Annotated in this window: 57 protein-coding genes, 3 tRNA genes, 1 pseudogene and 1 other annotated feature (1 of these 62 only partly in view); of the genes and pseudogenes, 40 read left to right on the forward strand and 21 right to left on the reverse strand. The window is 58.7% G+C overall.

Features of this window, described 5'->3' with window-relative positions:
* Positions 1-20: 20 nt before the first annotated feature.
* The gene (locus tag B5F22_RS12435) at positions 21-251 is read right to left on the reverse strand and encodes a hypothetical protein (RefSeq protein WP_204210517.1); all 231 of its coding nucleotides are present in this window, start codon (positions 249-251) and stop codon (positions 21-23) included.
* Positions 252-347: 96 nt separating this feature from the next.
* On the opposite strand from B5F22_RS12435, the gene metA reads away from it, so the two are divergent.
* The 7 genes from metA to B5F22_RS04065 all read left to right on the forward strand — a co-directional run bounded on the left by metA (position 348) and on the right by B5F22_RS04065 (position 8,239).
* Positions 348-1,274, forward strand: a complete 927-nt coding sequence (gene metA / locus B5F22_RS04035) for a homoserine O-succinyltransferase (RefSeq protein WP_087391155.1) — start codon at positions 348-350, stop codon at positions 1,272-1,274.
* Positions 1,264-1,926, forward strand: a complete 663-nt coding sequence (locus tag B5F22_RS04040) for an HD domain-containing protein (RefSeq protein ID WP_087391158.1) — start codon at positions 1,264-1,266, stop codon at positions 1,924-1,926. The genes metA and B5F22_RS04040 overlap by 11 nt, the downstream gene beginning before the upstream one ends.
* Position 1,927: 1 nt before the next feature.
* Positions 1,928-3,514: an FAD-dependent protein gene (locus tag B5F22_RS04045; protein ID WP_087391161.1), complete on the forward strand. Its 1,587-nt coding sequence runs from the start codon at positions 1,928-1,930 to the stop codon at positions 3,512-3,514.
* Between the two features lie 57 nt (positions 3,515-3,571).
* Complete coding sequence (locus B5F22_RS04050) at positions 3,572-4,141, forward strand: RNA polymerase sigma factor (protein WP_087373044.1); 570 nt, start codon at positions 3,572-3,574, stop codon at positions 4,139-4,141.
* Position 4,142: 1 nt separating this feature from the next.
* On the forward strand, positions 4,143-5,654 hold the full coding sequence (locus tag B5F22_RS04055) for a PepSY domain-containing protein (RefSeq protein WP_087391163.1): 1,512 nt from the start codon (positions 4,143-4,145) through the stop codon (positions 5,652-5,654).
* 102 nt (positions 5,655-5,756) lie between these two features.
* Positions 5,757-6,857, forward strand: coding sequence for a flagellin lysine-N-methylase (gene fliB / locus B5F22_RS04060; protein ID WP_087391165.1), 1,101 nt, complete (start codon positions 5,757-5,759; stop codon positions 6,855-6,857).
* A 17-nt stretch (positions 6,858-6,874) separates the two neighbouring features.
* Positions 6,875-8,239, forward strand: a complete 1,365-nt coding sequence (locus B5F22_RS04065; RefSeq protein WP_087391168.1) for an aldehyde dehydrogenase — start codon at positions 6,875-6,877, stop codon at positions 8,237-8,239.
* A 38-nt stretch (positions 8,240-8,277) separates the two neighbouring features.
* Here B5F22_RS04065 and idi read toward each other — a convergent pair whose 3' ends face one another.
* From idi to B5F22_RS04090, 5 genes are read right to left on the reverse strand one after another with little or no spacing between them, the layout of a single operon-like run.
* The gene (gene idi / locus B5F22_RS04070; protein WP_087391171.1) at positions 8,278-8,787 is read right to left on the reverse strand and encodes an isopentenyl-diphosphate Delta-isomerase; all 510 of its coding nucleotides are present in this window, start codon (positions 8,785-8,787) and stop codon (positions 8,278-8,280) included.
* A gap of 1 nt (position 8,788) precedes the next feature.
* Positions 8,789-9,172 carry a hypothetical protein gene (locus tag B5F22_RS04075; RefSeq protein ID WP_087391174.1) on the reverse strand — a complete coding sequence of 128 codons (384 nt, stop codon included), beginning with the start codon at positions 9,170-9,172 and terminating at the stop codon, positions 8,789-8,791.
* 5 nt (positions 9,173-9,177) lie between these two features.
* Entirely contained in the window at positions 9,178-9,738 is a 561-nt protein-coding gene (locus tag B5F22_RS04080; protein WP_087391177.1) for a UbiX family flavin prenyltransferase, read from the reverse strand.
* Between the two features lie 17 nt (positions 9,739-9,755).
* A complete protein-coding gene (locus B5F22_RS04085; RefSeq protein WP_158096613.1) occupies positions 9,756-10,157 on the reverse strand; it encodes a LysR family transcriptional regulator substrate-binding protein in 402 nt (133 codons plus the stop codon).
* 12 nt (positions 10,158-10,169) lie between these two features.
* Positions 10,170-10,652 carry a LysR family transcriptional regulator gene (locus tag B5F22_RS04090; protein WP_158096614.1) on the reverse strand — a complete coding sequence of 161 codons (483 nt, stop codon included), beginning with the start codon at positions 10,650-10,652 and terminating at the stop codon, positions 10,170-10,172.
* Positions 10,653-10,866: 214 nt separating this feature from the next.
* On the opposite strand from B5F22_RS04090, the gene B5F22_RS04095 reads away from it, so the two are divergent.
* Positions 10,867-12,339, forward strand: coding sequence for a UbiD family decarboxylase (locus tag B5F22_RS04095; protein ID WP_087391186.1), 1,473 nt, complete (start codon positions 10,867-10,869; stop codon positions 12,337-12,339).
* A gap of 117 nt (positions 12,340-12,456) precedes the next feature.
* A pseudogene (locus B5F22_RS04100) lies at positions 12,457-12,612 on the forward strand (DUF554 family protein); the annotation flags it as partial.
* A 132-nt stretch (positions 12,613-12,744) separates the two neighbouring features.
* Here the strand turns inward: B5F22_RS04100 and B5F22_RS04105 are convergent.
* The 3 genes from B5F22_RS04105 to B5F22_RS04115 all read right to left on the reverse strand — a co-directional run bounded on the left by B5F22_RS04105 (position 12,745) and on the right by B5F22_RS04115 (position 13,631).
* Positions 12,745-13,062, reverse strand: coding sequence for a DUF6465 family protein (locus tag B5F22_RS04105; RefSeq protein WP_087230798.1), 318 nt, complete (start codon positions 13,060-13,062; stop codon positions 12,745-12,747).
* A 207-nt stretch (positions 13,063-13,269) separates the two neighbouring features.
* Positions 13,270-13,356, reverse strand: a tRNA-Leu gene (locus B5F22_RS04110).
* A gap of 188 nt (positions 13,357-13,544) precedes the next feature.
* A tRNA-Leu gene (locus tag B5F22_RS04115) sits at positions 13,545-13,631 on the reverse strand.
* Between the two features lie 140 nt (positions 13,632-13,771).
* Between B5F22_RS04115 and B5F22_RS04120 the strand changes: the two genes are divergently transcribed.
* Both B5F22_RS04120 and B5F22_RS04125 read left to right on the forward strand, forming a co-directional pair.
* Positions 13,772-13,857 (forward strand) — tRNA-Leu (locus B5F22_RS04120).
* Between the two features lie 110 nt (positions 13,858-13,967).
* Positions 13,968-15,107 carry a D-alanyl-D-alanine carboxypeptidase family protein gene (locus B5F22_RS04125; RefSeq protein ID WP_087391189.1) on the forward strand — a complete coding sequence of 380 codons (1,140 nt, stop codon included), beginning with the start codon at positions 13,968-13,970 and terminating at the stop codon, positions 15,105-15,107.
* 52 nt (positions 15,108-15,159) lie between these two features.
* Here B5F22_RS04125 and murC read toward each other — a convergent pair whose 3' ends face one another.
* Positions 15,160-16,536 carry a UDP-N-acetylmuramate--L-alanine ligase gene (murC, locus tag B5F22_RS04130; RefSeq protein ID WP_087369916.1) on the reverse strand — a complete coding sequence of 459 codons (1,377 nt, stop codon included), beginning with the start codon at positions 16,534-16,536 and terminating at the stop codon, positions 15,160-15,162.
* A gap of 140 nt (positions 16,537-16,676) precedes the next feature.
* Here murC and B5F22_RS04135 point away from each other — a divergent pair, with 140 nt between their 5' ends.
* Positions 16,677-17,834, forward strand: a complete 1,158-nt coding sequence (locus tag B5F22_RS04135; protein WP_158096615.1) for a tRNA nucleotidyltransferase — start codon at positions 16,677-16,679, stop codon at positions 17,832-17,834.
* Between the two features lie 44 nt (positions 17,835-17,878).
* Here B5F22_RS04135 and mreB read toward each other — a convergent pair whose 3' ends face one another.
* From mreB to B5F22_RS04155, 4 genes are all read right to left on the reverse strand, one after another.
* Positions 17,879-18,901 carry a rod shape-determining protein MreB gene (mreB, locus tag B5F22_RS04140; protein ID WP_087230817.1) on the reverse strand — a complete coding sequence of 341 codons (1,023 nt, stop codon included), beginning with the start codon at positions 18,899-18,901 and terminating at the stop codon, positions 17,879-17,881.
* Positions 18,902-19,526: 625 nt separating this feature from the next.
* Positions 19,527-20,009, reverse strand: coding sequence for a 23S rRNA (pseudouridine(1915)-N(3))-methyltransferase RlmH (rlmH, locus tag B5F22_RS04145; protein WP_087391195.1), 483 nt, complete (start codon positions 20,007-20,009; stop codon positions 19,527-19,529).
* Positions 20,010-20,013: 4 nt separating this feature from the next.
* Positions 20,014-20,790, reverse strand: a complete 777-nt coding sequence (locus B5F22_RS04150) for an MBL fold metallo-hydrolase (RefSeq protein ID WP_242955055.1) — start codon at positions 20,788-20,790, stop codon at positions 20,014-20,016.
* A 72-nt stretch (positions 20,791-20,862) separates the two neighbouring features.
* Positions 20,863-22,161, reverse strand: coding sequence for a UDP-N-acetylglucosamine 1-carboxyvinyltransferase (locus tag B5F22_RS04155; protein ID WP_087230827.1), 1,299 nt, complete (start codon positions 22,159-22,161; stop codon positions 20,863-20,865).
* Positions 22,162-22,501: 340 nt separating this feature from the next.
* Between B5F22_RS04155 and htpG the strand changes: the two genes are divergently transcribed.
* The 7 genes from htpG (at position 22,502) to B5F22_RS04190 (ending at position 30,783) form a co-directional block, all read left to right on the forward strand.
* The gene (gene htpG / locus B5F22_RS04160) at positions 22,502-24,412 is read left to right on the forward strand and encodes a molecular chaperone HtpG (RefSeq protein ID WP_087391202.1); all 1,911 of its coding nucleotides are present in this window, start codon (positions 22,502-22,504) and stop codon (positions 24,410-24,412) included.
* Between the two features lie 88 nt (positions 24,413-24,500).
* Positions 24,501-24,725 (forward strand) — a binding site (T-box leader).
* A gap of 187 nt (positions 24,726-24,912) precedes the next feature.
* Positions 24,913-27,546 (forward strand): valine--tRNA ligase, encoded by a 2,634-nt coding sequence (locus tag B5F22_RS04165; protein ID WP_087391205.1) that lies wholly within the window; start codon positions 24,913-24,915, stop codon positions 27,544-27,546.
* Between the two features lie 128 nt (positions 27,547-27,674).
* Positions 27,675-27,980, forward strand: coding sequence for an STAS domain-containing protein (locus tag B5F22_RS04170; RefSeq protein WP_087230842.1), 306 nt, complete (start codon positions 27,675-27,677; stop codon positions 27,978-27,980).
* 13 nt (positions 27,981-27,993) lie between these two features.
* The gene (spoIIAB, locus tag B5F22_RS04175) at positions 27,994-28,437 is read left to right on the forward strand and encodes an anti-sigma F factor (RefSeq protein WP_087230845.1); all 444 of its coding nucleotides are present in this window, start codon (positions 27,994-27,996) and stop codon (positions 28,435-28,437) included.
* Positions 28,434-29,171 (forward strand): sigma-70 family RNA polymerase sigma factor, encoded by a 738-nt coding sequence (locus B5F22_RS04180; RefSeq protein WP_087391208.1) that lies wholly within the window; start codon positions 28,434-28,436, stop codon positions 29,169-29,171. Before spoIIAB ends, B5F22_RS04180 begins: the two co-directional genes overlap by 4 nt.
* A gap of 51 nt (positions 29,172-29,222) precedes the next feature.
* The gene (locus B5F22_RS04185) at positions 29,223-30,176 is read left to right on the forward strand and encodes a glycosyltransferase family 2 protein (RefSeq protein ID WP_087391211.1); all 954 of its coding nucleotides are present in this window, start codon (positions 29,223-29,225) and stop codon (positions 30,174-30,176) included.
* A 94-nt stretch (positions 30,177-30,270) separates the two neighbouring features.
* A complete protein-coding gene (locus B5F22_RS04190; RefSeq protein WP_087391214.1) occupies positions 30,271-30,783 on the forward strand; it encodes a hypothetical protein in 513 nt (170 codons plus the stop codon).
* A gap of 61 nt (positions 30,784-30,844) precedes the next feature.
* On the opposite strand, the gene recR is transcribed toward B5F22_RS04190, so the two are convergent.
* The 3 genes from recR to ilvA form a co-directional block, all read right to left on the reverse strand.
* Positions 30,845-31,447, reverse strand: a complete 603-nt coding sequence (gene recR, locus B5F22_RS04195) for a recombination mediator RecR (protein ID WP_087391217.1) — start codon at positions 31,445-31,447, stop codon at positions 30,845-30,847.
* Between the two features lie 26 nt (positions 31,448-31,473).
* Complete coding sequence (rpe, locus tag B5F22_RS04200; protein WP_087391220.1) at positions 31,474-32,124, reverse strand: ribulose-phosphate 3-epimerase; 651 nt, start codon at positions 32,122-32,124, stop codon at positions 31,474-31,476.
* Between the two features lie 232 nt (positions 32,125-32,356).
* Positions 32,357-33,577 (reverse strand): threonine ammonia-lyase, encoded by a 1,221-nt coding sequence (gene ilvA / locus B5F22_RS04205; RefSeq protein ID WP_087391223.1) that lies wholly within the window; start codon positions 33,575-33,577, stop codon positions 32,357-32,359.
* A 155-nt stretch (positions 33,578-33,732) separates the two neighbouring features.
* Between ilvA and B5F22_RS04210 the strand changes: the two genes are divergently transcribed.
* The 5 genes from B5F22_RS04210 (at position 33,733) to B5F22_RS04230 (ending at position 39,081) form a co-directional block, all read left to right on the forward strand.
* Complete coding sequence (locus tag B5F22_RS04210; protein WP_242955056.1) at positions 33,733-34,422, forward strand: 5-bromo-4-chloroindolyl phosphate hydrolysis family protein; 690 nt, start codon at positions 33,733-33,735, stop codon at positions 34,420-34,422.
* Positions 34,423-34,441: 19 nt separating this feature from the next.
* On the forward strand, positions 34,442-35,575 hold the full coding sequence (locus B5F22_RS04215; RefSeq protein ID WP_087391227.1) for a toxic anion resistance protein: 1,134 nt from the start codon (positions 34,442-34,444) through the stop codon (positions 35,573-35,575).
* Between the two features lie 18 nt (positions 35,576-35,593).
* Positions 35,594-36,112: a TPM domain-containing protein gene (locus tag B5F22_RS04220; RefSeq protein ID WP_087391230.1), complete on the forward strand. Its 519-nt coding sequence runs from the start codon at positions 35,594-35,596 to the stop codon at positions 36,110-36,112.
* A 13-nt stretch (positions 36,113-36,125) separates the two neighbouring features.
* Complete coding sequence (locus B5F22_RS12260) at positions 36,126-36,521, forward strand: hypothetical protein (RefSeq protein ID WP_158096616.1); 396 nt, start codon at positions 36,126-36,128, stop codon at positions 36,519-36,521.
* A 94-nt stretch (positions 36,522-36,615) separates the two neighbouring features.
* Positions 36,616-39,081 carry a YfhO family protein gene (locus tag B5F22_RS04230; RefSeq protein WP_158096617.1) on the forward strand — a complete coding sequence of 822 codons (2,466 nt, stop codon included), beginning with the start codon at positions 36,616-36,618 and terminating at the stop codon, positions 39,079-39,081.
* Here the strand turns inward: B5F22_RS04230 and B5F22_RS04235 are convergent.
* Entirely contained in the window at positions 38,982-39,740 is a 759-nt protein-coding gene (locus B5F22_RS04235; protein ID WP_087391234.1) for a tRNA 2-thiocytidine biosynthesis TtcA family protein, read from the reverse strand. The genes B5F22_RS04230 and B5F22_RS04235 overlap by 100 nt on opposite strands.
* A gap of 217 nt (positions 39,741-39,957) precedes the next feature.
* Between B5F22_RS04235 and rplM the strand changes: the two genes are divergently transcribed.
* The 8 genes from rplM to B5F22_RS04275 all read left to right on the forward strand — a co-directional run bounded on the left by rplM (position 39,958) and on the right by B5F22_RS04275 (position 46,675).
* Complete coding sequence (gene rplM, locus B5F22_RS04240; RefSeq protein WP_087230877.1) at positions 39,958-40,389, forward strand: 50S ribosomal protein L13; 432 nt, start codon at positions 39,958-39,960, stop codon at positions 40,387-40,389.
* A 14-nt stretch (positions 40,390-40,403) separates the two neighbouring features.
* Positions 40,404-40,808, forward strand: coding sequence for a 30S ribosomal protein S9 (rpsI, locus tag B5F22_RS04245; protein ID WP_087230881.1), 405 nt, complete (start codon positions 40,404-40,406; stop codon positions 40,806-40,808).
* Positions 40,809-41,212: 404 nt separating this feature from the next.
* Entirely contained in the window at positions 41,213-41,545 is a 333-nt protein-coding gene (locus B5F22_RS04250; RefSeq protein ID WP_087391236.1) for a hypothetical protein, read from the forward strand.
* Between the two features lie 167 nt (positions 41,546-41,712).
* Positions 41,713-42,912, forward strand: a complete 1,200-nt coding sequence (locus B5F22_RS04255; protein WP_087391239.1) for an ATP-binding protein — start codon at positions 41,713-41,715, stop codon at positions 42,910-42,912.
* Between the two features lie 139 nt (positions 42,913-43,051).
* Positions 43,052-43,798: an alpha/beta hydrolase gene (locus B5F22_RS04260; protein WP_087369963.1), complete on the forward strand. Its 747-nt coding sequence runs from the start codon at positions 43,052-43,054 to the stop codon at positions 43,796-43,798.
* A gap of 50 nt (positions 43,799-43,848) precedes the next feature.
* Entirely contained in the window at positions 43,849-44,046 is a 198-nt protein-coding gene (locus B5F22_RS04265; RefSeq protein WP_087391242.1) for a nucleic acid-binding protein, read from the forward strand.
* 148 nt (positions 44,047-44,194) lie between these two features.
* The gene (locus B5F22_RS04270) at positions 44,195-45,166 is read left to right on the forward strand and encodes a DUF3991 and TOPRIM domain-containing protein (RefSeq protein ID WP_087391245.1); all 972 of its coding nucleotides are present in this window, start codon (positions 44,195-44,197) and stop codon (positions 45,164-45,166) included.
* Positions 45,167-45,250: 84 nt separating this feature from the next.
* Positions 45,251-46,675 carry a helix-turn-helix domain-containing protein gene (locus B5F22_RS04275; protein WP_143482186.1) on the forward strand — a complete coding sequence of 475 codons (1,425 nt, stop codon included), beginning with the start codon at positions 45,251-45,253 and terminating at the stop codon, positions 46,673-46,675.
* Between the two features lie 11 nt (positions 46,676-46,686).
* Here the strand turns inward: B5F22_RS04275 and B5F22_RS04280 are convergent, their stop codons facing one another.
* Positions 46,687-47,148, reverse strand: a complete 462-nt coding sequence (locus tag B5F22_RS04280) for a DUF5720 family protein (RefSeq protein ID WP_242955057.1) — start codon at positions 47,146-47,148, stop codon at positions 46,687-46,689.
* 365 nt (positions 47,149-47,513) lie between these two features.
* On the opposite strand from B5F22_RS04280, the gene B5F22_RS04285 reads away from it, so the two are divergent.
* The 4 genes from B5F22_RS04285 (at position 47,514) to B5F22_RS04300 (ending at position 51,290) form a co-directional block, all read left to right on the forward strand.
* The gene (locus tag B5F22_RS04285) at positions 47,514-48,119 is read left to right on the forward strand and encodes a glycerol-3-phosphate acyltransferase (protein ID WP_158096618.1); all 606 of its coding nucleotides are present in this window, start codon (positions 47,514-47,516) and stop codon (positions 48,117-48,119) included.
* Positions 48,107-49,219, forward strand: coding sequence for a glycosyltransferase (locus B5F22_RS04290; RefSeq protein WP_158096619.1), 1,113 nt, complete (start codon positions 48,107-48,109; stop codon positions 49,217-49,219). Before B5F22_RS04285 ends, B5F22_RS04290 begins: the two co-directional genes overlap by 13 nt.
* Positions 49,220-49,325: 106 nt before the next feature.
* Positions 49,326-50,474, forward strand: a complete 1,149-nt coding sequence (locus B5F22_RS04295; RefSeq protein ID WP_087391254.1) for a glycerate kinase — start codon at positions 49,326-49,328, stop codon at positions 50,472-50,474.
* A gap of 108 nt (positions 50,475-50,582) precedes the next feature.
* Complete coding sequence (locus tag B5F22_RS04300) at positions 50,583-51,290, forward strand: ferric reductase-like transmembrane domain-containing protein (RefSeq protein ID WP_087391257.1); 708 nt, start codon at positions 50,583-50,585, stop codon at positions 51,288-51,290.
* 16 nt (positions 51,291-51,306) lie between these two features.
* Here B5F22_RS04300 and B5F22_RS04305 read toward each other — a convergent pair whose 3' ends face one another.
* Positions 51,307-52,227 (reverse strand): LysR family transcriptional regulator, encoded by a 921-nt coding sequence (locus tag B5F22_RS04305; protein WP_087391260.1) that lies wholly within the window; start codon positions 52,225-52,227, stop codon positions 51,307-51,309.
* Positions 52,228-52,362: 135 nt separating this feature from the next.
* Between B5F22_RS04305 and B5F22_RS04310 the strand changes: the two genes are divergently transcribed.
* The 4 genes from B5F22_RS04310 to B5F22_RS04325 all read left to right on the forward strand — a co-directional run bounded on the left by B5F22_RS04310 (position 52,363) and on the right by B5F22_RS04325 (position 55,819).
* Complete coding sequence (locus B5F22_RS04310; RefSeq protein ID WP_087391263.1) at positions 52,363-52,620, forward strand: hypothetical protein; 258 nt, start codon at positions 52,363-52,365, stop codon at positions 52,618-52,620.
* Entirely contained in the window at positions 52,617-53,462 is an 846-nt protein-coding gene (locus tag B5F22_RS04315) for a DUF3737 family protein (protein ID WP_087391266.1), read from the forward strand. The genes B5F22_RS04310 and B5F22_RS04315 overlap by 4 nt, the downstream gene beginning before the upstream one ends.
* 3 nt (positions 53,463-53,465) lie before the next feature.
* Entirely contained in the window at positions 53,466-53,954 is a 489-nt protein-coding gene (locus tag B5F22_RS04320) for a cyclophilin-like fold protein (protein WP_087391269.1), read from the forward strand.
* Positions 53,955-54,118: 164 nt separating this feature from the next.
* Positions 54,119-55,819, forward strand: a complete 1,701-nt coding sequence (locus B5F22_RS04325) for an ABC transporter ATP-binding protein (RefSeq protein WP_087391272.1) — start codon at positions 54,119-54,121, stop codon at positions 55,817-55,819.
* Positions 55,820-55,862: 43 nt separating this feature from the next.
* Here the strand turns inward: B5F22_RS04325 and B5F22_RS04330 are convergent, their stop codons facing one another.
* Positions 55,863-56,025, reverse strand: partial view of a type II CAAX endopeptidase family protein gene (locus B5F22_RS04330; RefSeq protein WP_087391275.1) — the final stretch only. Its footprint extends 824 nt past the window's final position; only the last 163 of its 987 coding nucleotides appear in the window; the start codon falls outside the window, past its right edge; the stop codon is at positions 55,863-55,865.

Below are 56,025 nucleotides of genomic sequence, written 5' to 3' on the forward strand. Positions count from 1 at the left end.
AATTGATGAGACCCTTCATTTCACTGTGTTACCAGTTTCCATGAAGGACTCGTGTCCTTCTGGTGCTTTTCGTGTTTCTCATTGTTTAATTTACAAGGTACAAACCGCTTCATCAGCGGGTTTTTATTGTACCACGCGGTTTTCAACTTGTCAACACCTTTTTCAACTTTTTTCGAAGCTGTTTGGCGTTGTTTTGTTTCGTCCGGGGCACGTTTAGATACTATACCAGCTCTTCTCTCATTTGTCAACACCTTTTTTCAACTTTTTTATCGTTTGCTTTTCCCGCCCTCCTGTGGTATCGTAGGTTTGCTATATCTACTATATAATGTAAGAGCGGAGGTATCCCTATGCCCATTCGTATTCCCGACTCCCTGCCTGCTACCAGTGTATTGGAGGGCGAGAATATCTTCGTGATGACAGAGCACCGTGCTCTCCACCAAGACATCCGACCTTTGAATCTTTTGATTCTGAATCTTATGCCCACGAAGATCGTCACCGAGACGCAGCTGCTGCGCAAGCTGTCCAACACTCCCTTGCAGATCAATGTACAGCTGCTCAAGACCAGCAGTCACGTCTCTCAGAATACAGACAGCCATCACTTGGACTCCTTCTATACCACCTTCGATCAAATCCGCAACAACCACTATGACGGCATGATCATCACCGGGGCCCCAGTGGAAAACCTGGACTTCGAGGAAGTGGACTATTGGGAGGAGCTGTGTCAGATCATGGAGTGGACTCGCACCCATGTGCACTCCACCTTCCACATCTGCTGGGGCGCTCAGGCCGGGCTGTACTATCACTACCAGATTCAAAAGCACACCCTGCCCCACAAGCTGTTTGGCATCTATCAGCATCAGATCATCCGCAAGCAGTCCCCCCTGTTCCGGGGCTTTGACGACCGCTTCTATGCCCCCCACTCCCGATACACCGAGGTGCACCTGGAGGACCTCCAGGCCATCCCCGAGCTGGAGCTGCTGGCGGTATCCGACGAGGCAGGGGTCTTCGGCGTGAAGAGCATGGACAACCGCCGCTTCTTCATCTTCGCCCACCCGGAGTACGACGAGGACACCCTGGCCCGGGAATACTTCCGGGATGTGGACCGTGGCCTGGACATCGCCGTCCCCGCCCACTACTTCCCCCAGGACAACCCCAACCAGGCCCCCATTGTCAACTGGCGGTCCGCCGGACAGCTGCTGTACACCAACTGGCTGAACTACTACGTCTATCAAACCACCCCCTACGACTTACGGGAGATTTCCAATGAAGATTGATTTTGAAGCGGTGCGCAACAACCCTGAAATCCGCACCTATATCACCCAGGCAGACGCCTCTCTGGTGGCCCTGGGCTACACCGAGCACTCCTTTGCCCACGTCACCAAGTGTGCCATGACCGCCGCCCAACTGTTACAGGACCTGGGCTACGATGAGCGGCACATTGAGCTGGCCAAGATCGCCGGGTTCATGCACGACATCGGCAATGTCATCAACCGAGTGGACCACGCCCAGAGCGGTGCTGTTATGGCCTTCCGCATTCTGGACAAGATGGGCATGGAGCCTGCCGACGTGGCAGTGGTCATCACCGCCATCGGCAACCACGACGAGCACACCGCTTACCCGGTCAACGCCGTGGCCGCCGCCCTCATCCTGGCAGATAAGAGCGACGTGCGCCGCAGCCGGGTGCGCAACCAGGACACCATTAACTTCGACATTCACGACCGGGTCAACTATGCCGTGGAGAACTCCGACCTGACCCTGGATTCTCAGGCCAAGACCCTGACCCTGTCCATCACCATCGATACGGAGATCTGTGCGGTGATGGACTACTTCGAGATCTTCCTCTCCCGCATGCTCCTGTGCCGCAAGGCCGCCGAGTTCTTCTCTCTGAAATTCCAGTTGGTTATCAACGGTTCTAAGGTGTTGTAATATGCTGCATGTCACCAATCTCCGTCTGCCCATTGACGCAGACCAGACAACCTTATATAAGAAATTGGCCAAGCACCTGGGGGTGTCGGTAAAGGACCTGTCCCAGGTGGTGCTCACCCGCCAGTCCATTGACGCGAGAAAAAAGCAGGACGTGCACTACGTCTGCTCGGTGCGGGTACAGGTGGCCAACCAGCAGGCGATATTAAAGCGTCACCCCAAGGGGGTCACCCTGTGGGAGGAGAAGCCCTACACCCTTCCGCCCCTGGGCCGCACCTCCTCCCTCCCCCCGGTGGTGGTGGGCACCGGCCCCGCCGGACTGTTTGCCGCCCTGACCCTGGCCCGGGCTGGATTGAAACCTATCGTGCTGGAGCGTGGCGGTGACGTGGACCAGCGCACCCAGGCGGTGGAGGCGTACTGGTCCACCGGGAAGCTGGACTCCCGCTCCAACGTGCAGTTTGGCGAGGGAGGCGCCGGCACCTTCTCCGACGGCAAACTCACCACTGGCATCAACGACCCCCGCATCGCCCATGTGTTCCGCACCTTTGTGGAGCACGGGGCCCCGGAGGACATTCAGTGGTCCCACAAGCCCCACATCGGCACCGACATTCTCCGCTTGGTGGTGAAATCCATGCGAGAGGAGCTGATTTCCCTGGGCGCTGAAGTGCGCTTTGGCCATCAGCTCACCGGGCTGCACATTCAGGACGGCGCCATTACCTCCGTGGAGATCACCCACGACAGTGAGGTCTACACCCTTCCCTGCGACACCCTGGTACTGGCTCCCGGCCACTCGGCCCGAGACACCTTCGCCATGCTCCTGGACAGTGGGCTGGCCATGGAGCAGAAGAACTTCGCCATCGGGGTACGCATTGAACACAAGCAGGAGGCGGTGAGTCAGGCCCAGTTCGGCCCCAGCTGGGACAAGCTGCCCGCTGCCGACTACAAACTGTCCTGTCACCTGCCCAATGGCCGCTCCGCCTTTACCTTCTGCGTCTGCCCTGGCGGGCAGGTGGTGGCCTCCGCCAGCCAAGACGGGCAAGTGGTCACCAACGGCATGTCCCTGCGGGCCCGGGACCAGGAGAACATCAACGGCGGTTTCCTGGTGGGCGTGGGCCCCGACGACTTCCCCGGGGACGACCCTCTGGCCGGGGTACGATTCCAAGAACAGTGGGAAGAGGCCGCCTGGGCCTATGGCGGCGGCAATCCCATGGCTCCCGCCCAGACCGTGGGGGATTTCCTGGCCGGACAGCCCTCCTCTGGGCCCCGCTCCGTTCTCCCCTCCTATCGGCCCGGGGTGGTATGGGGCAGCTTGGAGGGGGTGCTGCCCGACTATGTGCTGGACACCCTGCGCCAAGCCCTCCCACTCTTTGACCGGAAGCTCAAAGGCTTTGCCACCCCCGAGGCGGTTCTCACCGGCGTGGAGACCCGCTCCTCCTCCCCAGTACGCATGGTCCGAGACCAAGATTACCAGTCCATCTCCGTCCGGGGGGTCTACCCCTGCGGCGAGGGGGCCGGGTACGCCGGAGGCATCACCTCCGCCGCCGTGGATGGCATCAAAGTGGCGGAAGAAATTATTCAAAAAAATTTTTGAGGCACACGCAATAATTCTGTCCTCTCCTGCGTTATATAGATGAACAGAGGTGAAACCATGATATTATTCACATCGGCTCTGCCCGTTGAGCGCTCCGGGCACGACAGCCACCAGCTGGATGATCTCATCACACGGATGGCCCAGGGAGACAAAGAGGCCCTGGCCAGCCTCTACCAAGCCACCAAGGCCGCCGTATACGGTTTTGCTCTGTCGGTACTGAAAGACGTGGACCATGCAGAGGACATTACCCAGGACACCTTTATCCAACTCTATCACAGCGCCGGGTCCTACCGCTCCCAGGGAAAGCCCATGGCCTGGATCATCACCATCACCCGTAACCTAGCCCTGTCCCGGCTGCGGGAGCAGTCCCACACCCTCCCCCTGGAGGAGGCACATCTGGCCCGGCTCTCCCACAATCCCATGGTGGACCAGGACGACCTGCTCACCTTAGACTCCCTGCTCTCCCTTCTGGATGACCAGGAGCGGCAAATCGTCACCCTTCACGCCCTCACAGGGCTCAAGCACCGGGAGATCGCCCAGCTGTTGTCCCTGCCCTTACCCACAGTTCTTTCCAAGTACCATCGTTCCATTAAAAAGCTTAACGCCGCATGGAAGGAGGCAGACTGAGATGACCCACGAGGAAATTCACAAGCGAATTCAGCAGGCGGCCACCCACGCTGCCCCCGATCAGTTGGATGCCATCCTTTCCGCCTGCGAGGAACAGAAAGGAACTGTGATCTCTATGAAAAACAATCAGAAGCGCCGCTGGATTGCCCCTCTCTCCGCCGCAGCCGCCCTGGCCATTGTGGCCGGCAGCATCTTTGGCATCTCCCGTTTCCAACAGGCAAGTGCCGCCGACTCGGTGGTGACCCTGGACATCAACCCCAGCATCGCCCTGTCCGTCAACAACAAGGAGACCGTCACCACCGCCACCCCCCTCAACGATGACGCCAAGGACATCATGGGCGGCATGGAGCTGGAGGGCACCAATCTGGAGACTGCCGTCAACGCCATCATCGGCGCCTGCCTCCAAAAGGGGTATCTGGACGAGCTGGAGAACGCCATTCTGGTATCGGTGGAGAACGCTGACGCCGACACCGCCACCCAGCTCCAGAACGAGCTCACCACCACCATCTCCGGCGCCTTCCAGTCCGGGGCCATCCTCACCCAGACCGTCACCGTGGACGACGACCTGGCCCAGCTGGCCCAGCAGTACAACATCTCCGCCGGAAAGGCCAGCCTCATCCAGGAGGTCATCGCTCAGGACAGCACCCTCACCTTTGAGTCCCTGGCCCCCCTGTCCATGAGCGAGATCTCCCTCATCGCCTCCTCCCGCAACCTGACCACCACCGGGGTGTCCCAGACCGGCACCACCAGCGATCAGGCCTACATCGGCCAGGACGCCGCCTTGCAGGCCGCCTGCGACCACGCCGGCATCGCCACCAGCGATGTGCAGGGGCTGAGCACCGAGTTTGGTTGGTCCAAGGGCGTCATGGTGTACGAGCTGGACTTTTGCAGCGGCGGCACCGAGTACGAGTACGACATCAACGCCACGGACGGCAGTGTGGTGAAGAACGAGCAGGAGCCCTGCGACCACACCTGGCATACCAGTTCCGGTAACACCGGCGCTCAGGGCAACACCACCTTCATCGGCGAGTCTGCCGCCACCGCCGCCGCTCTGACCCACGCCAAGGTGGACCAGAGTGCCGCCCAGTCCCTCACCGTGAAGCTGGACGAGGACGACGGCGTGACCTACTATGAAATTGAGTTCTGCTCTGCCGGAGTGGAATACGACTACGAGATCAACGCCACCACGGGCGACGTGGTAAAGTTCGAGCAGGACACCTGCGACCACTACGCCCACCGCACCGGTTCCAACAACTCCACCAACCAGAATCAGAACCAAAACCAAGGCAACTCCAACGGGTCCTATATCGGCTATGACGCCGCCCTTCAGGCCGCTTGTAAGCATGCCGGAGTGGACGCCTCTCAGGTCTCCCGGCTGGAGAACGAGCTGGACCACGACGACGGCGTGGCCCGCTACGAGATTTCCTTCCATGTGGGCAACATGGAGTATGAGTACGAAATCAACGCCACCAACGGCCAAGTTCTGAAATACGAGTCTGAGCGGGACGATTGACGTGGCGCACACCCCTATGACCCGGCACGGAATTCTTTCTGTGCCGGGTCCTTGCTTTTCCCCGCCCATTTGGCTATACTGTCACCCAAAGGAGGAATCACTGTGCTCCATCGTCATCCCAACTACTATCCCGGTTTCCGCTGCCTGGGCGGTGCCTGTCCCGACACCTGCTGCCGGGACTGGGACATTGTCCTGGATGAGGAGACCCTCTCCGACTACCAACACGCCCCTGCTTCCCTGGCCCAGCGCCTCCAGGAGAGTCTCACCACCGACGAGGAGGGAGACACCTGCTTCCGCCTGGACCACCGGGGCTTTTGCACCATGCTCACCCCGGACGGGCTGTGCGCCATCCAAAAGGAGTGGGGGGAGTCCCATCTGTGCGACCACTGCGCCGCCTATCCCCGATTCATCGAGAAGTACGGCAACCTCACCGAGGCCTCCCTGGCCATGTCCTGCCCCGAGGTGGCCCGGCTGCTGCTGGAGAGCCCCGCGTTCCAGGTGGAGGAGGTGGATGACGGCCACCCGGACCAGCCCTTCCCCGACATTCCGCCCCAGCTGCTCGCCGGACTGGAGACCACCCGGCAAGCGGTCCTGAACGGGATGGAGGAGCAGAGGTACACCCTCTGGGAACGCCTGCAAGGGGTGCTGTATTTGGCGGATACACTACAGGACGCCATTGACCGCGAGGACTACCCGGCCATGGCCCAAGCCGCCCTCTCCCTCCGCCCCCTCTCCTCCACCGGGAACGGGAAAGAATTCGCCCAGACCCTGTGCCGGTTCTTCTCCTCCCTGGAGCCCCTGCGCCCCACCTGGCCCCAACGTCTGAGCCAATGCTGCCAGCAGTTGGAGAGCCTGACCGAGGCGGAGTACCAGGACCTGTGCCGCCGCTTCGAGGGCCAGTTCCCCCAGTGGCAGCGCCACCTCACCAACGTGGCGGAGTATCTTCTCTTCCGCCACTGGCATAAAACCGTCAACGATGACCAACTCTATGGACGGGCGGCCTTTGTCTCGTGCAGCACGATTCTACTCTACCATCTGTTCCTCACCCAGTGGGCAGAGCGAGAAGCCCTCAGCCAGGCGGAGGAAATTGCCCTCTGCTGCGCCTTCAGCCGGGAGGTGGAGCACATGGAGGAGAACCTGGACCTGGCCATGGACACCTGTGCCGCCCTGTCCCCCGACGCCATCCACTTCCCCCAATGTTAAAAGGAGTTCAACGTCCCATGGATATTTCCACTCTGGTTTCCCACCAACACGCCCACTTCCGCTCTGGCGCCACCTTGCCCGTGGCCGCCCGTCTGGACGCTCTGGACCGTCTGCGCCGCAACATTCTGGCCATGCAGCCGGACATTGAGGCGGCTCTCCAGGCGGATTTGGGCAAGCACCCCTACGAGAGCTACTTCTGTGAGATCGGCCAGGTGCTGGAAGAGCTGTCCTATCTCCGCTCCCACCTGCGCCGCTGGGCCAAGCCCCGGACAGTCCACACTCCCATGACCCTGTTCCCCGCCAAGAGCCGCCGCTACCCCCAGCCCTATGGGGTGGTGCTGGTGATGTCCCCCTGGAACTACCCCTTTATGCTGTCTCTGACCCCGGTGCTGGGGGCCATCGCCGCAGGCAACTGCGTCATCCTCAAGCCCTCCGCCTATGCCCCCGCCACCTCCCAGGTACTCGCCCAACTCATCGCCGCCACCTTTGACCCCCAGTATGTGGCGGTGGTGGAGGGAGGCCGGGCGGAGAACTCCGCCCTTCTGGACCAGCGGGTGGACTACATCTTCTTCACCGGCGGGGTCACCGTGGGCAAAGAGGTGATGCGCCGGGCCGCCCAGAACCTCATTCCCGTGACCCTGGAGCTGGGCGGCAAGAGCCCCTGCATTGTGGACGAGACCGCCGACCTGGCTCTGGCCGCCAAGCGCATCGTGTTTGGTAAGTTCCTCAACGCCGGACAGACCTGTGTGGCCCCGGACTATGTGCTGGTGCAACAGACGGTGAAAGACCAGCTGGTGGAGCAGCTGAAAAAGGCTCTCCACGACGCTCTGGGGGACGACCCTCTGTCCAATCCCGAGTACGGCAAGATTGTCAACGACAAGCACTACCGCCGCATTCTGGGCCTGCTGGAGGGTCAGACCATCCTCTTGGGCGGCCAGGCCCGAGACGGCAAGATCGCCCCCACCCTGCTGGACCAGGTAGACCCCCAGTCCCCGGTGATGCAAGAGGAGATTTTCGGCCCCGTCCTCCCCATTCTCTCCTACGCCACGCCCCAGGAGGTGGTGGACTTTGTGTCCAGCCGGGAGAAGCCCCTGGCCCTGTACCTCTTCTCCAGGAGCCGGGCGATGCAGGACTTGGTGACCTCCCGTCTATCCTTCGGCGGCGGCTGCTTCAACGACACCATTCTGCACCTGGCCACCCCCTACCTACCCTTCGGCGGGGTGGGCAACAGCGGCATGGGCGCCTACCACGGCAAGGCCAGCTTCGACACCTTCACCCATTACAAGAGCATCCTGGTGGGCGGCCAGCACGTGGACGTGCCTCTGCGCTACCACCCCTACACCCCCTCCAAGCTCAATCTCTTGAAACGGTTCCTGAAATGACAACAAGCTGCGGCGCAAAATGCGCCGCAGCTCTTCTTTTACTCCATATCCTTAATGGCCATGGGAAAGGCGGTGATGAACCAGGGGGCAAAGCGGGCGGGATCTTGGATGAGGAGGGAGAGAATCTCCTCCTTAGTGTACCACCGAGTCTCCATAATTTCCTCCGGATTGGGGGTCACCGGTCCGGCATAGGCCCCCACAAACACATGGTCGTACTCATACTCGTACAGGTCCGGGGCGAACTGGTGGCGGTAGACGAAACTGCCCACCTCCCGGCAGGGACAGGACACCCCCAGCTCATCCATGAGCCTGCGCTGCACCGCCTCTTCCAGCGTCTCCCCGTCCCGGGGATGGGAACAGCAGGAGTTGGCCCACAGCCCGCCCGAGTGGTACTTGTGGAGGGCCCGGCGCTGGAGGAGCACCCGCTCCCCGTCATACAAAAAGATGGAGAATGCCCGGTGGAGCAGCCCCCTCCGGTGGCACTCCTCCTTCCCCATGGTGCCCACTGGCACGTCCAGGGGGTCTACACAGATCAGCAGGTCTTCCATGTCACTGGCCTCCCATCTTCTTGTACGCCTCCGCCGCCTGTTGGGCAGCCTGGGTACAGTTGTCCATCATCTCTTTAATCTGGGCCTGGCTGGCGTGGTCCAGATGCAGCCCGGCACAGATGCACACCGTCTCGTTGGTGGCCAGGCACAGCTGCTTTGCCACCGTCTGGGCGGCATACACATCCTTGTGTCCGGGGCCGCAGATGGTGCTGAGGTCCGCTATGAGCCCCTCTCCCGAGGACTTGGGACGGGGTACGGCGTAGGCCACGCCGCCTACATGGGCCTCACCCCCGGTGAGGAAGCCGCACAGCCCCCGCCCCTGGGTGGTGGTGAGGATGAGACGGACGGCGCAGGGGGCGCTGCCCACCTTCACTTCCAAATCCATGCCCCTCACCCCTTCCACGGCTGGAACCGCTCATAGTCCAGATCAAACTGCATGAGAATTTTCCCGATGATATGGTCCACCTGGTCTTGGGCGGTGGGGTAATCGCTGTAAAAGGTAAGCATGGGCGGGATAATCACATACCCCGCCTCGCAGGCGGTGAGCAGGTTGCGGCAGTGGATGCGGTTGAGAGGCATCTCCCGGGGCACCACCACCACCCGGCGGTTCTCTTTCAGGCACACGTCCGCCGCCCGCACAATGAGGTCCTCGTCATAGGCGTTGGCCAGTCCCGAGAGGGTCTTCATGCTGCACGGGAGGATGATCATCCCGTCGGTGCGGTAGGAGCCGCTGGAAATGGCGGCCGCCAGATTGTCCACGTCATAGGTATAGTCCGCCAGCTTCTTCAACTCTTCCAAGCCTATGGAGGTCTCCCGCTGGAAAATCACCTCTGCACCTCGGCTGATGACCAGGTGGGTCTCCACCTGGGGCATGTGGTGGAGCACCTCCAACAGTCTGGCCCCCATCTGCACCCCTGTGGCGCCGCTGATTGCTACAATAAGCCGTTTCATGTCTGTGTCTCGTCCTTTCATGGTTCCTGGGTCAGTATGCCCTGCTGCGCAAAGAACTCATAGAGGTGCTCCGCCCCGGCGGACAGGTGGGCGTGCTTGAGCCGCACCACCCCGATGAGGGACTCCATGCCCCCCCTGAGGTCCTTACAGCACAGCTCTGGGAACAGGTTGGTATTCACCAGGGCCTTGGGCAGGATGGTCACCCCCAGCCCCGAGTTTACCAGGCTGAGCAGGTACCGGTGCCGGGCGGCGGTGTAGATCACCGACGGATGGAAGTTCTCCCGGTGGAACTGCCGGACACACAGGTTATGCAGCACCGACTCGTCGCTCATGAGCACAAAGGGCAGATGGGAGAGCTGAGAGAGGGAGACGGATTCCTCCGGCGGGATTCCCTCCTGGGTGTTCCGGTACACCAGCACCAGCTTGTCCCGCTAGATGGGGTGGAACTCATATACCTCCGGGTCCAACTCGTCCATACGCACCACAGCGAAATCCAGCTTGCCGTGGTCCAGCAGGGGAATCAGCTTGCCCTGGTTGTCCTCGGTAATGTTCACCTGCACCCGCTCCATGGCCACCTGATAGGAGGTCAGCCGCTCCAGCAGGCGGTATCCCTGCTCCAGAGGCAAAATTCCCATGGAGATGGTCTTCTTGGCACTGCTGTACTGCTCCATATCCTGGAGCATGGCCTTGTAGGTATTGTTGAGCTTTCTGGCGTATTCCAGAAACGCGGTGCCCCCTGGGGTGAGGGCAATTTTGTTGTTGGTCCGGTCAAACAACTGGACGTTGAGCTCGGATTCCAGGGACTTGATCTGTTTGGAGAGGGAGGACTGGGAGATAAACGTCTCGCTGGCCGCTGCAGAAAACCCACCCCAATTCACGATGTCCAGAAAGTGTTGGATCTGTGCCATGGTCATGTCCATTCCCCCTTGTTTTCACTCTTATCTTATGAATTTTACTACGTCTGACACCAATCATGCAACTCCCCATACCAAAAATTCTCCATCGTTTTTGGGAATAGGCGCACCACCTTTGTGAATTGCCCCCCAAAGTTTGCGGGGTGTATACTCTACGATAAGGTATGCTCTGCCAGACAGAGCCCCACAACGTCTAGAAAAGAGTGTGATTCACATGGCAAACATCAACGATTTGCGTTCTGCGCTGGAGCTGCTCCAAACCATAGACGGGCAGTATGTGGAGACCGACGTGGAAGTGGACCCCAACGCCGAGCTCTCCGGCGTGTATCGCTATGTGGGAGCTGGCGGCACCGTCTCCCGCCCCACCCGGGAAGGCCCCGCCATGGTGTTCAACAACGTGAAAGGTCACCCCGACGCCCGAGTGGCCATCGGCGTGCTGGCCAGCCGCAAGCGGGTGGGCTATCTGCTGGGGGAAAAGCCGGAAAACCTGGGCAAGCTACTCAACCGGGCTGTGTCCAACCCCATCCCCCCTGTGGTGGTGGATGCCTCCAAGGCCCAGTGCCAGGAGGTGGTGCACTACGCCACCGAGGAGGGCTTTGATATCCGCAAGCTCATCCCCGCCCCCACCAACACCGAGGAGGACGCCGGCCCCTACATCACCATGGGCCTGTGCTACGCCTCTGACCCGGAGACAAAAGAGTCTGACATCACCATCCACCGCCTGTGCCTGCAGAGCAAGGACGAGATCTCCATGTACTTCGTCCCCGGTGCCCGCCACCTGGGCGTGTTCCGGGAGAAGGCAGAGGCCATGGGCAAGCCCCTGCCCATCTCCATCAGCGTGGGCGTAGACCCCGCCATTGAGATTGCCGCTTGCTTCGAGCCCCCCACGACTCCCCTGGGCTACAACGAGCTGGGCGCCGCTGGCGGCATTCGTGGCCAGGCCGTGGAGCTGGCTCCCTGTCTGACCATTGACGAGAAGTGCATTGCCAACGCCGAGTATGTCATTGAAGGCGAGCTCATCCCCAATGCCCGGGTACGGGAGGACATCAACACCGATTCCGGCAAGGCCATGCCTGAGTTCCCCGGCTACACCGGTGTGGCCAACCCTGCGGTGCCCATCATCAAGGTCAAGGCTGTCACCACCCGCAGAAATCCCATCATGCAGTCCTGCATTGGCCCCAGCGAGGAGCATGTGTCCATGGCGGGCATCCCCACCGAGGCCAGCATTCTGGCCATGGTGGAGCGTGCCATGCCCGGCAAGCTGCAAAATGTGTACTGCGCCTCCTGCGGCGGCGGCAAGTACATGGCCGTACTGCAATTTAAGAAGTCTGTCCCCTCCGACGAGGGCCGTCAGCGCCAGGCCGCCCTGCTGGCCTTCTCCGCCTTCAGCGAGCTCAAGCACGTGTTCCTGGTGGACGAGGATGTGGACTGCTTTGACCTCAGCGACGTCATCTGGGCCATGAACACCCGCTTCCAGGCAGATGTGGACCTCATCCCCATCCCCGGCGTGCGCTGCCATCCCCTGGACCCCTCCAACGATCCCACCATCTCTCCCTCCATCCGGGACCACGGCATCGCCTGCAAGGCCATTTTCGACTGCACCGTCCCCTTCGATCAGAAGCACCGCTTCCAGCGCTCCAAGTTCAAGGAGCTGGACCCCAAAAAGTGGGTGCCTGATCTGTTCTAACCTGCGCTTCCATCTAGAAAGGAGAGAGAACCTATGCCAATTGGCGTGATGATCAACGCCCTGTCCGTGGTGGTGGGCGGCCTTGTGGGGGCCGTGGCCGGAGGGCTTTTGAAAGACGACTTCAAAGCCTGCGGCGGCTTCATCATGCTGGCCACCGGCTTCCGTATGATCAAGGTGAAGATGTTCCCCATCGCCGATATGGTGCCCGCCATGATCTTGGTCATGCCCATATCCGCCCTCTGGGTCAACTACATCATGCCCCTGGTCTCTTAAGCCAGGATCGCAACGGGCCGCAGAACACCATGTCCTGCGGCCCGTTCCCTTTTGATAGAAAAACAGCGAGGTCGAGAAACCCCTTTGGGATTTCCTGACCTCGCTGTTTTTGACGCTTGTGTCGCCTCAATCTCAGAGCTCCACGCTGCCGGTCTCGGTGTCGTTGACCACATAGTAAGCCAGACCCTCTTCGGGCTTGACATACACGCAGAACTTCTTCATGGAGGTAGCCTTGTTGCCCTGGGCCAGGTAATCTTCCTTGGCCTTCTTCACAACCTCAGCCATGTCCCACTCCTTGCCAGCAAACTGCACGTAAGCCAGCTCCACCTTCTTGGGGGCGGCGGTACGGGTGGTCTTCTTCACAGGCTGCTCCACAACCTTCTTCTCCAAAGAGGCTTCAACCTTGGGCTCGGTCACGGTCTTCTTCTGAGCCGCTGTCACTCTCGCCATCTTAATTTCCTCCTTTCACTTCATCTATCCAAGTGAATGTAACAGACTTGCTTTTGCAAATCTTGGTCTATTCTACTCCCTTTTCCCATGGTTTGCAAGGCATACGCACCATTTCTTCCCTTTTGAACAGGAGTACGCAGACATATATTCCATGATTAGGAAGTATTCCACAAAAGAAAAAGGACACACGTCCAACGTGTGTCCTTTTGGTGCGCGAGGCGGGAGTCGAACCCGCACGCCCTTGCGAGCACTGGCACCTGAAGCCAGCGAGTCTACCAATTCCACCACTCGCGCAAGTGGCTTGGTTGCCTCAGCAACGGAAGTAATAATACCACGGAAGTGGGCAGCTGTCAACACCTTTTTTCAATTTCTTTTCATTTTCTTCATCGGACCTTTGGCCCAGCGGCTGGCCCCTGGCCATGCATCTGCTCCCATAGATTTTGGAAAACAAAAAAGAAGGACACGATCAAGTCGTGTCCTTCTGGTGCGCGAGGCGGGAGTCGAACCCGCACGCCCTTGCGAGCACTGGCACCTGAAGCCAGCGAGTCTACCAATTCCACCACTCGCGCAAGCGGTGTGTCGCTCGTAGCGACAAGAGGTATATTACCATGGGTCTCCTTGTTTGTCAACAGATATTTTCAAAAAAACGACGATTTTTTTAGGTTGACAAAAAGGGTTGTCTGCGCTATAATGAACAAGCTTGAGTTATGCGGATGTGCTGGAACTGGTAGACTGGCTAGCTTGAGGTGCTAGTGGCCCACGGCCGTACGGGTTCGAGTCCCGTCATCCGCACCAGAAGGACACAACGGAAGTTGTGTCCTTCTTTTTTATTTCCATGACATGAATAGTCCGCCCCTCTCCCTCATAGTCTGGTGTTACCATACAGGAAATGAGGGATTGACACCATGAAAGCCGTACTCGCCCTGTCTCTGGTACTGCTGTGCCTGCTGCCCACCCATGCCCGGGCCGCTGAGGTGGATATCACCGCGCCCTCCGCTATTCTCATGGAGAAAAGCACCGGAGAGGTGCTCTTTGAGCAGGATGCCCACGCCGTCTACGAGCCCGCCTCGGTGACCAAGGTGATGACCCTGCTGCTGGTGATGGAGGCCATCGATGCCGGGACGCTCTGCTGGGATGACGTGATCACCGCCTCCCCCTACGCCTGCTCCATGGGCGGCTCCCAGATCTGGCTAAAAGAGGGGGAGCAGCTCACCGTCAGCGAGATGGTGAAGGCGGTGGCTGTGGCGTCTGCCAATGACTGCGCCGTAGCTCTGGCGGAAGCGGTGTCCGGCAGCGAGACCGCCTTTGTCCAACGCATGAACGAGAGGGCCAAAGAGCTGGGCATGGAGTCCACCGTCTTTTGCAACTGTACCGGACTCCCCGCCGAAGGCCACGTGTCCTCCGCCTACGACATCGCCCTCATGAGCCGGGAGCTGATTTTGAATCACCCCCAGCTGCGGGAGTACACCACCATCTGGATGGACACCCTCCGGGACGGTGCATTTCAGCTGACCAACACCAACCGGCTCATCTACTCCTATCCCGGGGCCACAGGGCTGAAAACCGGCTCCACCGATACCGCCCTCTACTGTCTATCCGCCACAGCAGAGCGGGACGGCATGGAGCTCATCGCCGTGGTGATGCACGCCGCCACCCCCTCCGACCGCTTTGACAGCGCCGCTGCCCTGCTCAACTACGGCTTTGCCAACTACTCCCTCACCCAAGTCTATCCCGAGCAGGTACTCCCCCCCATCTCGGTGCTGCTGGGGGAGCAGGACACGGTGCAGCCCGTACTGGACCACGACTGTACCATCCTCACTCACCAGAGCCAGAGCGCCGCTGTCACCACCCAGGTTCATCTGCCGGAGGAGGTCTCCGCCCCGGTGGATGAGGGGCAGAAGCTGGGCGAGATGATTGTGTATCTGGACGGCGAGGAACATGAGCGGGTGGACCTGGTGGCCTCCACCGGAGTGGCCCGCCTCACCGTGTGGGGCATCTTCCAGCAGCTTCTGGACACCCTGCTCTTTCTCCCCACCCATGCATAACAAAACGGCGTAGGAAGCCTTCAAACACTTCCTACGCCGTTTCCTATGTTGATTACTTCTCGGTTGCCACCAACATCTCACCGGCCCGGTAAATGTCGCCAGCGCCTACTGTGAGAATCAGGTCACCGGGCTGAGCCAGCTCCCGGAGCTTGGCGGTCACATCCTCCAGGGTGGGGCAGAAGATGCTGCCGGGAATCTGGGCAGCCAGGTCCGCCGAGGAGATGCCCAAATCGTTGGTCTCCCGGGCAGCGTAGATCTCCGCCAACAGGGTGATATCCGGCTTTTTCAGCACCCGCACAAAGTCGTCAAAGAGCTCATGGGTGCGGGTATAGGTATGGGGCTGGAAGGCGCAGATGACCCGCTTGTGCCCCAGGCTCTTAGCTGAGTCCAGCAGCACCTCCAGCTCGCCGGGGTGGTGGGCGTAGTCGTCGCACACCTCTGCCCCGTTGTAGTCTCCCTTGTACTCAAAGCGGCGTCCAGGCAGACGGAAGTCCCGCATGCCCTGCTCCACAGCCCAGCCGGGAACCCCCAGCACCGCAGCGGCAGCAGAGGCCGCCAGCACGTTTTTCACGTTGTGCATGCCGGGAATGGACAGCTCCACGTGGGCATACACCTGATCCCGGTACACCACGTCGAAGGTGGCAAAGCCGTGGTTCATCTCCAGGTTCTCGGCGTGCACGTCGCCCTTCTCCACACCGAAGGTAATCATGGGGCGGGTCTCCCCCTCCAGCGCCTTCATGGTGTTGGCATCCTCACAGTTGGCCACGATGTACCCACCGTCTGGCACCAGATCGGCAAAGGCCCGGAAGGAGTGCTCCACGTCCTCCAGGTCCTTGAAGAAGTCCAGGTGGTCCGCCTCAATGTTCAAAATCACCGCCACCGTGGGACGGAAGGAGAGGAAGGAGTTGCAGTACTCGCAGGACTCCAGAATGATGGTGTCACCCTGGCCCACCCGGTGCCCGGCCTTCAGCAGGGGCAGCGTGCCGCCAATCATCACCGTGGGGTCTAGCTGGGCGGCCATGAAGATGTGGGTGCAGATGGAGGTGGTGGTGGTCTTGCCGTGGGTGCCGGAGATGCACAGGGCGTTCTTATACCCTGTCATGATGGCGCCCCAGGCCTGGGCCCGCTCGAACACGGGAATACCAGCGGACAGAGCAGCAGCGATCTCCGGGTTGTCGTTGTGTACGGCGGCGGTGCGCACCACGCAGTCCGCCCCCTCCACGCTCTCAGGCAGATGGCCAATAGTCACCGGGATGCCCAAGCTGCGCAGGTGGGCCACGGTGGCACTCTCCTGCCGATCCGAACCCGTAATGATAACTCCGTTGCCCAGCAGCACCTCGGCCAGAGAGGCCATGGAAACACCGCCAATGCCCACCAGATGGGCCCGCTTTCCCGGTTTGATATACTCATGGATGTTATTGACTGACATATGCACACCCCATATAATAAAATTATCCTAATTCTTCTGGTACTATAAACTCAAAACCATTATATTATACTATGCGCCATGGAGAATGGCAACCGGGTTCTTCCCTTTTTTCCGTTTTTCCACAAGGAAAGGAGCACACCATGGATTACCCCAACACCCTCCCCCCTGCCGTTGCCCACTGTTGCCGTACCCTGTGGCAGGCCGGGTTTGAAGCTCACCCCGTGGGCGGCTGCGTCCGGGACCTGCTGCTGGCCCGCACGCCCCAGGACTGGGATATCTGCACCTCCGCCCTCCCCCAACAAGTCCAGAGCCTTTTTCCCCACACCGTCCCCACGGGCATCGACTACGGCACTGTGACGGTGGTGCTGGATGGGCAGGGTTTGGAGGTGACCACCTTCCGGTGTGAGGGCGGGTACCGGGACGGCCGCCGCCCCGACGCCGTGTCCTTTGTCTCCTCCCTCACCGACGACCTGTCCCGCCGGGACTTCACCGTCAACGCCATGGCTCTGGCTCCAGACGGCGCCGTCATCGACCCCTTTGGCGGACAGGCAGACCTGGAGAGCCGGGTCATCCGCTGCGTGGGAGACCCCATGCAGCGGTTCCAGGAGGACCGGCTGCGCATGTTTCGGGCCATCCGCTTCGCCGCTCAGCTGAATTTTACCCTGGACCCGGAACTGGTCCATGCCCTGGAGGAGTTGGGCCCCCAGCCTCACCACCTGCCCGCTGAGCGCATCCGCCCCGAGGTGGAGAAAACCCTGTGCGCCCCTGCCCCCCACTGGGCCAAGCTCTTCTTCTCCTCTGGGCTTCTCAGCGGCCCGGAGGTGGACGCCTCGCCTCTCTCAGGCCTTCCCCGCGAGCCTCTGCCCCGCTGGGCAGGGCTGGCCTCCCTGATGGCAGAGAGCGGCCACGACCCGCTCCCCCTACTTCAAAGCCTCATCCGGGACAAAAAGCTGATCGCGCCTCTGTCCCGGGCCCTCGTCCTATTTCAGGAGGGCCTACCCCAAGACGCCTCTGGCTGGCGGCACGCCCTGGCCCGGTACGGTATCCCCGCCTGCAAGGCCGGGGCTGCCATGGCTCAGGTACAGGGCAAAAAGGCCCCCAGGGAACTGCTGGACCAGGTATTGGCCCAAAGGCCCTGTCTCAGCGCCAAGGAGCTGGCCCTGTCTGGACGAGAGCTGGCAGCCATGGGGTTGTCAGGTCCAGACATTGGACGAGCCCAGAGGATGCTGCTGGACTATGTACTGGACCACCCGGAGGACAACACCCCGGACAAGCTCCGCCTCCTACTCAGCACATAAAATAAGCGGACAGAGCGAGGCTCTGTCCGCTTTGCTTTTGAGTTTTACAGCATCTGACGGCTGCGGGAGATGTTCATGGTGCCGTCCTGCATCTCGCCCACCCAGTCCAGGCTGCGGCCGGTACCCAGGGCCACGCAGGAGATGGCGTCGTCGGCCACATAGGTCTCGATGCCGGTGTGGGATTCGATGAGCTTGTCAAAGCCCCACACCAGAGATCCGCCGCCGGTCATGACAATGCCGTTGGTGGAGATGTCCGCCACCAGCTCGGGGGGCGTACGCTCCAGCACCCCGTGCACCGCCTCCAGAATGCGGGCGCAGGGCTCCTCGAAGGCCTCGATCATCTCGCTGGAGGTGACAGTGAACACCCGGGGCAGGCCGGTCATCAGGCAACGGCCCTTGATCTCCATGCTGACCTCCTCAGGCCGGGGGAAGACACAGCCGATCTTCATCTTCAGCTCCTCGGCGGTACGGTCGCCAATGAGCACGTTGTGGCGCTTGCGAATGTACTTCACCACCGCCTCACTGAAGGAGTCGCCAGCCACCTTGATGGAGGCGGACTCCACAATGCCGGACAGGGAGATGACGGCGATATCAGCGGTGCCGCCGCCGATGTCCACCACCATGTGGCCGTCGGGCTGAGTGATGTCGATGCCAGCGCCGATGGCAGCGGCCAGAGGCTCCTCAATGAGGTACACCCGGCGGGCACCAGCCTGGATGCCGGCGTCGATGACGGCGCGCTCCTCTACCTCGGTGATGCCGGAGGGCACGCAGATCACCACACGGGGCTTGAACAGACGGATGGGGGCCACCTTGCGGATGAACTCCCGGAGCATCCGCTCGGTCATATCGTAGTCGGAGATGACGCCCTCCCGCAGGGGACGGATGGCCACAATGTTGCCGGGGGTACGGCCCAGCATGTTCTGAGCGTCGGTACCCACCTTCAACAGCTTTCCAGTATTCTTGTCCAGGGCCACCACGGAGGGCTCCCGCAGCACGATGCCCTTATCTTTGATATATACCAACACACTGGCTGTACCCAGGTCAATTCCGATATCCTTTGCAAACATGTTATCACCTCATAGCACTTTCCACACAATACAATGCATACTATGAAATAGTATACTGGAATACAGCCATTTTTGCAATGCACATTGCTCCACAAACTTCGACATCATTCGCCCCCTGGATTTATCTGAATTTCTCTCCAAAATACACCAAGCCCCCAGCTGTCCCAAATCGCAGCTGGGGGCTTACTTCTGGCTAGAAATTTCCAATGGACGCTACCTACTCTTTCTTTGGATTTTTTGACTTTGGATTCCGAAGAGAAATGACGAACTCATGGTTTCTGCAAACGCTCACACCTTGGTTTCCGCCTTGTCTGCCACTGGCATCAGGGGATTCTCCTACGTGTCTTCTGCTTACTCAAGCCTGTTTGGAACTTTCCGAGTTTCACTTCACTTTGCGCAACCCAATCATCGAAGTCTGGATGTGTGTTACCTTCTTCCTTCATATTTTTCATATCGCGATATGTTTACTGAAGTAGTCGGTTCCGGTTAGTACATCGGACTCACCTTTCCTTTCTTCTTGTCTGTATTGTACTATGACCATCCCGTTTTGTCAACAGTTTTTATGAAATTTTTCTAAGAATTTTGAAGCAAAAACCGTGCGGCCTCAAGGCCGCACGGCATGTACTCATTTATGGTATCCAGACCCCTCTTGGATCTTAAATGCCCGGTAAATCTGCTCCAGCAGCATCACCCGAGCCAGGTGGTGAGGGAAAGTCATGGGGGACATGGACAGGCGCAGATGGGCCTTGTCCTTCACCGTCTGGCTCATGCCGAAGGAACCGCCCACCAGGAAGGTGAGGTCAGAGGCTCCCTCCACCATCCAGCTGCTTAAACGCTGTGCCAGCTGTGGGCTGTCCATGGTCTTGCCCTCAATGCACATGGCCACCACCTTGCCGCCCTTGGGCAGTTTAGCAAGAATCGCCGCCCCCTCTCGCTCCAAAGCGGCTTGGATTTGGGCCTGGGTGGGGCGGTCCGGCAGCCGCTCCTCGGGCAGCTCGGTGACGGTGAGGCGGCAGTATCCGCCCAGACGCTTGGCATATTCCGCCGCTGCCTCCAGGTAAAACTTCTCCTTCATCTTGCCCACGCAGATGATATGTACACTCACCATGTCCTCACACCTCCATCCACGCCGAGGCCTCGCTGCGGGGCGCTACGCACAGCTCCACGCTCTGCTCCCGCTCTCCAATCCCCGCCTGGGCCGCCAGTTTGGCGGTGGCGGGCTGGTTGTTCTCCTTAGATAAGTGGGCCAGCACCACTTGCCGGGTGCCTCGCTCCACCGCCCAGCGGGTGAGCTGGGCTCCCACCTGATTGGACAGGTGGCCCCGCTGCCCTGCAATGCGGCTCTTCAAGTATTCCGGGTAGGGGCCTGTGCGCAGCATCTCCGGGTCGTAGTTATACTCCGCCACCAGGGTACTGGCCCCCTGTACCGCCTCCAGTACCGGCTGGGTCACCACACCCAGATCGGTACAGAAGGTGAGTTTCCGCTCCCCCCGGGTCACGGTGTAGCCCACGGGGCTGACACAGTCGTGGCTGACGGGAAAGCTACCCACCACCAGGTCCCCCAGAGCAAAGCGCTCCCCGGGATCAAAGACCCGAAACCGGGGCTGTAACTCCGGATTCTTTCGACAGATCTCCCGGGCCGTCCCCTCGGCGGTATATAGCTCCACATCCAGCTGGCGGCACAGCACCGGGATGCCGCTGATGTGGTCGCTGTGCTCGTGGGTGATGAGAATGGCGGACAACTCCCCCGGCTGAATGCCCAGGCTCTTGAGCCCAGTGGTGATGCGCCGGGCGGATACCCCGGCGTCAATGAGGATATGGGTGCTGCCGTCGGTGATGACCGAGCAGTTGCCAGAGGAGCCGCTGGCCACGGTGGCAAACTTCAACAAACTTCTCTCCCTCCCCACAAAAAGCGGCAGCCCCTTGTCGGGACTGCCGCAGTCCATGTGTATCTTTGATGTTTAGCCCGCTGCGTTGGCGTTCTCCACCTGGGGATCAGGCAGGTCCACCACTTCGATCTGGGCTCCAATGCCAGTGAGCTTGGCCACGATGTCCTCGTAACCCCGCTCCACATGGCGGATGTTGCCCACCTCAGAGACACCCTGAGCGGCCAGAGCGGCCACCACCAGAGCGGCGCCGGCCCGCAGGTCACAGGCCTCCACCGGGGCTGCCATAAGCTGGGGCACGCCCTCAATGATGGCGATCTTGCCGTCCACCTGAATCTTGGCACCCATGCGGCGGAACTCCTCGGTATAGCGGAATCGGTTATCCCACACGCCCTCGGTGATGACGCTGGTGCCCTCTGCCAGACAGAGGACCGCGGCGATCTGGGGCTGCATGTCGGTGGGGAAGCCGGGATAGGGCATGGTCTTGATGTTGGCCCGGTGCAGAGGGCCATTGCGGCGGACAATGAGGCTATCGCCGTCCTCTTCCACCTCGACGCCCATCTCCAGCAGCTTGGCGGTGATGCACTCCATGTGCTTGGGGATGATGTTATTCACCCGCACCTCGCCGCCTGCAGCGGCCACAGCGGCCATATAGGTGCCCGCCTCGATCTGGTCGGGAATGATGGAGTATTCGCCCCCGTGGAGGTGCTCCACGCCCCGCACCTTGATGACATCGGTGCCGGCGCCGGTGATCTGAGCGCCCATGGAGTTGAGGAAGTTGGCCAGGTCCACGATGTGAGGCTCCTTGGCGGCGTTTTCGATGACCGTGAGCCCATCGGCCAGAGTGGCGGCCAGCATCACGTTCATGGTGGCGCCCACGGTGACCACGTCCAGGTAGATGTGGCTGCCCTTGAGCCGTCCGTCGGGCACCTTGGCGCACATAAAGCCGTTTTTCACTTCCACGTCCGCCCCCAGGGCCCGCAAACCCTTCAGGTGCTGGTCGATGGGTCGGCCGCCGAAGTCGCAGCCGCCGGGCAGAGGCACTTCTGCCTGGCCAAAACGCCCCAAAAGCGCGCCAAGCAGGTAATAGCTGGCACGGATTTTACGCCCGGACTCGTAGGCCACCGGGCTGTTATGGATGGCGGTGCAGTCCACCTCCACCGTGGAACGGTTGATGGTGCGCACGTTGGCCCCCAGTTCCTGGAGAATATTGAGCATCAAGGTCACATCGCTGATCTGAGGCAGGTTGCCAATGCGGCACACGCCATTGACCAACAGAGCAGCGGGAATGATACCGACAGCGGCATTCTTGGCCCCGCTGATCTCGACTTTGCCATACAGCGGTCTACCGCCGTGAATGAAATATTTTTTCAAAAAAGACACCTCATAGCGTCCCCGGCCTGGCCGGGTTGGTAATCGCTCCCTGAAATGGGGGCTATCTATATGAAAGAATTCTATCCCTTGGATAGAACGTACAACTTTGCTTTAATGCGCATATATTATAGCATTGCCCCCACCCCATGGCAACCTAAATTTTGTTTCTGCCGGATTTTCTCCTCTTTGCCCATAGTCTCTCCCGTTCAGGGGCTACTATTCTAATAAAGTTTGTGAATTTTTTGTTACACCCCTTGCAAAACATGGGAGTAAGTATTATAGTACAGTTAGCACTCGATCAGTACGAGTGCTAAAACATGCAATTCGAGGTGTACCACTCATGGAGAAAAAACAGTTTCAAGCCGAGTCCAAACGGCTGATGGACCTGATGATCAATTCCATTTATACCCACAAAGAGATCTTTCTGCGGGAGATCATTTCCAACGCCAGCGACGCCATTGACAAGCTGGCCTATCTGGCCCTCAGCGATGGCAGCATTGATGTAAAGCCTTCTGACTTTACCATCACTGTGACACCGGACAAAGAGCACCGCACCCTCACCGTCACCGATAACGGCATCGGCATGACCCAGGAGGAGCTGGAGAACAACCTGGGCACCATCGCCCGCAGCGGCTCTCTGCAGTTCAAGCAGGAGATGGGCAAGGACAACGCCGCCGACATCATCGGTCAGTTCGGCGTGGGCTTCTACTCCGCTTTCATGGTGGCCCGCGAGGTCACCGTGCTCACCCGCCGCTTTGGTGAGCAGCAGGCCTACCGCTGGGAGTCCTCCGGCGTGGACGGCTACACCATCACCCCCTGTGAGATGGAGGGCTGGGGCACCCAGGTCATCATGACCATCAAGGACAACACCGAGGAGGAGAACTACGACGAGTATCTGGACAGCAACCACCTCCAGAGCCTCATCAAGAAGTACTCCGACTACATCCGCCACCCCATCCGCATGGTGGTGGAGGACTACCGCATGAAGGAGAAGCCCGCCGACGCCCCCGAGGACTACAAGCCCGAGTGGGAGACGGTGCAGGAGGAGAAGACCATCAACTCCATGGTGCCTCTGTGGCAGCGTCCCCGCTCCAAGGTGGAGCAGGAGGAGTACGACCGCTTCTATCAGGAGAAGTTCATGGACTGGCAGGCTCCCCTGGCCACCATCACCACCTCCTCGGAGGGCACCGTCACCTACAAGGCCCTGCTGTTCATCCCCGGCCAGACTCCCTTTGACTTCTACACCCGGGAGTATGAGAAGGGGCTGCAGCTGTACTCCTCCGGCGTGCTCATCATGGACAAGTGCGCCGATCTGCTCCCCGACTGCTTCCGCTTCGTCAAGGGTGTGGTGGACTCCCCCGACTTCTCTCTGAACATCTCCCGTGAGATGCTCCAGCACACTCGTCAGCTGAAGATCATCGCCACCGCTCTGGAGAAGAAGATCAAAAACGAGCTGGCCAAGATGATGAAGGACGACCGGGAGACCTACGAGAAGTTCTGGGCCGCCTTTGGCCGCCAGCTCAAGTACAGCGTGGTGGACCAGTACGGGGCCAAGAAGGACCTGCTGCGGGATCTGCTGCTGTTCGGGTCCACCGCTTCGGACAAGCTCACCTCTCTGGCCGAGTATGTGGAGCGGATGAAGGAGGGCCAGGAGTATATCTACTACGTCTGCGCCGACTCCGCCGCTCAGGCCGCCTCCCTGCCCCAGGTGGAGCGTGTGGCCGACCGTGGCTTCGAGATTCTCTGCCTCACCGAAGAGGTGGACGAGTTCGTCATGCAGGCTCTGGCCGAGGTGGACGGCAAGAAGATCAAGTCCGTGTCCGACCCCGACGCCCTGCCCGAGACCGACGAGGAGAAGGCCCAGCAGGAGAAGCAGGCCGAGGAGAGTAAGGCTGTGCTGGACTTCGTCAAGGAGACCCTGGGAGACAAGATCAAGGAGGCCCGCATCTCCAAGATTCTCAAGTCCGCCCCCGTGTGCATGACTGCCGACGGCCCCATGTCCCTGGAGATGGAGAAGTACTTCTCCCGCATGGAGGGTGCCCAGGCCGGCATGATGAAGGCGGAGCGCGTGCTGGAGCTCAACCCCAACTCCGATGCCTTTGCCGCTCTGCGCACCGCTGTGGACAGCGGCGACAAGGAGAAGGCCGCCACCTACGTGCAGGTGCTCTACCACCAGGCCCTGCTCATTGCAGGCCTGCCCATTGAGGACGCCGCCGCTTACACCCAGCTGGTGTGCTCCCTGATGAAGTAACCTTCCACTGTTCTCAGCCCTCGCCTGATTTTCTCAGGCGGGGGCTTTTCCTTGACAACGCTCCCAATTTTGCATATACTGTTACGGTACAATGGCTGTGATGGGAAGGAGTACCCACCCGCTTCTGGTTCAGAGAGATGCCGGTTTGGTGCAAGGCATGGCAGAGAGTGTGGGGAAGGTGGTCCCGGAGCTGCGGCGTTGAACATAAGAAGTAAATGCCGCCGTGTCCCTACGTCAGTGGGAAAAGAGTGCGGGCCGAAATTCTCGGCTCGAATTCAGGTGGTACCGCGGACATTTTCAGTTCGCCCTGAGTCTACGACTTGGGGCGAACTTTTTCTATGCAAAGCATAGAAAAAATAGGGATGTGCCATTTCCTCGCCCCTAACGTGGCAACCGGAAATGATGCACAACAAACTGCATGGGCATCCATACATTTCCGTTTTCGCACTTATCTATGCCCATGCAGTTTTTATTGCCCCATAAAGACAAGGAGTGTTGTTATGAAGAAAGAACTGCCCAAGGTCTATGAACCCCAGGAGGTAGAGGGCCGCATCTACGAGATGTGGGAGAAGAACGGCTGCTTTGCCGGGCACCGTGACCCGGACAAGAAGCCCTTCACCATCGTCATGCCGCCCCCCAACGTCACCGGACAGCTGCACATGGGCCACGCCATGGACTGCACCCTCCAGGACATTCTCATTCGCTTCAAGCGGATGCAGGGCTACGCCGCCCTGTGGGTGCCCGGCACCGACCACGCCGGCATCGCCACCCAGATCAAGGTGGAGGAGGAGCTGCGCAAGAAAGAGGGCCTGTCCCGCCACGACCTGGGCCGGGAGAAGTTCCTGGAGCGGGTGTGGGACTGGAAGCACCAGTACGGCAACCGCATTGTGGCCCAGCAGAAGAAGATGGGCGCCTCCTGTGACTGGGACCGCTCCCGGTTCACCATGGACGAGGGCCTGTCCAAGGCCGTGCGCCATGTGTTTGTCTCCCTGTATAAGAAGGGCCTCATCTATAAGGGAAGCCGCATCGTCAACTGGTGCCCCCACTGCGTCACTGCTCTGTCCGACGCCGAGGTGGAGTATCAGGACAAGCCCGGCCACCTGTGGCACCTGCGCTACCCCATCGTGGGTGAGGAGGGCCGCTATGTCATCGTGGCCACCACCCGGCCTGAGACCATGCTGGGCGACACCGGCGTGGCCGTCAACCCCAACGACGAGCGGTACAAGGACCTCATCGGCAAGAAGTGTCTGCTGCCCCTGGTCAACCGGGAGATTCCCATTGTGGCCGACGAGTATGTGGACATGGAGTTCGGCACCGGCTGCGTGAAGATGACCCCCGCCCACGACCCCAACGACTTCGAGGTAGGTCTGCGGTGCAACCTGGAGTCCATCCGGGTGCTGGACGACCACGGCGTGGTCAATGAAAACGGCGGCAAGTACCAGGGCATGGAGCGCTACGAGGCCCGCAAGGCCATCGTGGCCGACCTGGACGAGCTGGGCCTGCTGGAGAAGATCGAGGACCACCAGCACAACGTGGGCACCTGCTACCGCTGCGGCACCGACGTGGAGCCCATCATCTCCGCCCAGTGGTTTGTGAAGATGGGACCCCTGGCCGAGGAGGCCCTGCGGGTGGTGCGGGACGGCGAGACCAAGTTCGTCCCCGAGCGCTTCACCAAGACCTACACCAACTGGATGGAGAACGTCCACGACTGGTGCATCTCCCGTCAGCTGTGGTGGGGCCACCAGATTCCCGCCTGGACCTGCTCCGAGTGCGGCCACATCACCGTGTCCGAGACTGACCCCACCGAGTGCGAGCACTGCCACTCCAAGCACATCACTCAGGAGGAGGACGTGCTGGACACCTGGTTCTCCTCCGCCCTGTGGCCCTTCTCCACTCTGGGCTGGCCGGATGAGAACAGCGAGGACTTCAAGTACTTCTACCCCACCGACGTGCTGGTCACCGGCTACGACATCATCTTCTTCTGGGTGGCCCGGATGATCTTCTCCGGCTGCGCCCACACCGGCAAGACCCCCTTCCACACCGTGTTCATCCACGGCCTGGTGCGGGACGACAAGGGCCGCAAGATGTCCAAGAGCCTGGGCAACGGTATCGACCCCCTGGAGATGGCGGAGAAGTACGGCGCCGACGCCCTGCGCTTCAACCTCATCACCGGCAACAGCCCCGGCAACGACATGCGCTTCTACGTGGAGAAGTGCGAGGCCATGCGCAACTTTGCCAACAAGATTTGGAACGCCAGCCGCTTCGTGATGATGAACCTGACCATCACCGAGAACCAGCTGCCCGACACCCTGGAGCCGGAGGACAAGTGGATCCTCTGCCGCCTGGGCGAGGTCATCAACGAGGTCACTGAGAACATGGAGGCCTATGAGCTGGGCGTAGCCTCCGCCAAGGTCTACGACTTCATCTGGAGCGACTACTGCGACTGGTATATCGAGCTGACCAAGGCCCGCCTCCAGGGCGAGGACGAGGCCGCCAAGGTGCAGGCCCAGCAGGTGCTGGTGTACGTCCTCACCGAGACCCTCAAGCTTCTCCACCCCTTCATGCCCTTCATCACCGAGGAGATCTGGCAGGCTCTGCCCCACCAGGGCGACTTCCTCATGCTCCAGTCCTGGCCCAAGGCTGACCCCGCCTGGGCAGATGTGAAGGCCAAGGAGTCTATGGAGGCCGTCATGGACGTCATCCGTGCCATCCGCGCCCGCCGCTCCGAGATGAACGTGCCCCCCTCCAAGAAGGCCGCTCTCACCATCGTCACCAATGAGGCGGATATCTTCGCCTCCGGCGAGGCCCACCTGAAGCGTCTGGCCTGGTGCTCCTCTGTCACCGTCCAGAAAGAGGACCTCACCGACACCGCCGGCATGGTGTGCGACATCACCCACATGGCCAAGCTGTATATGCCTCTGGCCGAGCTGGTGGATCTGGCCAAGGAGAAGGCCCGCCTGGAGAAGGACCTGGGCAAAAAGAAGGGCGAGCTCAAGGGCCTGGAAGGCAAGCTGTCCAACCCTGGCTTCCTCAACAAGGCTCCCGAGCACGTGGTGGCCGCCGAGAAGGACCGGGCGGAAAAGCTGAAGGTGCTCATTGCCAAGATTGAAGAGCAGCTCAGCGCAATGAACTAAATTTTTCTTCCCCATTCCGGGGTGTGCGTGGCACACCTCGGAATTTTTTTGCTTTTTGGCAGGCTTCGCCACGGTTCCCGTCCCACGCTGGATATAATGAGAGCAATCACAGTTCAGGAGGACAAGCCATGCCCATTACCATTGACAAGCAAAACGGGGCCACCGTCATCTCCGTGCGTGGGGAGATCGACCACCACAGCGCCCGTACCATTATGGAAAACATCGACCACACCATCTCTTCCGCCCTGCCCATGCGCCTGGTGCTGGACCTGTCCAGCGTCACCTTCATGGACAGCTCCGGCATCGCCGTCCTGCTCCGTGCCCTCAGACAGATGGACCAGCTGGGCGGAAATCTGCGGGTGGTGGGGATTCCGCCCCAGCCCCGCCGGGTGCTGGACGCCGCCGGCATCGGACGGCTCATCACATTGGAATAAGGAGGGCTACATAGTGAAAGCTTTGGATCAGACCACCGTGGTGTTCACCTCCCGGTCCGCCAACGAGGGCTTTGCCCGGGCAGTGGCGGCCTGCTTTGCCACCCAGCTGGACCCCACCCTGGACGAAATTGCCGACATCAAAACCGCCGTGTCTGAGGCGGTGACCAACGCCATCGTCCACGCCTACCCCAACACCCTGGGGAAGATCACCATGCGCATGCGGCTACTGGAGGACCTGCAGCTGGAAATTCAAATCAAGGACAGCGGCGTTGGCATCCCCGATGTGGAGCAGGCCCGCACACCTCTATTCACCACTGGGAATGAGGAGCGCTCCGGCATGGGCTTTACCATCATGGAGAGCTTTATGGACACGGTGAAGGTGCGCTCCACCGTGGGCAAGGGCACCACTGTCACCATGCGCCGCCGCATCGCCCGCCGGGTGGGTGGAGGGCAATGAACACCCTGGACACCCTCTCTCTGCTGGACGCCGCCCGGGGCGGAGACAACGACGCCTGTGAGCGGCTGCTGCTGGAAAACAGCGGCCTCATCTGGTCGGTGGCCCGCCGCTACTATGGCCGAGGGGTGGACCCGGAGGACCTGTATCAGCTGGGCTGTCTGGGGTTTCTCAAGGCGGTGCGGGGGTTCGACACCAGCTACGGCACCCAGTTCTCCACCTACGCGGTGCCCAAGATCGCCGGGGAAATCCGCCGCTTCCTCCGGGACGACGGCTCGGTGAAGGTCAGCCGCGGCATCAAGGAGCGGGCCATGGCCCTGCGCCAGTGCCGCCAGGACCTGTACCACCGCCTGGGCCGGGACCCCACCGTGGGGGAGCTGGCCCAGGCCACCGGGTTGGAGCCGGAGGACATCGCCGCCGCCGAGACCGCCACCCTCTCGGTGGCCTCCATCCAGAGTCAGACGGGAGAGGACGGCTTCACCCTGGAGTCCATTCTGGGTTGCGACGGCATGGAGGAGGAAGTGGTGGAGCGGCTGGCCCTGCGCCAGGCCATCGACGCCCTTCCGGACCGAGAGCGAAAGGTCATCCTGCTGCGCTTCTATAAAAACCTCACCCAGGAGCGCACGGCCCGGATTTTGGGGGTCAGTCAGGTCCAAATCTCCCGTATGGAGCGGCGGGCCATCGGGCACCTGCGGGAGTGGCTCACCGAAGAGTCCTTGCCAACCACCGTGGGATAGACTATAATAACAGTTAATTCAGTCTATCCCAAGGAAAGGGTGTGGGTTCCCATGCAAAATACCCTCTACGTGGTGGTCCCCTGCTACAACGAGCAGGAGGTGCTGCCCGAAACCGCGCGGCGGCTGCGGGACAAGCTGCAATATCTGATGAATCGCGGCCGCATCAGCCGCAAAAGCCGCATTCTCTTTGTCAACGACGGCTCCCGGGACGGAACCTGGGAGATCATTGAACGGCTGCACATCGGAAATCATCTCTTTTCCGGCCTCAACCTCAGCCGCAACCGGGGCCACCAGAACGCCCTGCTGGCAGGTCTGATGTACGCCAAGGACCGGGCAGACATGGCCATCTCCATGGACGCCGACCTGCAAGACGACATTGACGCCGTGGACGAGATGGTGGACAAGTACCTGGAAGGGGTGGACATCGTGTACGGTGTGCGCTCCAGCCGGGAGCGGGACACCTTCTTTAAGCGCACCACCGCTGAAGCCTTCTACCGTCTTATGAACGCCCTGGGGGCGGAGACGGTGTTCAACCACGCCGACTACCGCCTCATGTCCCGGCGGGCCCTGGAAGGGCTGTCCCAGTTCCGGGAAGTGAACCTGTTTTTGCGGGGCATCGTCCCCATGATCGGCTACCGCACCGACGTGGTCACCTACGAGCGGGGCGAGCGGTTTGCCGGAGAGAGCAAGTACCCGCTGAAAAAAATGCTGGCCTTCGCTCTGGAGGGCATCACCTCCCTGTCGGTGAAGCCCCTGCGCCTCATCACCGGGCTGGGATTTTTCGTCTTTCTCGTCTCCCTGTTTATGATTCTCTACAACATTATCCGCTGGGTCACGGGCAACACCGTCACGGGCTGGGCCAGCCTATCCTGCTCGGTGTGGCTCATTGGCGGGCTCATTTTGCTCTCTCTGGGGGTAATTGGCGAATATGTGGGCAAGCTATACATGGAGGCCAAAGGCCGTCCCCGCTTCCTTGTCCAGGACGTGGTGGACGAACAAGACTGAGTCTGTCCTAGAAAGTCCTTGCTTTTTCGTCCAACTCAGCATAAAATAGCCTCACAGAGACTATGGGAACCATCCCCTATAAGGAGGCACCGTTATGAATATCAACATCGATCTCAACGACCTGAAGGAGCGCGCCAAGGATCTGGCCCAAAGCGGCATGGCCAAGGCCCTGGAGCTCACCGACACTGGCGTGTCCAAGGCCAAGCAGCTGGCTGAAATCAGCAAGCTCAAGGTACTCAACCTCAGCGAGCAGGACGCCATTCGTCGGGCCTATATGGACCTGGGCCGTCTGTACTACGCCGAGCGGGGCTCCGCTCCCGAGGCCGCCTATGCGGATCTGTGCGACAAGATCACCCGCTCCAAGGCTCAGATTCAGGTCAACGAGCAGCGCATTGCCGATCTCAAGTCCTCCGGCAACCTCACCGACGAGGAAGTGGAGCACGCCTGCGAGGCCGACTTCGAGGACGCCGACTGGGAGTACGTGGGCAACACCCCCACCGAGGACGCCCAGGCCACCGCTGGTCAGGCAGAAGCAGAGGCCCAGGCGGACGACGCCGATGCCACCGACTTTGAGAAGCCCGAGGTCAAGACCGACGATCAGGTGTAACGCCAACCAACACGCAAAAAGACCGTTGCAGAGAGAAATTTCTGCAACGGTCTTTTTCTTCTCACATTTCCCGGCGGCCCTCTATAGCCCGCATCAATGTGGCATCGTCGGCAAACTCCAGGTGGCTGCCCACCGGGATGCCGTAAGCCAGACGGCTGACCTTCACCCCGAAGGGCTTGAGCAGCCGGGAGAGGTACATGGCGGTGGCCTCCCCCTCCGTGTCCGGGTTGGTGGCCATGATGACCTCTTCCACCTCTCCCCCAGACACCCGCTCCACCAGCTGAGCGATGCGCAGGTCGTCGGGGCCCACGTGGTTCATGGGGGAGATGACCCCGTGGAGCACGTGGTACACGCCTTGATACTCGTGGGCTCGCTCCAGGGCGATGACGTCCTTGGGGTCGGCCACCACACACACGGTGTGCTGGTCCCGCCGGGGCGAACTGCACAGGGAGCACAGCCCCTCCCCCTGGGTGAGGTTCTGGCACTTGGGGCAGTAGCCGATGCTCCCCTTGGCCTGGAGGATGGCGTCGGCAAAGGCCTTTGCCTCCTCCTCCGGGCGGCCCAACACGTACAGGGCCAGACGCTGGGCGCTCTTACGCCCCACGCCGGGCAGTTTTGCAAATTGTTCCACTAAGTTTTCCAAAGCCGGGGGAAAATAATCCATGCTCTTGCCTCCAGATCTTGTACTTCTTACTCTGCCACCCGCAGCGCTGCCATGGCGGCGGAAAGGTCAGGGGCCTCATACAGCGCAGAGCCCGCCACCAGCACGTTGGCCCCCGCCTCCACCACACGCCGGGCAGTGGAAGGGTTGATGCCTCCGTCCACCTCCAGGTCACAGCTGGGGTTGTGGGCCTGGATGATCTCCCGAACCCGGGCGATGGTCTTCAGCTGGGACTCCATAAAAGGCTGGCCGCCAAAGCCCGGCTCCACCGTCATCACCAGCACCATGTCCAGCTGGTCAATATAGGGCAGAATGGCCTCCGGGGAGGTGATGGGCCGCAGGGCCACCGCCTTTTTCACGCCGTATTCTCCCATGATGTCCAGGGCCTTCTGGATATTCTGAGGGTGGTCCGACTCCAGGTGAACGCTCACCAAATCCGCCCCCGCCTCACAGAACGGGGCGACATACCGCACCGGCTTGTCGATCATCAGGTGCAAATCCAACTGCATGTCCGTGTGCTTGCGGATGGACCGAACCACCGGAAGGCCCAGGGTTATGTTGGGCACAAACGCCCCATCCATCACATCCACATGGAGCAGGTCGGCGGTTTGGACCCGCTGGATCTCCCGCTCCAGATTGCAAAAATCTGCTGATAAAATGGATGGCGCAATCTTCACCATGTTCTCTTTCACCTTTGTCTTTCTTCTCCGATTCTTTTACCTTCTCTCAGGGGGTGGGGGAGCACACCGCCCACGGGCCATCCTCATAGGATACCACAAGCGGATACCGCGGTCGGCTGCCCGGGCGTTCTCCCCCCATCTCCCACGCGCGCCCGGTCTCCGGGCCGACAGCGTGCCGCATTGGCATAGCCGTCCGGCAAAGGATTCCCCTTTGCCGGACGGCAATTGGAAGTTATTCGTAGACGCAGGAGGTGGCCACTTCGCTCACCTGATATCCTGCCTTGGCCAGGGAGGACAGAATCTCCTCCTTGTGCTGGTGGCCAAAGGCCTCCAGGGTCACCTTCAGCTCCACACCAGCCTGACGGTTGATGTTGACAAACTGGTTGTGGTCCAGCTTGATGATGTTGCCGTTTTCTCGGGCCACCAGCTCCGCCACACGGAGCAGCTCGCCGGGCCGGTCAGGCAGCTGCACCGAGAAGGTGAAGATGCGGCCCCGGTTGATGAGCCCGTGCTGCACCAGGGAGGAGATGGTGATCACGTCCATATTGCCGCCGGAGAGCACCGACACCACATTCTTGCCCTTGCACTCCAGATGGCGCAGGGCGGCGATGGTGAGCAGGCCTGCGTTCTCCACCACCATCTTGTGCTTCTCCATCACATCCAGGAAGGCGTCCACCAGCTCTCCATCTCCGATGGTGAGGATGTCGTCCACGTTCTTCTGGATGTAGGGGAACACCAGGTCTCCGGGGGTCTTCACCGCCACGCCGTCGGCAATGGTGTTCACGGTGGGCAGGGTGACCACGTGCCCGGCCTCGATACTGGCCTTCATGGACGCCGCCCCCGTGGGCTCTACGCCGATGACCTGCACCGAGGGGTTGAGCAGCTTGGCCAGGGTGGCCACGCCAGCGGCCAGACCGCCGCCGCCGATGGGCACCAAGATCACATCCACATCCGGCAGGTCCTTGAAAATCTCATAGGCAATGGTGCCTTGGCCCGTGGACACGGTGAGGTCGTTGAAGGGGTGTACATAAGTGTATCCCTCCTCCTGACTCATCAGGGCCGCCATAGACGCTGCATCATCAAAGGTCTCTCCGTGCAAAATAACACGGGCGCCGTAGTCCTTGGTGTTGTTGACCTTCACCAGGGGCGTGGTGGTGGGCATGATGATGGTGGCGGGAATGCCGGCGGCCTGAGCCGCATAGGCCACGCCCTGGGCGTGGTTGCCCGCCGAAGCGGTAATCAGCCCCCGCTCCTTCTCCTTCTGGGTGAGGGTGGAGCACTTAAAGTAAGCGCCCCGGATTTTGTAGGCCCCGGTCACCTGCATGTTCTCCGGCTTGATGTAGACATGGTTGCCGGTGGACTTGGAGAAGAAGGTGCTGTAAATCAGGTCCGTGGGGTGGAGCACACCTTCCAGAACCTTTCTGGCCTGTTTGAAATTTTCTAGGGTCATCATGGCTGTACACCTGCCTATTTTATCATTCAAGCTCTCATTTTAACCCACCAAATGGGGAAAGTCAATGCCTTGACCTGCGCTGCATTTTCTTGACACCCCCACTTTAGTGCGTTACAATAAAGCCAATATCACGCTGGTAGAAAGGAGCGTGCGCTGTGGCTTTCATTCGCAAAAAAAGCGTCCTCCCCATTTATATGGTGGGAGGTACCTGGCTGGTGTGGTCTCTGGCCGCCCCTCTGTATAAACCCACCCACTATATCATGGCCGGTCTGGCCTCTGCGGCGGTGTACTATCTGGGCAAGATCATCTTCCCGGACCGGGGCTACGAACTGGATGACCCGGAAGAGGAGGCCTCTGAGCCCCAGGCCCAGAAAACTCAGGCTGAGCCGGTCAGCCCCGAGGTCCAGCAGCTGCTCCAAGAGCGGGACCGGGCCGTATCCGAAATGCGCCGACTCAATGACTCCATTCAGGACCAAACCCTCTCTCAGCAGATCGACCGCTTGGAGCACACCACTCAGAAGATCATGGACGCGGTGGCCAAGAGCCCGGACAAGCTGCCTCAAATCCGCCGTTTCCTCAACTATTATCTCCCCACCACCCTGAAGCTGCTCAACGCCTATGACCGCATGGACGCCACCGGGGTGGAGGGTGCCAACATCGACGGCACCAAGGGGCGCATCGAAGACATCATGTCCACCATCTGCACCGCCTTTGACCGCCAACTGGACGCCCTGTACGGCCAGGAGGCCATGGACATCAGCACCGACATCGACGTACTGGAACAGATGCTGGCCCGGGAAGGCCTGGGTGATATGAATCTGTCCGCCGATGACACCCAAAAATGACCCGTAGGAGGAATGTACCATGAACGACCATCCCGATTTCACCCCCACCCTCACCTTGAATCCCACCCTGGACTCCTCTGCCCCCGCTGCGCCCGCCGCTCCCACGCCTGCTCCTCAGGAGGCCATGGCAGAGATTCAACTCTCCCCCCAGGAGCAGCAGATGGTGGAGGACTTTGCCCAGAAAATTGACCTCACCGACACCGCCATGGTGCTCCAGTACGGCGCTGCCGCCCAGAAGAACATTGCCGACTTCTCGGAAAACGCCCTGAACAACGTGCGCACCAAGGACCTGGGCCAGGTAGGTCAGGCCCTGTCCTCCCTGGTGGTGGAGCTGAAGACCTTTGGCGAGGAGGAGAAAAGCGGCATCTTCGGCTTCTTCCAGAAGAAGAAAAAGGAGGCCATGGCCCTGAAGGCCAGCTTTGACAAGGCCGATGCCAACGTGGATAAGATCGTGGCAGTGCTGGAAAACCACCAGCTGACCCTGATGAAGGACATCGCCATGCTGGACCAGATGTACGATCTGAACACCAAATATTATAAGGAGCTGACCATGTATATCCTGGCGGGCAAGAAGGCTCTGGAAAAGGCCCGCACCGAGACCCTGGCCCAGCTCCAGCAGACCGCCACCCAGACCAAAACCCAGGAGGCGGCCCAGAAGTACAACGACTACGCCAACCTGTGCAACCGCTTTGAAAAGAAGCTCCACGACCTGGAACTGACCCGCATGGTGTCCATCCAGATGGGCCCCCAGACCCGGATGATTCAAAACAACGACGCCTTGATGCTGGAGAAGATTCAGTCCTCTCTGGTCAACACCATTCCTCTTTGGAAGAGCCAGATGGTGCTGGCCTTAGGGTTAGAGCACTCCCGTCAGGCCGCCGCAGCCCAGAGCGCTGTGTCGGATATGACCAACCAGCTGCTGCAAAAGAACGCAGAGATGCTCCACATGGGCACCGTGGAGGCCGCCCGGGAGTCCGAGCGGGGCATTGTGGACCTGGAGACCCTTCAACACACCAACCAGCGGCTCATCGCCACCCTGGACGAGGTCATGGACATCCAGACCCAGGGCGCACAGAAGCGCCGGGAGGCAGAGGCGGAACTTCAGCGCATCGAGGGCGAGTTGAAGCAGAAGCTGCTGGAACTGCGGGGCTGATCCCCGGGGTGACCTTGGATGAAACTATTCAAACGAACCGGCGTGGCCGTCCTACTCACCGTCATGATGATCATCCTGGCGGTGGGAATTGGTCTGGCCCGCCGACCCGGCAGCGGCGGACACGTTGCCACCACCCAAGATGCCCCGTGGTTTGTCTCTGACCAAGCCGGGGTGCTCAGCTCCTCCGGCATTAAGCAGTTGGAGAGCAACAACCGCTCTCTGGACAGCTCCATGGGTGTGGTCATCGGCTGCGTCACCTGCAACTATGGAAAAGCCGACCTGGGCAACTACGCCATGGAACAGGCCGAAAAAATGGGCCTGGGCGCCAACGATTTTATCGTCGTGCTGGATATCTCGGGGGAGAACTACTGGCTCATTCAGGGCAGCGGTCTCACCGATCTGTTCACCGACGATGACTGCGCCGCCTATGCCCATGAATATATGGAGGAGCCCTTTGCCAAGGGAGACTATACCCAGGCCCTGCTCTCCCTCTCCGACGCTCTGACCCAGTGGTATCAGACCCACTATCTGGCCTGACTTGGGAGGTATTATGGATATCTTAATCATCTTCCTGCTGATACTTGTGGTGCTGGCCCTGAGGGAGGGCTCCCGGTACCGCCAGTATCGGGGCGGCTACTACGGCCCCAACTACATGTACCGTCCCTTCTGGATGTTCCCCCCTCGTCCCCATCACCATCATCACCACCACCCTCACCCGCCCATGGGTGGGCGGCCTATGGGTGGACGGCCGGGACATGGCCCCACCACCTCCTTCCGCGGTCCCCGTCCCGGCGGCGGGTTCGGCGGTGGACGCTCCAGCCGCCCTGGCAGTTTCGGAGGCGGTCGCTCCTTCGGGGGCGGCGGGCGTTCGTTCGGGGGTGGCCGCTCTTTTGGCGGCGGTGGAGGCCGTTCCTTCGGCGGTGGCCGAGGCGGCGGACGGCGCTGACTCAAACAAGGCTGCAAGAGCATACCCCTCTTGCAGCCTTTTCTACTGCCCCCCACAGAGGTACACCAAATTTCCACCACAAGAGGTGATTTTGTTGAAATCCCGTATCAAGCACACGCCCCTGCTATACGCTCTGGCCTTTCTCGTCCCCGCCCTGCTCCTGCTGGTGGTCTATGCCCGTTTGGGACTGGCCCCCTGGGGGGACAACACCATTCTGATGTCCGACATGTCCTCCCAGTATGTGGAGTTCTTCTGTGCCTTGAAGCACGGGGATGTGTTTTTCTCCTGGTCCAAGGCCCTGGGCACCTCCTACATCGGGGTGTTCTCCTATTACGTCTCCAGTCCCCTGTCCCTGCTCACTTTGCTGGTGCCCAATGAGTACATGCCCATGGGATTGATGTTCCTCACGGTGTTGAAGGTGGGACTGGCGGGGCTGACCTGCTGCATCTTCCTGCGCTCCTACCTCCGGCACAGCGCCCTGTTTCTCCCCATGCTCTCCACCTGCTACGCCCTGTGCTCCTACACCGCCGCCTACTCCCTGTGCATCATGTGGCTGGATGGGCTCATCTGGCTGCCTGTCATCCTCTTAGGGTTGGAGCGGATTCTGGCAGGACAGCGGCCCTGGCTGTTCTTTGGCAGCTTGGTGGTGTGCTTTGTCTCCACCTGGTACATCTCCTACATGATCGGTATCTTCTGCTGTGTGTGGCTGGTCTATCGGGAGTGGTGTGAGGTCCCTGCGTGGAAGGACCTGTTACGCCACATCCGGTCTTTCCTCCTCTCCGCTCTGGCCGCCCTGGGGGTCACCGCCTGGATGTGGGTACCCTCCCTGCTGGCCATTTTCAGCGGAAAGCTGGGGGACGCCACCATGGACTACTCCAGCCTCACCAACTTCCCCCTGTGGCAGCTGCCCAGCCGCCTGTTCTCCGGCCAACCAGCGGGTCTGACCAACTCTGCCCTGCCCTATCTGTTCTGCGGAACTGTGATCTTGATGCTGGCGCTAGTCTTTTTCTTCTCCCCAGCCATTTCCGGCCGGAACAAGCTGGCCGCTCTGGCAGTGTTGGTAGTGCTGGTGCTCTCTCTGTGGCTGTCCCCTCTGGACAAGGTGTGGCACCTCTTCCAAATGCCCAACTGGTTCCCCTATCGGTACAGCTTCGTCTTCTCCTTCTTTCTGGTGGTTCTGGCTGGCCAAGTATTGGCCGCCCTGCCAAAGTCCTTCCCCACCTGGAAGCTGGCCCCGGTGGTCACCCTGGTGCTGTTCTGTCTCACCGCCTGGGAGCTGGGCTACAACACCCAGACCACCATGCTGGACATTCGGGAGGTGTTCCACTGCCAGTCCTACGCCGACTACGTGGCCTACTATCAGGAGAATGAGGCTCTGGTGGAACAGGCTCAGGAGGCGGACACCGACTTCTACCGCATGGCGGCCACCTACGACCGGGGCGACAACAGCCCCCTCTCCTTCGGCTATGCCGGGATCACCCACTACAGCAGCATTTACAACAAACAGGTCAACAACTTCCTAAAGCAGCTGGGCTTTGCCCAGGGCTGGATGTGGAGCGTCTACTACGGCTCCACCCCCGTCACCGACAGCCTGCTGGGAGTCCGCTATGTGCTCAGCGACCAGGAGTTCCCCGGCTATGAAGAGGCGGGCCACAGCGGCAGTCTGACCCTATGGGAAAACCCGGACGCTCTGCCCCTGGCCTATGTTGCTCAGGGCCAAGTGACCACCGAACTTCCCCGTGGATACACCCCCTTCCAGACGCAAAATGACCTTTTGACCCAGCTCACCGGGTCCACCCAAGAGGTATTCTCCTCTATTGATTTGGAGGTACAGGAAGGTGCTAACCAGATCACCCTGCGCATCCACGGCACCGGGAATCCCGTCTACGCCTATCTGGACCAAAACGGGTTCACCGCTCTGTCTGTGGACGGCGAGTACCGCTGTTCCCTCACCCCCTATGAGGAGCAGCGCATCCATTACCTGGACACTCCTGATGAGGGTGAGACCCTGGAGGTAACCATCGCCTGTAACACCACCCTGTCCAGCCTGGACTGGGAAGCCCTGGTGCAGCAGCTGGACCAGGACGCCCTCCGAGATGCGCTGGCCCTGTTGGACAACACCCAGGTGGATACAGTCACCAACTCCCGCGTCTCCCTCCAGGCCACCGCCGACACACCCTCCACTCTGGTCACCACCATCCCCGCCGAGGACGGCTGGACGGCCTATGTGGACGGGAAAAAGGTGGACACCGGGGTGTGCTGGGACACCTTCCTCACCGTGGAACTCACCCCCGGCACCCACCAGGTCACCTTCCGCTACACCTCGCCCGGGCTCACCCTGGGCCTTGGGCTGGGCGGTATCACCGTTGTGGCTTTCGTGGGCTGGCTGGTGTGGAAATGCAAAAAGCCTGATGGACTCAAAATGCCGTGGTGCAACCAAGCACCACGGCATTTTTCTGGTCAATGTTCTTTTGTGGGCTCCTCGGCCAAGGGGCGGCGGCGATACTCTCTGGGCCCCCACTCGGGCAGGGGCAGGCGCTGCATGGCTCCAAACACATAGTTTTTCAGATTGGGGTAGGTCTTGGACAGCTCCGCCACCAGTTCCTTCACCTCCTGACGGCGGGTGTTACCATCCGCCGGACAGGGGTTGTGGACGATGGGCAGGTTGTGCCGCTGGGCAGCTCCCCGCACCATCCCCTCCCCGCAGTAGAGCAGGGGGCGAATCTGGGTGATGCCCATGCGGTCCAGGTAGGTCACAGGCTGGAAGCAGGACAGCCGCCCCTCATAGAAGAGGGAGAGGAAGAAGGTCTCCACAGCATCGTCGTAGTGGTGGCCCAAGGCGATCTTATTCAGCCCCAGCTCGGCCATGGCATTGTGGAGAGCCCCCCGGCGCATCTTAGCGCACATGGAGCAGGGATTCTTTTCCTTGCGCACATTAAAAATAATGTCAAAGATCTGGGTCGGGATGATATGATAGGGCACCTCCAGCTGGTCACACAGGGTTTGCACCGGGCCGAAGTCCATCTCCGGCACGCCGGGATGCACCGTCAAGGCGTGGAGCTCAAAGGGCTCGGGGTAGAATTTTTGCAGCCGGGCCATGGCGGTGAGCAGCACCAGGGAGTCCTTCCCCCCCGAAACCCCCACAGCGATACGGTCTCCGGGCTGAATCATATCATAATCCTCAATACAACGGCGCAAATGGGATAAAATCAGCTGCATTTGTTTGACCTCCAAATAGTAAAATGAAAACGAGATTTTAAGAGCATTCAAGAGAACACATGAGAATACAGGAGTATATAAAACACAAATTAAAAAAAGTATGTTTTTTTGTTGACACCAGGCAACCCCCGTATTATAATACATCCTGCGCCTTCTTGTAAAGGAAGGAAACCCCGTGTTTTTTTATAATAAATCAAGATAAATGGAGGAAACCGATATGTCTACCTTTATGGCAAACAAGGGTAACATCGAGCGCAAGTGGTACATTCTCGATGCTGCCGGCAAGCCTCTGGGCAAGACCGCTGCCGCCGCCGCTACCCTGCTGCGTGGTAAGCACAAGCCCGAGTACACCCCCCACGCCGACTGCGGCGACTTCGTCATCGTCATCAACGCTGACAAGGCCGTCCTCACCGGCAAGAAGGGCGAGCAGAAGTTCTATCGCACCCACTCCGGCTATGTGGGTGGTCTGAAGGAGACCAAGTACCGCATCCTGATGCAGGAGAAGCCCGAGCTGGCTATGCGTGTGGCTGTGCGCGGCATGCTGCCCCGCAACATCATCACCAAGGACTCTCTGAGCCGCCTGAAGATCTATCGTGGCGACGCTCACAAGCACGAGGCTCAGAAGCCCGAGGCTTGGACTGTTGAATAAGGAGGTAACCGACTATGTATAAGAGCAAGAAGCCCTATCACTACGGCACCGGCCGTCGGAAGTCCTCCGTGGCTCGTGTGCACCTGTTCCCCAACGGCACCGGCTCCATCACCATCAACGGCCGTGACATCGAGGAGTACTTCGGCCTGGAGACCCTGAAGATGGTGGTCCGTCAGCCCCTGAACACCACCGGCGTCATCGGCAAGGTGGACGTGGTTGCCACCGTCACCGGCGGCGGCGTCACCGGTCAGGCTGGCGCTCTGCGCCACGGCATCTCCCGCGCTCTGCTGGAGATGGACCCCGAGTTCCGCGCCTCTCTGAAGGCTGCCGGCTTCCTGACCCGCGATCCTCGTATGAAGGAGCGTAAGAAGTACGGCCTCAAGGCTGCCCGTCGCGCTCCCCAGTTCAGCAAGCGCTAATCAGCACTTCAAACTGGTTCAAAGATGCTCAAAAACCCCGAAAAACCGCAGTTTTTCGGGGTTTTTCTATTTCACATCTTCTGTTCCAGTTTGTCTGGTTCTGGCAGGATTTGACCTCGCCTGACCCGGTTTTTCTTGATTAATAATGGGGCAACAGGCCCTTTTTGACCCCGTTATGATTAAAAAATGGGGCAACCGGGAGCCAAAATCGAGCCGTTTTTGAGGTGCTTTTACCCTGTCCCTTGTCCCTCATTTACGAGCTTTTCGTTATGGTTTTTCTTTTGAAAGGGCTGTTCTGATTTGTCAGGATTTGACCAAACCGAATCCAGTTTATCTTGTCCTTCTGCCATTGCGCTGCGGGGCAGGTATAGTATAATAAAAATCGTAACAAGGGGTGATGATAGATGGACGATAGCTGCTGCCTGCTCCCGGAGCGCATTTCCGAGCAGTTTTCTGAAATCGACAGCGACATCGTGATGGATTTGGCGGCTGCCAGCCCGGAATATACCGAGTTGAAGGCCCAGAAGGAAGAACTGAAACGCCAAAATCCTGTGATTGGCGCTCTGCTGGAGGGCAAGGGAGAACTTTCTTTTACTGCTGAGGAGCATGAAGCCTGGAAGGAATTTATCCGGCTGTATATGCGGGCCGATAATATGGAACGGGAACACATCTACTTCCGGGGCCATGCAGATGGATTTGCCTATCTGAAGAAAATCGGCGCTTTCAAAACTGAATAGTTTTTTGGGCGGCATGGAAAAATCCATGCCGCTTTTACATATCCAAATTCATTCGCACCCAAAAAAGGTTTTGTAGAAAATGAGTTTTTACGGATTACAAGTAAAAACTATTGATATTCTTTGAGTTTTTCGCTATGCTATTCGTAAGGAACAAGGAGGCGAACGATATGATTATCCGACCACAATATATGAACACGCTGAAAACCTATCGGGATGTTCCGCTGGTGAAGATACTGGCAGGAATCCGGCGCTGTGGTAAATCCACAATTTTAGATATGCTACGGGACGATCTGCTGAAAAGCGGGATTGCCGCAGACCACATTATCAGTATGCGCTATACGTCGGAGGACTTTGATGACGGAATGACCGGCAAGGATATGTATCACGGTATCAAAGAGCAAATGACCGATGATGGGCGCTACTATCTGCTGCTGGACGAAGTGCAGGAGATTGATGGTTGGGAAAAAGCAGTCAATAGCCTGCTGGAAAATGCCAATACCGATATTTATGTGACCGGCTCCAATTCCAAGCTGATGTCCAGCGAGATCTCCACCTATTTGACGGGACGGTATATCTCCATCCCGGTCTTTACCCTGTCCTTTGCGGAATATCTGGATTTTAAGAAATCGGATTCCCGTTCCCCAAAGGAGCTGTTAAACGAATACCTGCGGCTGGGCGGTTTTCCCATTGTGGCGCTGGGCAGCTTTGACGAACGCTCCGCCTATCAGATCGTGGAGGGCATCTATAACTCGGTGATTACCAACGATATTACAAAGCGGCACAATATCATGAACTTTGATTTATTCAACCGTGTTGTCAAGTATATCGTGGAAAATGTGGGCAAGACCTTTTCCGCCAACGCCATTGCAAAGTTCCTCAAAAGCGAGGGGCGTTCCCTATCCGTGGAGGCGGTTTACAACTATCTGAACTGGCTGGAAAAGGCGTTTGTGATCTATCGCTGCCAGCGGTATGATTTGCAGGGAAAATCCGTGCTGAAAACCCAGGAAAAATTCTATCTGGCAGACGCTTCTCTGAAATACTGCATCATGGGCTTTCATCCTACGTCCATTGCCGCTATGCTGGAAAACATCGTGTATTTTGAACTGCGGCGGCGGGGCTATGAAGTTTATATCGGGAAAAATGAAACGAAAGAGATTGACTTCGTAGCGGTGCGGCGCGATGAGCGTATCTACGTTCAGGTGTGCCGCAGGCTGCCAGAGGAATCGGATCGGGAGGTTGCCAATCTCCTCGAAATCAAAGACCACTATCCGAAATATGTGGTAACGCTGGACGAATTGGCCACGGGAAACATCAATGGGGTGAAAATCGTGCATTTGGCGGATTTTCTGTTAAATGACACATACTGATTGATTTGTTAGGAAACATCCCAATAAAACTAGAATAGAGTAAATTTGTATAGACTTTGATGTTGAGATAGAACAAATCAGAAAATCTTAATTTATAAAGAAAGTGGCAAATTGGAATTTTACAGCGAGGTGAAAAAGGTTGAACTATGCTGAATATGGGAAAGGAAATAGTAATGTAATTATCCTCCTACATGGAGGTGGTTTGTCATGGTGGAATTACAAAGAAATTGCTGAAATGCTACAAACGGATTATCATATAATTATACCTATATTAGACGGTCATGCAGGAAGTGATAAACGATTTACGACGATAGAAAATAACGCTTTAGAGATTATAGAATTTATAAATGATAAACTGGATGGTTCCGTTTTATTGATTGGAGGACTATCACTTGGAGGACAGATTTTACTTGAAATTTTATCTCATCGTAAGGATATATGTAAGTATGCAATAGTGGAAAGCGCACTTGTAATACCTTCAAAATTCACATATTTTATGATTAAGCCTGCGTTTGGGAGTTGTTATGGTTTGATAAAGTATAAATGGTTTTCAAAATTACAATTCAAATCATTACGAATAAAGCAGCATTTGTTTGATAATTATTACAAAGATACTTGTGCAATAACAAAGGGCGATATGATTGCTTTTTTACAGGAAAACTCATTATATTCCTTAAAAGATGGGATTGAAGAGAGCGAAGCAATAGTTCATATTTTTGTCGGAGAAAAAGAAAATCACTCAATGAAAAAATCAGCAGAACTAATTCATAAAAAACTACAGAATAGTTCTATACAAGTTCTTCCTAATATGTATCATGGAGAGTTTTCAATAAACCATGCAGATGATTATGTAAGAAGACTATTAGAAATAATAGAACAAAAATAAATCCCAGTTTATAGAACTAAGAAAATTGGAATTTTAGGAGGTAATTATAAATGCGTACATGTATCCGCTGTGGTAGTGAAATGAAAGAAAATTGTGCTATTAAGATCGAAGGAGGTGGATACGGTATTATCTTATCATCAGATGAAAATAAACTATTTGGTGGAAGGATGGGCAAACCTAAAGTAGCCATTTGTCCCAAGTGTGGAGAGGTGTCTATTTATTTGGAGGATGTTGAAAAGCTCAAATAACATATAAAAAGTATAGGCAGAAAAAGCCGATTGGAGCAATCCAGTCGGCTTTTTTCATATCTGAAAAGAGTACAGCCCCCTTTACATAGCCAGCTACCCCACAAGGGGCGGCTAATCTACGGCTATGTGAAGGGGGCTGTATTTTTTTATGCCTTTTTACGATTCAGAAGCCATCGAACGGGCAAGGCAGGTGGACCTGCTCACCTACCTGCAGACCTGCGAGCCCCAGGAGTTGGTCCATGTGTCCGGCAATGTCTACTGTACCAAGACTCATGACAGCCTGCGGATTTCCAACGGCAAATGGTGCTGGTTTTCCCGTGGGATCGGCGGTTACAGCGCGCTGGACTATCTCATCAAGGTCAACGGCTATTCCTTTTGGGAGGCCATGGAAACCATCTCCGGCAGGACGGCCATCCCCCCGCCTTCCTTTGTACCAGCGCCGAAAGAGGAAAAGCCCAAGCACCTGCTTCTGCCCCAGGCCGCCCCGGATAACCGGGCGATGATGGCCTATCTCAAGGGCCGGGGCATTGACCAGGAGATTTTGGACTACTGCGTCCAGACCGGGCGGATTTATGAGAGCCGGAACAAAGGCCACAGCAACGTGGTTTTTGTGGGCTTCGACAAGGACGGCAAGGCGCGGTTCGGCTGCCTGCGGGGAATCCGTGAAGCCCGGTTCCACGGGGATTTAAGCGGCAGTGATAAGCACTTTTCCTTCGCCCTGCCCGCTTGCGTGGAAAATCCGGCAGTCCATCTGTGCGAGTGCGCCATTGATGTGATGTCCTATGCCACTCTCTGCAAGCTGGACGGGATTGACTGGCGGCGGCACAATCTGCTGTCCCTGGCCGGGGTGTACCAGCCGAAGAAAAAGATGGAGGAAAGCAAGCTGCCGGTGGCCCTCACCCGATTTTTGGAGGACCCCCCCCATGTGAAAACCGTCTATCTCCATTTGGACAATGACACGGCTGGCCGGCTGGCGGCCAAGGCAATCATGGCTGTCATGCCGGAGGGCTACCGTGTGGAGAACAAACCGCCGCCCCGTGGAAAGGATGTGAATGATTTTCTGTGCCACCGGCTGGGGATTCCCATTCGGGGCAGCCACAGCAAAGAGCCGGAGCGGTGAGTTGCCAGTTTCCCAGCTTCGACAGATTCTCCCGCTTGCAAATTGTTATCATATATGTTAACATTAAAGCAGTGAGGTGAGAGTATGGATGAACTGCGCAAACGGCAGAAAATCATATCCCAGCTTGTGGAGGCCCGTCTGGAGCAGGGCATTTCCCAGGCAGAACTGGCAAGGCGGCTGGGAATCCAGCGTTCCGGCATCAACCGCCTGGAAAGTGGGACACAGAACCCCACGCTTGATATGATCTTAAAAATCGCCTCGGCGCTGGGAAAGGATGTTTCACTGGAACTGAACGACAAGGAGGAGCCTATGAGTCATGTTTACAGTCTCCGCATTTATGATACGGAGCTCATGCGCTTTTCCATGGAAAAGCAGGGCTTGTCCGGCCTTGTGGCTGAAATCTTATACACCAACGAGGAGCAGGCCCATTTGCTGCCTTTGGATATGGAGCGCACCGGCGAGGGCGTCATCCATTGGCTGGAGCGGCGGGTTATCCCCAAAAACCGCGCCTTTGTGGACGAGATTTTGAAAACCCTTGGCCTTAGCCTGGGCGACACCAAGGGAATCATCGACGTGTGCAAGGGGCTGTCGCTCAACGACAGCTATTGGGTGGTGCGGTCAGGATTTGAGGGGAAATTCTCCCAATACAATCTTTACGAAAATCGCTTTTCCGAGATACTGGCGCTGGTGGCCTATACCGGCGCAGGCGGGAGCCGGCAGGCGCTTACCACATCCCCGGAGCTGACCACAGGCGGTATGCTGCCCAAGGCGTGGCGCTATGTGGAGCACGATGGGATTTATCTCTATAAGGGCGGCACGACCGGCGCGTCCAATACGGGCCGGGAGCCGTACTGCGAATATTATGCTTCGCAGATTGCGGAAACCATGCGCCTGAACGCCGTGCATTATGACCTGGAGAACTGGAAAGGCATTACCGCCTCTAAGTGCGCCCTGTTTACCAACATCGACACGGCCTATATCCCCATCGGGCGAATTGTCCGAACCGGGGGCATTGCCGCCTGCCTTGCCTACTACGACAAGCTGGGGCCGGAGTTTTCCGAGCAAATCCGCAGTATGCTGGTGTTTGACGCCCTGATTTACAACGAGGACCGCCACTTTGGAAACTTTGGCGTCCTGCGGGATAACCACAGCGGCAACATTATTGCGCCCGCCCCCATTTTTGACAATGGGCTGTCCCTGTTCTGCTATGCCGGTAAGGAAGATTATGCGAATCTGGACGAGTATGCAAAAACCCGTTCTAACCCCTACAACATCTCCTATGAGGAGGCGTGTGCAGAGGTCATGGGGCCAAAGCAGAAAGAGCAGCTTCGCCGCATGATCGGGTTCCGGTTCAAGCGCCACGAAAGCCTGGGCCTGCCGGAAGAACATTTGCAGGCCATTGAGAAGCATTTGGAGGGCCGGGTGCGTAAGCTGCTGGCAATCCCCCCGTCATCTGAAACAGGAGAAGGCGCGGTAAAAACGAATACCTTTTTGGAGAGCGTTCTGTGAACCGCTCCCCGTCAAGAGGACAGTGAAAAAATATAAAGTTTTCCCGGCCAGTAGCCTATATTGAACTGCACCCCATTTGTTAGACAGTATGTTATACTGAATAACAAGTGGGGTGCTTGGGAGAGGACGTCAAAGACGATCATGTGCCGGGTATCCGGGTCAAACCGTTCCAGGGCCATGATATCGTGTCCGGCCAGCTTCTGCGCCCCGGACTTCTGCCTGGCCTCCGCCAGCATCTCCCCGATAGTCTGGGGTTTTCCAGGCAGACGGTAATTTGTCTGGACCTCCCGGATCAAATCCATGCACTCGTTGTTTGACAGGGAGCGCAGCTTCGCCATGAGGCTTTCCGCCGTATCCCTGGTAGCCTGGTTCCTTGACAGGCGCCAGGTCATATAAATTTCATTCAGAACAGCGTTCGGGTCTGTACTCTCGATCTGGTACGCCATCCTCATTTCCGCTTTATTCAGTTTCATCTATCCAGCTCCTTTCCAAAAATGGGCACAAAAAAACGCCACAGGTTTTTGTACCTATGGCGTCAGTGCGGAGCAACAGAAAAGGGATACCATTGACGAAAACGGTATCCCTGCTCTGTAAACTTATTCAGTTTTAATTGCCGCATTGCCTGTTGCTATCCACAAAGCCTTGATTTTACTGGTTTCTTGCTACCATCCTTATCAAAGCCTTGTATTTCCGGGGTTTTTCTATGTATTCTACGGTATCCCTTCACGATTGTCCCTTCTTCTATGTGGATAGATCCGTTTGACAAATGGAATAGACCGTTGTAAAATGCCTTTTTATGAATTCATGATCCATTCTTTGTTTGAAAGGGACGACTGTTTTGAGAACCATTCTTTACGCTTTGGTTGGATACCTATCGGGTAGTGTGCTGTATGCCCAGATATTCGCCAGGATTTTCCACAAGCCAGACCTCATAGAACGGAGCAACGACCACAACCCCGGCACCGCAAACGCCTTCCAGTACGGCGGCTTCTGGTGCGGTGTGCTCACCCTTGTCTGTGATCTGCTCAAAGGGTTTATCCCCGTATTTGCCTTCCTGGCCGGGCCAAAGCCAGACCCCATTGCCTGTGCCCTGGTGCTGGCCGCCCCAGTGATTGGACACGCCTTCCCGGCGTTTTACCGCTTTCAAGGGGGAAAAGGCATTGCCGTCACCTTCGGCTGCCTGCTGGGCCTCCTCCCCATCTGGCAGCCAGTGGCGACGCTGGCTATGTATTTCATATTATTTTCTGTCGTGCTCCAAATCAGCCCCCACTTTTACCGCACCCTGGTGGCCTATCTCTGTTCTCTGGTCCACATGATTTTCATCGTGAAGATTCCCGCCATCTGGATGGGATTTTTGGTCATCTCTGGGGTGGTCCTGTTGCGGCTGCATATGAGCAAGGAGCAGAGAGAACAAATTGAGGTGAAATGGGTATGGACGCGCTGATTCTCTCTTGTGGCACCGGAGGTGGGCACGACTCCGCCGCAAAGGCGATTGTGGAAGAACTGCGCACACGAGGCCATCACGCCGTCATGCTCAATCCCTACACCCTACGCAGTCAGTCCCTTGCCCGCAGAATCAACGGTGCCTATATCTCCATGGTACAGAACACGCCCCGGCTGTTTGGCGCCGTCTACACCGCCGGGGAGCTGTACCGGAAACTGCCGTGCCGGTCGCCGGTGTATCACGTCAATCATCGGATGGTTCCATTTATGAAAAAGTATCTGGCCAGCCATTCCTATGACGTGATTATTACCACCCACCTGTATCCAGCAGAAATCCTCACCAATATGAAAAACCGGCACCTGCAGATTCCCAAAACCATCTTTGTCTCCACCGACTACGTCTGCATTCCCTTTACCGAGGAGACCAACTGCGACGCCTATGTCATCCCCGCCCCGGACCTGGCCTCCGACTATGTGCGCCGAGGCGTTCCGTTAGAGAAGCTGCACCCCTTGGGTATCCCCACAAGTCCCGTCTTTTCCAACCGCCAGAGCAAGGAGGAGGCCCGCAGACGCCTGCATCTGGACCCCCACAAAAAATATATCCTGACGGCAGGGGGAAGCATGGGCGGCGGCACCATCCGAGAGACCATAGAGACACTGATGGACGGGGTTGCCCAACGTCAAGACGTGTCTCTGGTGGTTGTCTGCGGCAACAACCAAGAGCTGTACAACACCCTCATGGCCAAACGCCCTAAAAACACCGTGATCGTGGGGTACACCCAGGACATGGCAGACTATATGCGGGCCTCGGACCTGTTTGTCACAAAGCCCGGGGGACTCTCCTCCACCGAAGCGGCCGTATGCGGCATTCCCATTTTGCATACAGCGGCCATCCCCGGCTGTGAAACCTGCAACGCCCAATACTTCCACACCCATGGCATGAGCCAAGTGTGTCAGGACCCCCAGCAGCTCATGGCAGTTGCCATGGACCTTCTGTTCGACCAGGCCCAGTGCGATGCCATGGTGGCCCGTCAACGTGTCACCATGGACGGGTCCGCCCGAGGGATTCTCTGTTCCTTTGCGGAATATCTATCAAAATAGCTCCATACACCCCCGGAACACTCGTTCCGGGGGTGTTCGTCTTGTATGGGGAAACTCCTTGTGGTATCATGAACCCAAGAAAATTTCCAGCTTAGGAGGCCTCTTTATGAACATTGTGGTGGCCATGGACTCGTTCAAAGGCAGCCTCTCCTCCATGGAGGCGGGCCAGGCGGTCCGGGCAGGGATCGCCCAGGCAGACCCCAGCGTATCGGTGACCGTCCGTCCTCTGGCCGACGGCGGCGAGGGCACCGTGGAAGCCCTGATCTCCGGCCTAGGCGGCCAATGGCAGCAGGTGACGGTGACCGGGCCGTTGGGTGCTCCCGTGGTGTGCTCTTATGGCATTCTCCCCGCCACAGGCACCGCGGTGGTGGAGATGTCCGGGGCTGCGGGTCTCACCCTGGTGCCGAAGTCCCAGCGCAATCCCCTATACACCACCACCTACGGTGTGGGGGAGGTCATCCGAGACGCCATCGCCAAGGGCTGCCGCCGTTTTCTGGTAGGCATCGGAGGCAGCGCCACCAACGACGGCGGTGTGGGGATGCTCCAGGCCCTGGGCTACGGCTTTTTCGACGCGGAGGGCCGCCCCATCCCCCACGGTGCCCAGGGGCTTTCCCATCTGGCCCGCATCACCTGCGACGGAGTTCTCCCCCAGCTGGCCCAGTGTGAGTTCCGGGTGGCCTGCGATGTCACCAATGTTCTGTGCGGCCCTCAGGGTTGCAGCGCCGTCTACGGCCCCCAGAAAGGGGCCACACCTGAAATGATTCAGGATATGGACCAATGGCTATTCCATTACGCCCAGCTGGCCCAGGCCGTGTGCCCGGACACCGCCCACCCCGACGCACCGGGAACAGGTGCCGCCGGAGGGCTGGGCTTTGCCTTCCAAACCTTCCTCCGTGGGGTGCTGGAGCCTGGGGTGTCCATCGTGCTGGAGGAGACCCACCTGGAGGGCTTTATCCGGGACGCCGACCTGGTCATCACCGGAGAGGGACGGCTGGATGGACAGACTGCCATGGGTAAGGCTCCCGTGGGAGTGGCCCAGCTGGCCAAACGGTACCACAAGCCGGTGGTAGCTCTGGCAGGCTGTGTCACCCCAGACGCCACCGCCTGTCACACCCAGGGCATCGACGCCTTCTTCCCCACCCTCTCTGGCCCCTGCTCCCTGGAGCAGGCCATGGAGCCAGACACCGCCCGGGCCAACCTGGCCGCCACCGCCCAACAGGTGTTCCGGCTCTTTCAAACTGGCATGACAAACTAACCTTCTTAGAAAATCAGGGTTGACAAAACCAGGTGGGGTATTGTATACTCTCGTTCAGTTAGCTATCGCTAACTATCAAAAACAAAGATTTCCCCAAGGAGGAATGGTATGTACCCCTACATTCTGGTATCCATCGCCCTGGCCCTGCTCTTCGCTGTCAGCTGTCACGGGGCTATCCGAAAGCGCCCCGGTGCCTTCTACGCCCTGGCCATCCTGTTGGTGGTGGGTGAAGTGCTCTACTACAGCCTGGGCCTTCGGGCCACGGCCCCCCAGTGGGTGAACACCTACATCGTCAATCTCTTCACCCGGGGCACGCTGCCCACCGCCCTGTTCATGGTGGTGATGTATGTGGGGGCGCTGGACCACCGCAGACCGCTGGTGCGCAAGCTGCTGGCCATCCGAGGCCCTCTGTCCATTATGGCCTGCATTCTCACTCTGGGCCACAACCTCATGTACGGCATTCGGCACTTTGTCATGCTGTTTGTGGCCCCGGAAACCATGCGGCCCACCACTCTGGTGGCAGCCATTCTCTCCCTGCTCATGATCCTCCTCATGATTCCTCTCATGGTGACGTCCTTCTCCCGTGTCCGCAGCCGCATGAGCGCCGCCAGCTGGAAACGGTTGCAGCGCCTGGCCTATCTCTTCTTTGGGCTGATTTACGCCCATGTGATGGTGTTGTTTGTCCCCCAGTTCTCCCACAAATATCTGGACATCATCCTCTACACCGCCATCTTCGGGGGCTATCTGGTCCTGCGTGTGACCAAAGCCCTGAAGGTTCACGAACAGAAAAAGGCGTCTTATCTCCGATGCGCCTGAAAAAACTCCCCGGAACTCATACAGTTTCCGGGGAGTTTTCTGTCTCTTGGTCTGTCAGCAGCCCCTTGAGCTGCTTTAAAAAACATTCCGACGCCTTGGAGAACACCTGGTAGCGTTTCCAGATGATGGACGCCTCCGACCGCATGGTGGGAGACAGAGGCCGGAAACACAGAGGGCTGTCCCCGCTGACGTTGATGAGCTGGTCAAAGCACAGGGCATAGCCCAGCCCCTCCTCCACCATCAGGGAGGCGTTGAACACCAGATTGTAGGTGGCCACGATGTTCAGCTTGGCATAGTCCCGCTCAAACCACTTGGTCAAAGACCAGTTGTCCGCCTTCTGGGCGGAGACAATCAGGGGCTTATCCCAGAGGTCCTGAGGCTGAATATACTCTTTGTCTGCCAGCGGGGCGTCCTTGCGCATGAGCACCCCCCAGGTGTCGTGAACAGGCACCTTCACCGAGCTGTAGATACTGGTGTCCACCGGGCCATAGACCACGCCAAAGTCGATGAGCCCCCGGTCCAAGTAGTCCTGGACAAAGGCCGCGTTGCCGCTGCGCACATGGTAGTGGATGTCGGGGTACTTGGCCTGGAGCTGTTTGGCTGCCCGGGCAAACAGGCGAATCATATCCGATTCCCCCGCCCCGATGTACACATCCCCCGCCACCACCTCGTCGGACAGAGAGATCTCCCGCTGGGTCATCTGCACCAGCTCCAAAATCTCCTCTGCCCGCTTGCGCAAAAGCATCCCCTCTTCGGTGAGCAGCACCTTTCGGGAGCCCTTGGTGCCCCGGATGAGCAGCTGTTTGCCCAGTTCCTCCTCAAGAGCCTTGAGCTGTGTGGAAAGGGTGGGCTGGGAGAGGTGCAGCGATGCCGCCGCCCCGGAAATGCTCTGCTCTCTTGCCACCGCCAGAAAATATTGTAACACCCGCAGTTCCACGCCTCTCGCCTCCTTTTTCCCCAGTATACCACCCACAGCCATAGCTTTCAACTATGCCTCATCATTCAGTATAAGTATTTGATATATAGAAGGTTCCTCGGTATACTGGGTATCGAAATGGAAGGTGAGCAAGGGATGACCACACAGGACCTGATTTTAAATCTGGAGGCTGCTGGGCTGGACGCCCCACAGATCGAGCAGTACCTGGCCTACGCACAGGCGGAAAATACCGCTCAGCAGCTACAGCTTCTGTCCCGTCACCGGGCGGCCCTGTTGGACCGGGTGCACCAGATGGAAAAACAGATTGGGTGTCTGGACTATCTGGTCTACCGGATTCAGCGCCGCTCCGCTGACCCCCACACCAGTTCTAGAAATGGAGGAACCACACCATGAGACACATCCACCATGAAACCTTTGACCAGGAGCGAGCCCTGTATGGCCAGCGGGACATTCAGGTCACCGACTGCTCCTTTGACGGCCCCGCCGACGGAGAGAGCGCCTTCAAGGAGGGGGCCAACATCCAGGCCCTGCGCTGCTTTTTCAACCTGCGCTATCCCTTCTGGCACGACGACGGCCTGGTCATCCGAGACAGTGAGCTGACCCCCATGTGCCGGGCGGCCCTGTGGTACTCCCACCACATTGAGATCACCAACACCAAACTCCACGGCATCAAGGCGCTGCGGGAGTGTGGCCAGGTGGCCCTGCGGGACTGTGACATCATCTCCCCGGAGTTTGGCTGGTCGGTCCACGACATCACCATGGACCACTGCACCGCAGAGAGTGAATATTTTATGATGCGCTCCACCAATCTGCGCTTCACTGATGTGACCTTCCGGGGCAAATACTCCTTCCAGTACATCGAGGACGCCATCTTCGACAACTGCCGCTTTGACACTAAGGATGCCTTCTGGCACGCTAAAAATGTGGTGGTGCGCAACAGCGTGGTGAAAGGGGAATATCTGGCCTGGTACTGTGAAAACGTGACCTTTGAGCACTGCACCATCATCGGCACCCAGCCTCTGTGCTACTGCAAGGGTCTAAAGCTGGTGGACTGCCGCATGGAGAACACCGACCTGGCCTTTGAAAAGAGCGAGGTGGAGGCCACGGTGCTCACCCCGGTGGTAAGCATCAAGAACCCTCGCTCCGGCCGCATTGTGGTGCCCTCTGTGGGCGAAATCATTCGGGACGACCCGGAGTCCCGGGGTGAGATTCTCTGCGGCTCGGACACCCAATAACCCATGAAGCGGATTGGATTTGCCCTGTGGGCCGTGGTGCTGGTTCTGTGTCTGGCGGCCTGTTCCACCGCCTCCCACCCCAGTCCCACCTCTACCATTTCACCGGAACCAACGGAGGATACCACTGTGGACACCCACACCTTCTATCTCACGGTGGAGGGAGTCACCTTCCCCGCCACCTTTGCGGACAACCAGGGCGCCGAGGCCCTGGCGGACCTGCTCACCGACGGCCCCCTCACCCTCTCCCTGGAGGACTACGGTGGCTTTGAAAAGGTGGGCAGCCTGGGCCAGTCCCTCCCCACCAGCAACACCCACATCACCACCCAGTCCGGGGACATTATGCTGTACCAGGGCAACCAGATTGTCCTCTTTTACGGCTCCAATTCCTGGAGCTACACCCGCCTGGGACAGGTCACCGACCTCACCGGATGGCAGGAGGCTCTAGGCCACGGGGATGTCACTGTAACCTTCTCTCTGACGGCACCTCATTGACTTGCCTTCCTCTGTACAGTAAAATATCATCGAAGATACCACACCATTACCCCCGCTCCTCCAGCGGGGGTATCCTGTTAGGAGGGAGCACCATGTCGGTGAACATTTACAAGGGGGAGTCTTTCCACATCCGCTAAGGAAATTTCGGAAAGGACTCCCCAAATATGAACAAGACAACTTGTACTTCAATTTGGCGTCTGGCTGGCCCTGGCGCCTTGGTTTGTTATGCCCTTCTGGCCCCCCTGTCCGCCCTGTGCTCCTCCCTCTTCGCCCTGTCCCTTCAGCCCGTGGTGGACACCGGACTCTCTGGGGACCTGGGCCGATTCGGGCTTGCCTGTCTGGCTGTCTTCCTCCTGGGGGCGGTGGATCTGGCCCTGAACCACTGGACGGTTTGCAGACAGGCGGCCCTCGTCCATCGCTGCACCAACAGGCTGTGCCAGCACTACCTGCACCTGACCCTAGCCCAGAAGGTGGAGCGGCTCCAAGAACAGGACAGCGCCGTCTATCTCTCCAAACTCACCGCTGACGCCCCCCTCATCTCCTCCGGCTACCTGGGCAACGCCCTGGACCTGTACCGCAGCGCCTGGAGCCTGGCCGCCTCTTTGGCGGTGCTGGCAGCGGCAGGCTGGGAGTTGGCAGCCCTGGCGGTGCTCTGCGCCCTGGTCTCCCTGGCTCTGCCCAAACTCCTCCAGCAAAGCGCTGACCGGGCCGAGACAGTGTATCTGGACGCCAACCGCACCCATCTGGCCCAGGCCCAGGAGATACTGACCAACTTTCTCCTCATCCGCCTGCATGGGTTAGCGTCTGAACAGGAGGTCCGCTATCGCAACGCCGCCGCCCAAGTGGAGCAGGCGGACAACCGCCGCCAAGTGGTCCGGCAGCGGATGAACACCCTGGGCAGCGCCATCAGCCAGCTCAGCTTTGTGCTCCTGCTGGCTGGGGCCATGCTGCTGGTCATCCAGGGCAAGCTCAGTGTGGGCTATACCATGTCCCTCACCCAGCTGTTGGGTGGGGTCATGTTCCCCTTTGAGGTGCTGCCCGGTTACTGGATGGCCCTGCAAACGGGAAAGCGGCTGTTCCGCTCCAATCTGGAGCAGCTGCAAAGTGGGCTGGACACCCCCGGAATCCAGCCCCTCTCCCATGCGCCCAGACAGCTGGCCCTCCACGGCGTCTCCTTCGCTTATCCCCACCGCCCCCCGCTGGTGGAGAACCTGACCCTGCGTCTGGACTGCACCAAAAAGTATGCCCTGGTGGGGTCCAGCGGCAGCGGGAAAAGCACCCTGGCCAAGCTACTGCTGGGGTTTCTCACCCCCACCCAGGGCTCCGTCACATTGGACGGTATCCCCCTGGACCAAGTGGAAGTCGGTTCTCTCTACCGTGCGGTGGGCTACCAGAGTCAGAACAACACCTTCTTCCGGGACACTCTGGAGCACAACATTCTCCTGGGCCGCTCCCGCTCCCCGGAAGACTGGAAGCAGCTGCTGCAACAAGTACAACTGGCCCACTGGGTGGCACAGCTTCCACAACAAGCCCAGACCGTTGTGGAGGAAAACGGAAAAAACCTCTCCGGCGGTCAGGCCCAACGGGTAGCTTTGGCCCGGTGTTTGGCGGGACAACCTGCCTTTCTGGTGCTGGACGAGATCACCTCCGCCCTGGACCCCCAGACCGCCGGAGCACTGATGGACACGGTGCTGGCCCTGGAGGGCGTGGGGCTGCTGGCCATCACCCACGACCTGAATGGAGAGCGGCTGAAACGGTTTGACTCCATCCTCGTCCTTCGGGATGGGGCGCTCATAGAACAGGGCTCTTGGGAAGCGCTCATGGCCCAGCGGGGCGAGCTGTATCGTCTCTCTGTGAGACCATAAAAAATGCCTGGAATCCGAGGATTCCAGGCATTTTCATGTCATGTCATAAGTTGAAGCTAAAGACCACAACACAGACCACGACAAACAGAATAAAGCCCACATTGGCGTATACCGTCTTGACCCGACCCTCCCGGGGCAGCTCCTCGGGGGTAGGCCGAAGGGTCAGAGACTTGCGCATAACGATCCCAATCACCAGGCCCGCAATG

Source organism: Pseudoflavonifractor sp. An187 (genome assembly GCF_002160275.1).
In the GTDB taxonomy this organism is placed as follows: Bacteria; Bacillota; Clostridia; order Oscillospirales; family Oscillospiraceae; genus Enterenecus; species Enterenecus faecium.

Bases quoted from the DNA above. Each gene is read 5' to 3' on its own strand.
- murC (WP_087369916.1), bottom strand. From the start codon at position 16,536: ATGTCAGTCAATAACATCCATGAGTATATCAAACCGGGAAAGCGGGCC.
- rpe (WP_087391220.1), bottom strand. From the start codon at position 32,124: ATGGTGAAGATTGCGCCATCCATTTTATCAGCAGATTTTTGCAATCTG.
- mreB (WP_087230817.1), bottom strand. From the start codon at position 18,901: ATGTTTGCAAAGGATATCGGAATTGACCTGGGTACAGCCAGTGTGTTG.
- B5F22_RS04045 (WP_087391161.1), top strand. From the start codon at position 1,928: ATGCTGCATGTCACCAATCTCCGTCTGCCCATTGACGCAGACCAGACA.
- idi (WP_087391171.1), bottom strand. From the start codon at position 8,787: ATGGAAGACCTGCTGATCTGTGTAGACCCCCTGGACGTGCCAGTGGGC.
- ilvA (WP_087391223.1), bottom strand. From the start codon at position 33,577: ATGATGACCCTAGAAAATTTCAAACAGGCCAGAAAGGTTCTGGAAGGT.
- rlmH (WP_087391195.1), bottom strand. From the start codon at position 20,009: ATGGTGAGTGTACATATCATCTGCGTGGGCAAGATGAAGGAGAAGTTT.
- B5F22_RS04265 (WP_087391242.1), top strand. From the start codon at position 43,849: ATGCGTACATGTATCCGCTGTGGTAGTGAAATGAAAGAAAATTGTGCT.
- B5F22_RS04105 (WP_087230798.1), bottom strand. From the start codon at position 13,062: ATGGCGAGAGTGACAGCGGCTCAGAAGAAGACCGTGACCGAGCCCAAG.
- metA (WP_087391155.1), top strand. From the start codon at position 348: ATGCCCATTCGTATTCCCGACTCCCTGCCTGCTACCAGTGTATTGGAG.
- B5F22_RS04050 (WP_087373044.1), top strand. From the start codon at position 3,572: ATGATATTATTCACATCGGCTCTGCCCGTTGAGCGCTCCGGGCACGAC.
- B5F22_RS04040 (WP_087391158.1), top strand. From the start codon at position 1,264: ATGAAGATTGATTTTGAAGCGGTGCGCAACAACCCTGAAATCCGCACC.
- B5F22_RS04180 (WP_087391208.1), top strand. From the start codon at position 28,434: ATGAACACCCTGGACACCCTCTCTCTGCTGGACGCCGCCCGGGGCGGA.
- B5F22_RS04125 (WP_087391189.1), top strand. From the start codon at position 13,968: ATGAAAGCCGTACTCGCCCTGTCTCTGGTACTGCTGTGCCTGCTGCCC.
- B5F22_RS04065 (WP_087391168.1), top strand. From the start codon at position 6,875: ATGGATATTTCCACTCTGGTTTCCCACCAACACGCCCACTTCCGCTCT.
- B5F22_RS04275 (WP_143482186.1), top strand. From the start codon at position 45,251: ATGGATGAACTGCGCAAACGGCAGAAAATCATATCCCAGCTTGTGGAG.
- B5F22_RS04165 (WP_087391205.1), top strand. From the start codon at position 24,913: ATGAAGAAAGAACTGCCCAAGGTCTATGAACCCCAGGAGGTAGAGGGC.
- rpsI (WP_087230881.1), top strand. From the start codon at position 40,404: ATGTATAAGAGCAAGAAGCCCTATCACTACGGCACCGGCCGTCGGAAG.
- B5F22_RS04190 (WP_087391214.1), top strand. From the start codon at position 30,271: ATGAATATCAACATCGATCTCAACGACCTGAAGGAGCGCGCCAAGGAT.
- B5F22_RS04170 (WP_087230842.1), top strand. From the start codon at position 27,675: ATGCCCATTACCATTGACAAGCAAAACGGGGCCACCGTCATCTCCGTG.
- B5F22_RS04220 (WP_087391230.1), top strand. From the start codon at position 35,594: ATGAAACTATTCAAACGAACCGGCGTGGCCGTCCTACTCACCGTCATG.
- B5F22_RS04090 (WP_158096614.1), bottom strand. From the start codon at position 10,652: ATGACCATGGCACAGATCCAACACTTTCTGGACATCGTGAATTGGGGT.
- rplM (WP_087230877.1), top strand. From the start codon at position 39,958: ATGTCTACCTTTATGGCAAACAAGGGTAACATCGAGCGCAAGTGGTAC.
- B5F22_RS04095 (WP_087391186.1), top strand. From the start codon at position 10,867: ATGGCAAACATCAACGATTTGCGTTCTGCGCTGGAGCTGCTCCAAACC.
- htpG (WP_087391202.1), top strand. From the start codon at position 22,502: ATGGAGAAAAAACAGTTTCAAGCCGAGTCCAAACGGCTGATGGACCTG.
- B5F22_RS04325 (WP_087391272.1), top strand. From the start codon at position 54,119: ATGAACAAGACAACTTGTACTTCAATTTGGCGTCTGGCTGGCCCTGGC.
- B5F22_RS04080 (WP_087391177.1), bottom strand. From the start codon at position 9,738: ATGAAACGGCTTATTGTAGCAATCAGCGGCGCCACAGGGGTGCAGATG.
- B5F22_RS04270 (WP_087391245.1), top strand. From the start codon at position 44,195: ATGCCTTTTTACGATTCAGAAGCCATCGAACGGGCAAGGCAGGTGGAC.
- B5F22_RS04280 (WP_242955057.1), bottom strand. From the start codon at position 47,148: ATGAAACTGAATAAAGCGGAAATGAGGATGGCGTACCAGATCGAGAGT.
- B5F22_RS04055 (WP_087391163.1), top strand. From the start codon at position 4,143: ATGACCCACGAGGAAATTCACAAGCGAATTCAGCAGGCGGCCACCCAC.
- B5F22_RS04185 (WP_087391211.1), top strand. From the start codon at position 29,223: ATGCAAAATACCCTCTACGTGGTGGTCCCCTGCTACAACGAGCAGGAG.
- B5F22_RS12260 (WP_158096616.1), top strand. From the start codon at position 36,126: ATGGATATCTTAATCATCTTCCTGCTGATACTTGTGGTGCTGGCCCTG.
- B5F22_RS04215 (WP_087391227.1), top strand. From the start codon at position 34,442: ATGAACGACCATCCCGATTTCACCCCCACCCTCACCTTGAATCCCACC.
- B5F22_RS04290 (WP_158096619.1), top strand. From the start codon at position 48,107: ATGGACGCGCTGATTCTCTCTTGTGGCACCGGAGGTGGGCACGACTCC.
- B5F22_RS04135 (WP_158096615.1), top strand. From the start codon at position 16,677: ATGGATTACCCCAACACCCTCCCCCCTGCCGTTGCCCACTGTTGCCGT.
- B5F22_RS04250 (WP_087391236.1), top strand. From the start codon at position 41,213: ATGGACGATAGCTGCTGCCTGCTCCCGGAGCGCATTTCCGAGCAGTTT.
- B5F22_RS04310 (WP_087391263.1), top strand. From the start codon at position 52,363: ATGACCACACAGGACCTGATTTTAAATCTGGAGGCTGCTGGGCTGGAC.
- B5F22_RS04315 (WP_087391266.1), top strand. From the start codon at position 52,617: ATGAGACACATCCACCATGAAACCTTTGACCAGGAGCGAGCCCTGTAT.
- B5F22_RS04320 (WP_087391269.1), top strand. From the start codon at position 53,466: ATGAAGCGGATTGGATTTGCCCTGTGGGCCGTGGTGCTGGTTCTGTGT.
- B5F22_RS04075 (WP_087391174.1), bottom strand. From the start codon at position 9,172: ATGGATTTGGAAGTGAAGGTGGGCAGCGCCCCCTGCGCCGTCCGTCTC.
- B5F22_RS04255 (WP_087391239.1), top strand. From the start codon at position 41,713: ATGATTATCCGACCACAATATATGAACACGCTGAAAACCTATCGGGAT.
- B5F22_RS04295 (WP_087391254.1), top strand. From the start codon at position 49,326: ATGAACATTGTGGTGGCCATGGACTCGTTCAAAGGCAGCCTCTCCTCC.
- B5F22_RS04235 (WP_087391234.1), bottom strand. From the start codon at position 39,740: ATGCAGCTGATTTTATCCCATTTGCGCCGTTGTATTGAGGATTATGAT.
- B5F22_RS04300 (WP_087391257.1), top strand. From the start codon at position 50,583: ATGTACCCCTACATTCTGGTATCCATCGCCCTGGCCCTGCTCTTCGCT.
- recR (WP_087391217.1), bottom strand. From the start codon at position 31,447: ATGGATTATTTTCCCCCGGCTTTGGAAAACTTAGTGGAACAATTTGCA.